This window comes from Paenibacillus sp. P46E (genome assembly GCF_001909095.1).
GTDB lineage: Bacteria > Bacillota > Bacilli > Paenibacillales > Paenibacillaceae > Paenibacillus_AQ > Paenibacillus_AQ helianthi.
Genome location: NZ_LVYZ01000039.1, coordinates 57,672 through 110,104, shown reverse-complemented (window position 1 = coordinate 110,104; position 52,433 = coordinate 57,672). Strand labels below are relative to the sequence as shown.

The following is a 52,433-nucleotide window of genomic DNA, read 5'->3' as shown; positions in this document are numbered from 1 at the left end:
CCCATACGGGTCACCAATTATTTTACCAGGCACACATATGGAGGCTTAGCTCAGCTGGGAGAGCATCTGCCTTACAAGCAGAGGGTCGGGGGTTCGAACCCCTCAGCCTCCACCATAGTGCTTATAAGTTTTTTACTGACGCGGGGTGGAGCAGCCCGGTAGCTCGTCGGGCTCATAACCCGAAGGCCGCAGGTTCAAATCCTGCCCCCGCAACCAATTTGGAACCGTGGTGTAGTTGGCCTAACATGCCTGCCTGTCACGCAGGAGATCGCGGGTTCGAATCCCGTCGGTTCCGCCATTAATTTGGCTAATTTTATATGGCTCGGTAGCTCAGTCGGTAGAGCAAAGGACTGAAAATCCTTGTGTCGGGGGTTCGATTCCCTCCCGCGCCACCATTTAAATAAAACTTAATATGCCGGTGTAGCTCAATTGGTAGAGCAACTGACTTGTAATCAGTAGGTTGGGAGTTCAAGTCTTCTCGCCGGCACCATCCTCGGAGGCTTAGCGAAGTGGCCAAACGCATCAGACTGTAAATCTGCTCACGTACGTGTTCGGTGGTTCGAATCCATCAGCCTCCACCATTTTTAGGGGCATAGTTTAAAGGTAGAACAACGGTCTCCAAAACCGTTGGTGTGGGTTCAATTCCTGCTGCCCCTGCCAAACTAATTTTAAAAGCTTAATATGGCGGCCGTGGCGAAGGGGTTAACGCACCGGATTGTGGTTCCGGCATTCGTGGGTTCGAGACCCATCGGCCGCCCCATTTCTTTTAAAATGATTGTTTTGTTTGTATTATATCAGTTTCATATGGCGACTGTGGCGAAGGGGTTAACGCACCGGATTGTGGTTCCGGCATTCGTGGGTTCGAGACCCATCAGTCGCCCCATTTATCTAAATTGAATATTGGGGATTAGCCAAGCGGTAAGGCAACGGACTTTGACTCCGTCATTCATAGGTTCGATTCCTATATCCCCAGCCATTTATGCGGACGTGGCTCAGCGGTAGAGCATCGCCTTGCCAAGGCGAGGGTCGCGGGTTCGATTCCCGTCGTCCGCTCCATTTTTATGGCGCCATAGCCAAGTGGTAAGGCAAAGCTCTGCAAAAGCTTTATCCCCAGTTCGAGTCTGGGTGGCGCCTCCATTTTTATTTGAGGACTAATTTATATGTATGTGCCGGCGTGGCGGAATGGCAGACGCGCTCGACTCAAAATCGAGTGGGAAACCGTGGAGGTTCGAGTCCTCTCGCCGGTATACTAAAAGGGTTTATAAATTTGCTGATAAGCAGATTTATAAACCCTTTTTTGATGTATTGATGAGTACTATAGCCGAATATTTGAAATACATTAATTGCGGTTTTTTGCATTAACCACTAAAAGTATTTGAACAAAGTATGCTGAGCTAGAAAAGGTTTTTTATGGATAAACAGGTTTATGTTATAGTATAGATAAACCTTATTCTAGGTTTTACTCCAACTTCAGTAAGAGGGTATCGATTATGAAAGACCTGTATACAATGGACAGTAGAAAGGTTGTACAAAGAATTATTAAAGGATTTTCTTTATTCTCTATATTTTCCACTATCATTCAAAGTTATCCGGCAGACTCACAATCTATTCTGTATCTTAGTCTCATTACTGTAGCATTGCTCGTGAATGATTTCACCAGGGGCAAATTTCAGAACCAATCTAAGGCATTATGGTATGTATCCTTTATCGTTAGTAATATTTTAGCTGGTTTTTTGCTGTTTAAGGTTTACTGCATAGGCACACAAATTTACATTATTATTTTACTTGTTGAAATTATTGTGAGCACTCAAAAAATCCCTATGTATGTATTATGCCTGCATTTTACTATCTTCACAGCTTCACTGATAGCAGACCATACTACTGTTAAGGATATCCTGTCTTCTTATTTAGTAATTATCGCAATTGTTTACTTATTTCGAAATGTATTAATAGAAAAAACTCGGGCCCAAGAACTTAATCAAGAATTACAAATTGCCAATACTACGTTGCAAGAGTATTCAGGTAAGATTCAGGAGCTTACTATCTCCAAAGAAAGGACTAGGATTGCCCAAGAGCTTCATGATTCACTGGGTCACTATCTTATAGCCTTAAATATGAATCTTGAGTATGCAAATACAGTCGTGGAAGTGGATCCAGGTAAAGCTAAGCTTACGATAAACAAATCTCAAGAGCTTTCCAAGGAATGTATCGTCAAGCTTCGTAAAACGGTAGTTCTTCTTGGCGAGGAGCGATCCTCTAAGGAACTCCAGCAATCCCTTCACGAGATCTTCGACAATTTCCTTGAAACGAATAAGATTCATTTTGAACTGAACATGGATGAAGAAATTGAATATGTGGATTCTGACATCAAGAACTGCATCTACAAAACAGTGCAAGAGTCTATCACCAATGGTATTAAACATGGTGAGGCCACACAATTCTCCATTAAAATCCATAAACTTTCGGATCAAATTTCCTTGCTCATTCATAATAATGGAGCAGATTGTACAGAGATCATTAAATCGAAGGGGATTCAGGGAATAGAAAACAGGATCGTTGCCCTAGGTGGAAAAGTTGATTTTTACTCGGGAGGATCTACAGGATTTAGTGTTGAGGCCAGTATTCCTAAAATTACTCTTGATTTCGAGTTTAACAAGGAGGCACATTCATGGTGAATATTATTATAGTAGATGATCAGCAAATTGTCCGGGAAGGCTTGAAGATGATTCTTAGCCTGCATGAAGAAATTAATGTTATCGGCGAAGCATCCAATGGAGAAGAGGCATTGGAGCTTCTCACATACACTTCTCCTGAAGTTGTTCTAATGGATATTAAAATGCCTGTAATGAATGGAATCGAAGCTACAAAATTAGTTAAAGTAAAGTACCCTGAGATCAAGGTTATCATTCTTACCACTTTTAATGACAGTGAGTATATTTTTTCAGGCCTTAAAAATGGGGCGGATGGGTATATTCTAAAAGACTCCGGCTCTCAGGAAATTATTTATTCCATTAAGACCGCCTGTGAGGGTAACATCCTGTTGAATCCCAAGATTACTCGGGAAGTAGTGAACGCGCTGAATTCTGTGAAGAATACAGGTTCAGAGAACATACAGAACGAGCAGATTCTTCATTTGCTTACGCCACGTGAGCTTGAGGTGGCCAAATGTATTATGGAAGGCAAGAGCAATAAAGAGATCAGTAATGACCTATTTATTACAGAAGGTACTGTCAAAAATTATGTCTCAAGAATGCTTGAGAAACTTGAGCTGAAGAATAGAACTGAATTAACACTTTGTCTGCAAAAGTCGCTGTAGTCCTGCAGCATTGCTTGTCCACATTTAACTGATTCCAATTTCCTCCTGTATGCCGTCCTACAGTAATCTTGTCTGATCTACAGACTGATTACTGTATGGACGGCATATTTTAGTTTCTCCTCACTAAGGCAATGCCCTACCTATATGACTAAAGTAATGATGCAAGTGATAACTAAAGTAATACTCAGATTGAGTACTATAGTAAATATTTTTAAATTGTATGGGGGGTTAGAATGATAACAGAACAAGAATGAACGAGAGGTGCTTTACTGATGCTCGAATTAACAAATTTGACCAAAAAATACAATGATGTCACTGTAGTTAATAATATTTCGCTACATGTGAAACGTGGTGAGATTTTTGGTTTGTTAGGCCCTAATGGAGCCGGGAAGTCGACGACCGTATCTATGATAAGCACGGTGCTTACGCCAACCAGCGGGAGTATAACGATTGATAACAAGTCTCTTAGGGAAAAACCTATAGATATTAAAAAAATTATGGGTATTGTCCCGCAGGATTTAGCATTATATCAAGCCTTGAGCGCCAAAGAGAATCTGGAGTTTTTCGGCAGCCTATATGGACTTTCCGGGAAAAAGCTTAAAACCAGAACCAATGAAGTGTTGGAAATTATCGAACTACAGGACAAGAAAAACCAGGATGTTGCTGAGTTCTCCGGAGGGATGAAGCGCCGGGTCAATATCGGCGTTGCCCTAATGAATGATCCGAAATTGTTGATTTTGGATGAACCCACTGTAGGTATTGATCCCCAATCCCGAAATCATATCCTGGAGACTGTGAAAAAACTGAATCAGGAGAGAGGGATGACGGTGATCTATACAAGTCACTACATGGAGGAAGTTGAATACTTGTGCAAGAATGTTGCCATCATCGACCATGGCTCCTTGATCGCACAGGGAACAAAAGAGGAACTAAAGCAAAGCCTGGCGGCCTGTGATACGTTGACGGTTAGTTTTAGTGAAGCGAGTGAGGGAGCAGTTGAACAGTTAGACCAGATTCCCGGAATTTCCAAGGTTAGTATAGCGGGTAATCAAATCAGTATGCTGGTTTCCACGAGTGACAAGAATGTGATTGAGATTGTGGATGACATCAAAAAATTAGGACTTAAGCTTACCAGCTTTAAATATGAGGAAGTGAACTTGGAGAGTATTTTCCTACAGATCACAGGTAAGGCCTTAAGGGGGTAGTGAGGGGGTGATATTTTGAGAAAGCTATTACGGCTATTTCTATTGGATCTGCGGTTGCTGACTAAAAATAAAACATTTTATCTAAAGCTTATTCTGTTTCCATCCGTACTGATACTCATCCTGGGAACGGTATTCAGTGATTCGAGTTCGCAAATCAAAACGTTTAATGTAGCTTTTTATAATTCAGATAAGGGTACTTATGAGGGGACTGAGTTCGTATCCTTGGGGAAAGTGTTACGGGATAATGTATTTAAGCAAAAAGATATGGAGAGAATTGTAAATTTAAAAGAAGCCGCCAGCTATAACCAGGGCAAGCAATTACTAAAAGACGGTCAGGTTGCAGTATTTGTATACGTACCGGAAGGCTTCACTAAGGCAGCTATGAAAAATGAACAAACGAATATTGTCTTGATGGGTGACAACGATAAGCCTCTGGATAAAGAAATAGTCGCTACTATTCTGAACCGGTTCAGTGCAAGTGTCAGGACACAGAATGTTGAACAAAGTACGATCCTCCAGACCATAAGCAGCAAAGGAAATATTCCTAAAGATAAAATTGAGAAGGTTATGAGCCAAATATCAGGAAATAAGGAGCTCAGTCTTAAAATACGAGAGGTGCCAACGAATAAAGCTGCCGTACCCATAGATGCTATGCAATACTATTCGATCGCAATGGTAGTGATGTTCTCCATTATGACGGCGTTTGTGCTGGTTCATAGCATCGTGGATGAGAAGCAGAGTCACACCCTATTTCGAATCAAATCCACACCTACATTAAATATACAGTATGTACTGGGCAAACTTTTTGGGATTATTTTATCCGTTGTTATCCAAATGGTTATTGTGATCATTATTAGCCGGGTTGTGTTCCAGATGAAATGGGGGAACTATTTTGACCTCCTTGTCATTACTATTGTTTATGCTTTTGCCATTGGCAGCATTATTCTGCTGTGGGGATTTACCGCGAAAGATCATGTGACTGTATCTAGTTTGGCTTCTCCAGTGTTGTACATTTTCAGCTTTTTGGGCGGGAGTTTTATCACTAAAAGTGGATTGCCGGACAGTCTGCGCGTTATTCAGGAGATTATCCCCAATGGTAAAGCAATAAATTCCTACTTAAAGGTATGCCAAGGGGTGGGACTTGACGGCATGTATATTGATTTGTTGGAGCTTATAGGTATAGGGCTGATATTTATTATCTTTAACATTATGGTATACAGCGGAAAAAGGTGGAGTAAACGTGCAATTTATAGTCATGGTAAAAAACCAGCTGAAACTGATGTTTCGAAATAGAATCGCGGTTTTTGCAACAATCGCGGTTCCCTTGATTTTGACCTTCTTGTTCTCCTTTTCACAAGGGAATAGCCAGGAAAGCTTATATGTAGCTGATGTGGACCATAGTGAGTATTCAAAACAACTTATGGATATGATTAAGAAACATGATGAACTGAAAATTGTTCATTCTGATGAAGCCACTATCAAAAAAAAGGTAGATGATCAGGATATTCCCTTTGGTTTGGTTGTGAATCAGGGTTTTGGCAGCCATCTATTATCTGGGTCCGGTGAAGATTTGCCTATTTATTTTGTGCAAAATTATCAAAACGGTGATGGGACTATTTTGGAAGAGATTATTACCGGTGAAGTAAGCACGCTCCAAAAAGTGATTCATGACTCAAAAGTGATCTCTGCGGGATTGAATGTAGATGGCCCCGGAATTACAACCAACGTATTTAAAGGCATCAATGAGGTCTCGAATCTAAAGATAGATGACCAAACTTTAAGTAGCGGGGAGAAGACTCATGACAATGCCACAGCAAGGCTAATCGGTTTTCTAGTTATGTTCATTTGGTTCGTTGTCATTCAGGGATTACGGACCTTAATTGATGAAAGAGAAAACAATACCTTAAGCAGATTATTAAGCACACCAATTGATTATAAGAAATATCTGCTGGCAAAAATGACGGCGACTTATCTGTTCGGGGCTGTTCATGTTCTGGTCATTTTGGCTGCTGGTAAATATTTGCTAAAGATTAGTATCGCAGACAATGCGCTTGCGGTTGGAATTCTTTTCGCTGCGTATTTATTTGCACTGACCAGTATCACTATGATTGTTATCCCGTTTATGCGGAATCAGAAACAGTTTACGTCCTCTGCTTCAATCATCATAGCGGTAACCGGTATGCTTGGAGGTTCCTTCTTTTCTATGGAAATGGCACCAGGATTCATGCGGATCATATCCAAGTTCACTCCGGAATCGTGGGCTATACAATCGTTATCGGCCGTGATTTTCGACCATCAGGCGATTACTTCAGAATGGGTTCCATTAGCTGTATTTGTAGGGATTGGAATTGTAGGGTTCACAGCTGGCCTCTTATTTATGAATAGAGAACTTAAGATATTGAAGGGCTAACAGATATTCAAAATATGAATCGGGAAGTGATTAGGTTGGGTATAGTGGAACTAATCGGGATTGTGGAGCTTATTGTTGGAATTGTTATTAATGTGTTTATTGGAACTCTTGGTCAGGCTATTTTTAGAAAAGACGACAGAACCTCCAGGGTCATACTGAGAGTCATAGGGGTTTTCCTAATTATTAATGGGATTTCAAGAGCATTTCACGTTTGAGAAGGTAACAAACAGCCAATTTGAATTGAACGAGGTGAATCATGAAATTTTTATTTTGTTTGCCGTATGCTGGCGGCTCAGGCGCAATCTATTACAAATGGAATTCACTGCTGAGCGATACGATACAACTATGCCCGATTGAGCTAAAGGGAAGAGGAAAACGCATCAATGAGGTTTTTTATGAAGACATAAATGAAGCGGTTAATGATATTTACATTCAGTTGAAAGACAAGATTGACGAACATGAGTATGCTATTTTTGGCCATAGTATGGGAAGCCGGCTGGCGCATAAGCTATATTACAAAATTGACAATATGAATAATTGTAAACCGAAGCATATATTCTTCTCTGGGTATGGGGCCCCGAATATCTCCAAACGGAAAAGTATGATTCATAGTTTGCCTGACCCTATATTTATTCAAAAGATCATGGAAATGGGAGGTACCCCGGAGGAGTTCGTTACGAATAAAGATTTGCAAAAGTTGTGTCTCCCTATTTTAAGGAACGATTTCAGGATTCTCGAAAAGGATAATTACTCTGAAGAAGAACAGAAACTGGATTGTGATATCTCCATATTATCGGGGGACCAGGATACGTTAAGAACTGAAGCTATAGGTTCATGGGAAAATTATACGGATAAAAAATGTAAGATGTATATGTTTGAAGGGAATCACTTTTTTATTAACCATCATGCAGATGAAATTACAGCTATTATTAATCATACTTTAGGAGAATAAAACCTTACCCAAGCTATCGATACTCCAGATGCTAGTTCGTCCAGGTATTCCTGCTATCAGAACTATCAAATAAGCTCCCAGGGGTGATCCATGATGAGAAACGGGGAGTATCTTATGATTCAAGACTTGAAGCTCAGAGGAATGAGTATAAACCAAATTGCTCAAACGCTGGGCAGAGACCGCAAAACAATCCGCAGATGGCTAAAAGAAGAACTGCCGGATAAACAACATAATCTGCCCAATTCACACAAGCTAGCACCCTATAAAGACTATATTTATCAGCGGATGAACGAAGGATGTTTAAACGCGGTAATTCTCCTTGAGGAAATACAGCACAGGGGGTATCAAGGCGAAGCCACCATGCTGAGGGAATATATGCGGCCGTTGCGTTCCGAAATACAGATGAAAGCCATCCCGTTCATAGAAGCTCTACCTGGTGAAGAAACGCGGGTAGACTGGGGGGAGATCACTGTCAGTCTGCAAGGTATAAAAACAAAGCTATATCTGTTTGTCATGACCTTAGGTTATTCTCAAATGATCTATACAGAATTTATGGAGAATCAAAAGCTTGAAACGTTATTAAACTGCCAACTGCATGCCATGCAGTACTTTGGCGGGACTACGAGGCATGTGATATATAACAATATGAGAAGTGTCGCTAGCGGACTTGACGGGCAGGGTGATGTCGTCTGGAATAGACGGCTTGTCCGTTTTGCCGAACACTATCATTTTAGTATGAAATTTTACGGTTCACGCTTCAACTGTAATCACGGGGAGCGAGGCATAAGATTTGTGAAGCGGAGCTTCCGGCTAAGTGAATATACTTTTGCGCAGCTGAGTGAAATGAATGACAAGGTATGGTACTGGATGGATCAGGTGGCCAATAGGAGTGTGCTTGAAGCCACTGATGAGAAGCCCGTGGAACGCTGGGTACGGGAAGGGCTGCAACAAATAAACGTAGATCCCTTCGAGACCACAAATCACCATTTCAGAAAGGTTTCTAATGACTGCTTGATATCCTATCAAACGAATCAGTATTCAGTTCCTGACAGGTTTGCAGGAATGTTGGTTCGCGTCCTTGAGCAGAACGGATGTATCTTAGTCTTTCATGAGACGCAGGAGATTGCGGTTCATCAGAAAGCCTCTGGAAAGCAACAGGTTTTTCGAAAGGAAGAGCATTCCAGGAGATATTTAAACTTGAGTACAAACAGTTCGCCTTAGAGGAACAGCTACTGTTTACGCAAAATAAAAATTTTCATATCAGATTCCCCCTTTCCCTTAGTTATTATTTTTCATCTGGGATAAGGGGTAGTTCTTTTTCAGTTTTTTGCACCAATAAATTACTGGAAAATTCAATCAATCGTTCAAATCTGCGTATTTCCTCCCCGATTGCACTTTTTTCCCTATGATGGGGAATTTCAAATGATGAAAATGGGTAAAAAATTACTTCATTGACAAAAAAAGATTACAGGTATATCATTTTATTTGTTCAATATATTAACTGATTTGCTATATTTTAGATTCGAGATTCGTTTCTCCCCAGCCACTCCTGAAAAAAGAACAACCAACACCCGAATAATTCTTACATTTTTAGGGCGAAAAAGCTCGTAAATTCAAAATTCAAGGCTTATTTTATCTAAATGGCGCGAATCTCTGAAAACCGGTAAGGAATTAATTTAAACCATAGCAAAGGAGTTCTGAATTATGTCTGATCCGTTGAAAAAGGGTAATTTGTATTGGTCCAGAAAATTATCGGGGGAGCTGACGAAAAGCTCTTTTCCAGCAGATTTTGCTAAGCGCGATGAGAGCGAGGTTCGGAGAGAACAAGTTGAATTTACTGTTGCTAAAGAATTAAGTGAACAAATAAATAAACTCGGCAACGGATCAGATGAACAAATACATACGATATTATCAACCGCACTAATTCTGTTGTTAAACAAGTATACGGGTAATAACGACATCATAATTGGAACTCCGCTTTTGACAAAAGCTCTGGTACTAAGAAATCACATTCATGAACAAAGTACGATTGACGAATTATTACTGGGTGCAGGGCAAACCTTGAACGAGGCTCTTGAACATCCGTATTTTTTTATCGATGAACGGTTATCTCAAGGGAAAAAAGATTCGGGTGAAGGGGAACTGCTATACGCCATTATGATTATGCTGGAAGAATTTCAGGGACAGGCAAGTGCAACAGATTCTGATGTCGATATGCTTTTCTCTTTTGCGAAAAAAGACCAAACCCTGCAGGGGACCATTCACTATAATGCAAATCTGTATAAGCAAGATACGGTCTGCAGAATATCAAACCATTTTCTAAATGCATTGCAAGCAGTATTGTGCTCTTCCAAGCTTGCGGTGAAAAATATAGAGATTCTCTCAGAGAAGGACAAGCGTCAGCTGCTATACGAATTTAATGATAATGCTAAGGAATATCCCAAAGAAGCAACGATCCAGGAGTTATTCGAGCAGCAGGCGGAGAAAACTCCGATACATACAGCAGTGGTGCATGGAGAGCGGAAATTAACATATCAAGCATTGAATCAAAAAGCCAACAGCCTGGCGAGAGCATTGCGGACCATGGGGGTAAAGCGGGAATCTATAGTAGGGATTATGGCAGAGAAATCTCTGTCAACGATTATTGGCATTATGGGAATCTTGAAGGCAGGAGGCACGTTTCTGCCGATTGACCCTAGTTATCCTGTAGATAGAATTCAATATATGCTGGAAGATAGCGGAGCAAGAATGCTTCTAACAACGAATGAAAATGGTATTGAGTTGGATTATGACGGAGATATTGTTGATTTGGACGGCGATTATTTATATAACAATGAACAAACCAACCTGGGAAACATCAGCGTTGTGACGGATATAGCGTACGTGATCTACACATCCGGAACTACGGGAAGACCGAAGGGAGTAATGGTTAATCATTCCGGTATCGGAAATTTGAAGGCTGTATTTGTAAATGATCTGGGAATTTGTGGAGACGATAAAATTATTCAGTTTGCCAGTTTTTCATTTGATGCTTCAGTCTGGGAGATGAGTATGGCCTTGCTAAATGGAGCAGAGCTGCATATTCTCTCTAATGAAACCATTGGCAGCTATGTTGAGTTCACAGATTACATCAATCGCAATCACATTACAGTAATGACGTTGCCGCCGGCATACTTGAATCACTTGGACAGCAATGAAGTAGAAACGGTGAGATTACTGGTAACAGCCGGTTCCTCCATAAGCAGAGTGTTATTAGAAAAGTGGGTGCCAAAGGTAAAATATATCAATGCCTACGGACCAACTGAATCCACTATCTGTTCAACAATGTGGACTTACGGTGCACCGATGGAGAAAAAGGCAATTGAATTGCCATTTGTCCCTATCGGTAAACCTATTGCTAATCTGCAGGCATACATTGTGAATGATTATGACAAGCTTGTTCCTATAGGGGTAGCTGGGGAATTATGTGTCTCAGGAATTAGTCTGGCGAGAGGATATCTGAATAAAGAGGAATTAACGCATGAAAAGTTCGTTGATCATATTTTTGAGCCTGGAGCTAAAATGTACAGAACCGGTGACCTGGCCCGATGGCTGCCCGATGGGAACATTGAATTTATCGGCAGAATGGATAATCAGGTCAAAATTAGAGGCTACAGAATAGAGACCGCAGAAATCGAACATCAATTACTTAAGCAGCAGGCCATCCAAGAAGCGGTAGTGGTGGACAGAATTGATCAACGGGAAGAGAAATATCTGTGCGCCTATGTGACAGCAGACACGGAATTGGAGGTCTCGCAGGTGAGGGATGACCTGGCAAAAGTGCTTCCGTCCTATATGCTTCCGGGCTATATCATACAGATTGAACAACTGCCGTTAACACCAAACGGAAAGATTGACCGCAAACAATTGCCGGAGCCGGATCTGAACCGGATGCGTGGAGCTTATGAAGCACCACGCAGTGAAGTGGAAGAGCAGCTTGCTGCGATCTGGGGAAATGTACTGGGAATGGAGGGAATCAGCATTCATGATGACTTCTTTGATCTGGGAGGACATTCGCTCACAGCAGCGCTGACGGTGTCCCAAGTAAGGAAAGTGCTGGGGGTCGACATCAAAGTCAGAGAATTATTTGAGCATTCCACAATCCAGAGGCTGGGCAGCTTGATCAGCAGCCTGGAGCGGCAGGAATACGCAAGTATCACCCAAGCGGCGTCCCAGCCCTACTACACTGCCTCTTCGGCGGAAAAGCGAATGTACGCGTTATGGGAGATGGACAAGCAGAGTGTCGTCTACAACTTACCGGTTGTCCTTGAGTTCCAGGAAGCACTGGAAGATGCCCGGGTTGAAGCGGTGCTGAATGAAATAGTGCAGAGACATGAGGCGCTGCGAACTCATTTTGAGGTCGTGAACGGGGAAGTGGTCCAGTACATTCACGAAAGCTGGAAGCTGGACTTCACGGGTGAGGCGGTGCATGAAGGCGAAGTGGAAGAAGCGATCCGTACCTTCGTGACACCGTTCGATCTGAACGAGGCGCCATTATTGAGAAGCCGGCTGTTGAGATGCGGGGCAGCGAAGTCTATTCTGCTGCTGGATGTTCATCACATTGTAATGGACGGCATATCCAGTGGAGTGTTTGTTCGGGAATTCCAAGCTTTGTACGAGGGAGCCGTACTAGAGGCACCGGTGCTTCAGTACAAGGACTATTCCGAATGGCAGAACAGCCGGAACGGGCAAGAAGTAATGAACAGAGAGAAAGATTATTGGCTGGAGCGATTGTCCGGAGAGCTGCCGCTGCTGAATCTGCATACGGATGAGGAGAGACCCCGGGTCAAGCAGTTTGAAGGGGACCGGGTACACTTCGAGGCAGGAGCGGAGTTAACGGCAGCCCTGCAAAGGGTGGCCCGGGAGACGGGAACAACGATATATATGGTGCTGTTGGCCGTCTACAATGTGATGCTGTGGAAATATACCGGGCAGGAAGATATCATCGTGGGTACAGTAGAGTCGGGAAGATCCCACAGCGAACTACAAGAAACGATGGGAATGTTCGTAAATACAGTGGCGCTGAGAAATTACCCGGCAGGAAGTAGAACCTTCCGAGAGTTCCTGGAGGAAGTTAAGCGTCATACATTGGCAGACTTTGAGCATGCAGCCTATCCATATGAAAACCTGTTGAATCTGCTGAATCTGCAAAAGGATTCAAGCAGAAACCTATTATTTGATGTCATGTTTGCTTTTGAAAGTATGGACTATGGCTTTGCCCAGGAAAAGAGAACTGGTGGAATAAAGATAATTGAGCCCGAACTACAGCTGGCGATGTTCGATCTGACCTTGACCGCCAAAGAGGCTAACGACAATCTAGACTTTAGCTTGGAATACTGCAGCAGACTGTTTAACAAAGCTGCAGTGATGAGAATGGGAGAACATTATACCCGCCTATTGTCAGAGGTAGCGGCTACCCCGGATAAGGAGCTTGGCGGGCTGGACATGGTCACTGATCAAGAAAAACAGATACTGCTGAACGTATTTAATACTGCACCTACAGCCTATCCGAAGGACAAGACTATCCAGGAATTGTTCGAGGAGCAGGCGGACAGAACTCCAGACCAGCTTGCAGTGGTATGTGGAGATCAGGCATTGACCTACAAGGAGCTAAATGAGCAGGCCAATAGCCTGGCTAGCGTATTGAGAGCATATGTGGTGAAAAAAGAAACTATTATAGGGATCATGGCAAAACACTCCCTGAACATGGTAGTAGGTGTATTGGGCATATTGAAGGCAGGTGCGGTGTATCTGCCGATCGACCTGGAGTATCCGGAAGAACGTATAAGCTATATGCTGAAGGACAGCCAAGCCGTACTCCTCTTATCTCACACGGAGAACATGAAAAATTTAAATGACGAGGTCCCGGTCATCGATTTGGACAATAACACTCTATACAGCCATGTGACAAGCAACCCGAAGACAGGAAATGATGCAAACCATCTGGCTTATGTGATCTACACGTCGGGAACGACGGGGAATCCTAAAGGGGTTATGGTTGAGCATAAAGCGCTCATTAACTTATGCCTGTGGCATAATCATTTCTATAGTGTCAGTGAGGAAGATAGGGCCACTAAATATGCCGGGTTTGGATTTGATGCTTCAGTGTGGGAAATTTTCCCTTATCTTGTGGCTGGAGCCTCTATTCATATTGTGGATCGATCAATCATGCTGGATATTAATGAGCTTAATCGTTTCTATGAGGAACAGGGGATCACAATCAGCTTTCTTCCTACCCAGATTTGTGAGCAGTTTATGGAGTTGGAGAATAAGTCGCTCCGCAAGTTGCTTACGGGAGCAGATAAGCTGAAAAAATATAGAAAACAAACTTATGAGTTAATTAATAATTATGGGCCTACAGAAAATACTGTGGTCACTACGAGCTTTGTTGTGGATAAAAATTACAAAAATATACCTATTGGAAAACCGATTGCGAATACTGACATTTATATTCTCGATCAGCATAACCAGCTGGTTCCGGTCGGGGTCCCTGGGGAATTGAATATTTCCGGTGCTTCTTTAGCAAGAGGATATTTATACAGAGACGATCTTACCCATGAAAAGTTTGTGGAAAATCCGTTTCATCCCGGTGCAATAATGTATAAAACCGGAGATTTGGCTAAATGGCTGCCTGATGGAAATATACAGTATTTGGGAAGAATCGACAATCAGGTGAAAATTAGAGGTTATAGGGTTGAGACAGCAGAAATTGAAAACCAATTATTAAAGTTAAAAGCTGTCCAGGAGACAGTCGTTGTCGCCAGGATCGATGATTACGGGAATTCTTTTCTATGCGGCTATATCGTTGCGGACCCGGAAATATCAGCAGCTGCTATAAAAGCGGAGTTATCGAAGGTATTGCCGCTATACATGATCCCTGGATATTTCATTCATGTGGATAAAATGCCGCTTACCCCAAATGGGAAAATTGATAAAAAAGCACTTGCCGGAATGAAGCTGGCCGAATCATCAGACGAAATGTGGGAAGCGCCCCGAAACTCCATAGAAGAGATATTAGTAAGTGTGTGGGAAGACACGCTGAGAGTTGAGCGGATCGGGATAAATGACAATTATTACGAACTCGGCGGTGACTCCATAAAATCTATTATGCTCGTATCAAGACTTCAGAAGCATAATCTGAGACTTGAAGTAAGGGATATCATGCAATATCCAACTATAAAAGAGCTGAGCCCGCATATCAAGAAACATACGGTTGAGATGGATCAGGGGGACGTCGAGGGGGATGTTGAATTCGCTCCGATACAGCGCTGGTTTCTGGAACGCAGGTTTCCGGAAGAGAACCATTTTAATCAGGCCTTCATGTTTACTGTTGAAGAAGGTATCGATGAATTGCTGTTACGTTCAACCTTTGAGATAGTGATTAACCATCACGATGCTCTTCGCATGATCTACCTGCGGGACCAAAGCGGAAAAAGACAAGTAAACAGAGGGGCTCACCAGTCCAGGGATGTTTTTAAATTAGATATATATGATCTGAGTGAAGATCTGGATTACAAGAGCACTATAGAAAGCTTAGCAGATCAAATTCAGCAAGGAATGGATTTGGAAAAAGGTATCTTAATAAGACTAGGGTTATTTAGAACCCGTGTTGGTGACCAGCTGTTAATCTCCATCCATCATATGGTGATGGATGGAGTATCATGGAGAATCCTGCTTGAAGATCTGGAGTACGCTTATAGATGTGTTCGAAAAGGGAATGATGTCATCCTGCCCGATAAAACGGCTTCTTATAGGGAATGGACGCATAGTCTTGCCGGATTGGCAGACAGCAGAGAAATGCGAAGAGAGCTCCCGTATTGGAAGAAGGTCGAAAATACGCAGGTCGCTGAAATCCCAAGAGATTTTGAGGTCCAAGAAAGTACTTTTGGCAAAAGCAACGATATTACTGTGTGTCTTTCGAAAAAATGGACAGAAAGGTTGTTAAGAAAAACGAATGCTGCGTATAACACGCAAATCAATGACCTTCTACTTTGCTCATTGGGAATGGCGGTCAAAGAGTGGACAGGCAGCAGCAAGATTCTAGTAAGTCTTGAAGGCCATGGCCGGGAGGATCTGGTTAAGGATCTTTCGATTGACCGAACCATTGGCTGGTTCACATCCATGTATCCGGTAATTCTGGATATGAGCCACAGCGATGATATGTCAGCTTGCATCAAGTACACCAAGGAAACCTTAAGGGGAATACCCAATAAAGGGATTGGTTACGGGATACTCAAATATTTGGCAAGCTCAGAGGGTAAAGGAGATGTCCAGTTTAAGCTGAACCCGGATATCAGTTTTAACTACCTGGGTGAATTCACTAATCCTGCTGGGCAAGTCCTTCTCAGACATTCAGAACTATCCTGCGGCAGAGGGGTTTCATTGTCCAATCCGAAGCTAAATGCCATAGAAATCAACGGTCTGATTATAGACGGACAATTGAAACTGGTATTTAACTATAGTACTGAGGAATTTAGACATGAAACCATTGAGAGATTAACCGAAGGCTATTTGAATAATCTAACCGCAGTGATTGAGCATTGCGAAGCCCGGAAGAAAACAGAGAAAACACCGTCGGATTATGGAGACAAGGAATTGACATTAGAGGATCTGGCTGTAATTCTCTCCAGTGGAGAGCCGGTTGAGAAAATTCATTCTCTTACACCTATGCAGGAAGGAATGCTCTATCATCTATTGCTGGATCACCGCTCCCAGGCCTATTTTGAACAGCTTATGTTCACACTGGAAGGGAAGCTAAACCTGTCCCATTTGAATACGACCCTTAATAAGCTGATCGAAAAATATGAGATACTGCGGACAGCATTTTTTTACGAGGAACTAAGCACTTTTAAGCAGGCCGTGATGAAAGAACGAACGATAAGTGTGAACTATGAGGACATAAGCCATCTTGATGACAATGCTAAAGAAACATTCATAGAGCATTACAAAGATGAAGACAGGGCCAGAGGGTTTGATTTAACAAAGGATTGCCTGATCAGGGTTTCCGTCATGAAAATAAGCCGCCGGAGGTACCAGCTTCTCTATAGCTTTCATCATATTATTATGGATGGCTGGTGCACGGGCTTATTGATGAAGGATGCAGCGGAAATATACACAGCATTATGTAAAGGTCAGCAGCTGATCTTGGATTCCACAGAACCTTACAGCAAGTATTTGAAGTGGCTCGATCAGCAGGACCAGGATGCTGCTATACGCTATTGGAGCCAGTATCTGGACGGCTATGAGCAGGAGGCGGGAATCCCCCGTTTTCATACGGATCGGGAATCCGTTTACCAGCGCAGAAAAGCAACCCTTCAGCTTAGCAAGGAAGTGACTACCAGGCTGAAGCATGCAGCTGAAAAGAATCGGCTTACATTAAATGCGTTAGTTCAAACGGCTTGGGGAGTATTGCTGCAAAAATACAATCATTCCGAGGATGTTGTGTTTGGCTCCATTATCTCCGGACGGCAATGTGAAGTTGCAGATATTGATAAAATGGTGGGTTTGTTCATTAATGCCGTTCCTGTAAGAGTGAAAGGGGACAAATCCGTCTCTTTCCTGGCATTAGCCCAGCAAATCAATAATGATTTTTACGAAGCAAATACTTCCTATGGATACAGTTCACTGGCAGATCTGCAGGCATTAACAAGCATGAAGGGTAATCTTATTAATCATATGGTAGTGTATGAAAACTATCCGCTGGATAAGCCGGCAGGAGCTGAGGATGGCAGCAAGGCTGTTCTGAATATAACCGGAATTGAGGCATTTGAGCAAACCCATTACGACTTTGGAATCGTTGTACTGCCAGGTGAAGAACTAACCTTTGAATTCACGTATAACGGTTATGTCTACAATGAGGAGATTATTGGTCTGATCAGCAGTAACTTAGGCAATATATTGGATCTCGCAGCCTCAGATCTTACTGTGAAGATAGGTGATATCAGCGGAATCACAGAGCAGGAAAGAAACAGGATATTAAGCAGGTTCAATAACACAAATTCAGAATATTTAGTGGATAAAAGCCTGCAGCAGCTCTTTCAAGAGCAGGCAGAGAAATCACCTGATCAAGTGGCAGTTGTCTTTCAAGACAAGCAGCTCACATACAAAGAGTTGAATGAAAAAGCAAACCGCCTGGCAAGAGCGCTGCTCGAAAGAGGAGTAGGGCGCAACAGTATTGCCGCGCTGCTGCTTGAGCCGTCAGAAAATCTGCTAGTGGGCATGTTAGGGGTTTTAAAGGCAGGAAGTGCCTTTTTGCCGATGGATGAGGAGGCTCCTGGCAGCAGAATCGGCAATATACTAAACGATAGCCAAGCAAAAGTTCTGATCTCCACTTCCCGGTTAATAGAAACGCTGGAGGGTGAAATTGATATTGAATGCCTGGATATCGGGGATGAAGCTTTATATGAAGGGCAGGAAAGCAGCAACGTAAGGACTGCGTATGACTTGGGGGATGGAGTATACGTTATTTATACATCTGGAACAACAGGCAATCCCAAGGGAGTAAGTATCCGAAATCAATCCTTAGCGAATTATGTAAGGTGGGCTGGTCAGGAGCTGAACCTCAATTCTTCAAGCCGATCTCTTGTAACATCAAAGTACAGCTTCGATTTATGTTATACCAGTATTTTTCCTGTACTGGCCTGTGGCGGAGAATTGCACGTCATTCCTAAAGAAAGCTATCTTAATCCGCCGGAATTATTGGAGTATGTACAACAGAATCAGATCAGCTATCTGAAAATGACTCCAACTTTATTCTCAACACTGATGGATTACGACTCCCTATGGAGATCCTGCGCCGATATGAAGACTATAATTCTAGGCGGAGAACGTCTGAGTATTCAAAATGTCATGAAGCTTGCGAAAGAATGCCCCTGGATGAAATTCATGAATCATTACGGGCCAACGGAGAGCACCATTGGGTGTATCGCCCATTACATGGATTTGGATAATGTCCACGAAGGCGCGCTTTACCGTCAGATTGGCAGACCCATCACGAATACAAAGGTTTATATCGTTGACCCAGCTAATCAAATTGTTCCGATAGGGGCCACCGGCGAGATCTGCATCAGTGGCATGGGATTGGCAAAGGGATATTTATATAATGAGACTCTGACAGAGGAGAAGTTTGTGAATAACCCCTTCTTGCAAGGGGCAAAGATGTATAAAACGGGTGACCTCGGGAGATGGCGGCCTGATGGCAGTATTGAGTATTTTGGCAGGCTGGATAATCAGATCAAAATCAGAGGATTCCGCATTGAAATCGGTGAGATTGAACAGCAGCTTCTAAAGCAGCAGGTCATTAAAGAAGCCGTAGTGGTGGACAGAATCGATCAACGGGAAGAGAAATATCTGTGCGCCTATGTGACAGCAGACACGGAATTGGAGGTCTCGCAGGTGAGGGATGACCTGGCAAAAGTGCTTCCGTCCTATATGCTTCCGGGCTATATCATACAGATTGAACAACTGCCGTTAACACCAAACGGAAAGATTGACCGCAAACAATTGCCGGAGCCGGATCTGAACCGGATGCGTGGAGCTTATGAAGCACCACGTAGTGAAGTGGAAGAACAGCTTGCTGCGATCTGGGGAAATGTACTGGGAATGGAGGGAATCAGCATTCATGATGACTTCTTTGATCTGGGAGGACATTCGCTCACAGCAGCGCTGACGGTGTCCCAAGTAAGGAAAGTGCTGGGGGTCGACATCAAAGTCAGAGAATTATTTGAGCATTCCACAATCCAGAGGCTGGGCAGCTTGATCAGCAGCTTGGAGCGGCAGGAATACGCAAGTATCACCCAAGCGGCGTCCCAGCCCTACTACACTGCCTCTTCGGCGGAAAAGCGAATGTACGCGTTATGGGAGATGGACAAGCAGAGTATCGTCTACAACGTGCCGGTTGTCCTCGAGTTCCAGGAAGCACTGGAAGATGCCCGGGTTGAAGCGGTGCTGAATGAAATAGTGCAGAGACATGAGGCGCTGCGAACTCATTTTGAGGTCGTGAACGGGGAAGTGGTCCAGTACATTCACGAAAGCTGGAAGCTGGACTTCACGGGCGAGGCGCTGCATGAAGGCGAAGTGGAAGAAGCGATCCGTACCTTCGTGACACCGTTCGATCTGAGCGAGGCGCCATTATTGAGAAGCCGGCTGTTGAGATGCGGGGCAGCGAAGTCCATTCTGCTGCTGGATGTTCATCACATTGTAATGGACGGCATTTCTATTGGGGTATTTATTCGGGAATTCCAAGCTTTGTACGAGGGAGCCGTACTAGAGGCACCGGTGCTTCAGTACAAGGACTATTCCGAATGGCAGAACAGCCGGAACGGGCAAGAAGTAATGAACAGAGAGGAAGATTATTGGCTGGAGCGATTGTCTGGAGAGCTGCCGCTGCTGAATCTGCATACGGATGAGGAGAGACCCCGGGTCAAGCAATTTGAGGGGGACCGGATACACTTCGAGGCAGGAGCGGAGTTAACGGCTGCCCTGCAAAGGGTGGCCCGGGAGACGGGAACAACGATATATATGGTGTTATTGGCCATCTACAATGTGATGCTGTGGAAATATACCGGGCAGGAAGATATCATCGTGGGTACAGTAGAGTCGGGAAGATCCCACAGCGAACTACAAGAAACGATGGGAATGTTCGTAAATACAGTGGCACTGAGAAATTACCCGGCAGGAAGTAGAACCTTCCGGGAGTTCCTGGAGGAAGTTAAGCGTCATACATTGGCAGATTTTGAGCACACCCATTATCAATTCGAAAAGGTAATCCAAAAGCTAAATCTCAAAAGTGACACCAGCAGAAATCCATTGTTTGATGTTATGTTTGTGCTCGAGAATCTGGATTACGGATTAAAAACTAATGTAGAACAGGCTAAGATCAAACTGATTGAGCCAATGGCCGATATAGCCAAGTTCGATCTGACCTTGACCGCCAAAGAGGCTAATGACAATCTAGACTTTAGCTTGGAATACTGCAGCCGACTGTTTAGCAAAGCTACAGTGATGAGAATGGGAGAACATTACACCCGCCTATTGGCAGAGGTAGCGGCTACCCCGGATAAGGAGCTTGGCGGGCTGGACATGATCACTGATCAAGAAAAACAGATGCTGCTGAACGTGTTCAATACTGCACCTACAGCTTATCCGAAGGACAAGACCATCCAGGAATTGTTCGAGGAGCAGGTGGACAGAACTCCAGATCTGCTTGCAGTGGTATGTGGAGATCAGGCATTGACCTACAAGGAGCTAAACGAGCAGGCCAATAGTCTGGCTAGCGTATTGAGAGAGAAAGGAGTGGCCGCGGAAACTGTTATAGGCATCATGGCTGACCGATCCCTGGAGCTCATCATAGGGATACTGGGAATCTTAAAGTCGGGTGGAGCTTATCTTCCGATTGACCCGGAATATCCTGCAGACAGAATCAATTATATGTTGACGGATAGCCAAGCTGCTATGCTCTTGCTCCAGCATCATATCGTCAAGGATTTAACATACACCGGAGAGCGGTTAGATCTGGAGAATAGAAGTTTGTACGTTAGAAAGACAGGCAATCCGGTAAAAGTCAGCATGCCAGGAGACCTAGCCTATGTTATATACACTTCGGGGACGACAGGTAATCCCAAGGGTGTAATGGTAGAGCATAAAAATTTGGTCAATTACATTTATTGGGCCAATAAACGTTATGTTGCAGGAGATCAGGCTGCTTTTCCGCTGTACTCCTCCATATCATTTGATTTAACTGTAACTTCTATTTATACACCGCTGATATCCGGGAATACCATCGTTATCTATGCTGGTGAAGACAAGGCCCTGTTAACCCGAACGATAGCCGAAGAGAATAAGGTCCATATATTAAAATTAACTCCGACACATTTGAGATTACTGGAGGATATGGACCTGTCCCGGTCCAGCATCAGGAAATTGATAGTCGGCGGTGAAGATCTGAAGACAAAGGTAGCGGAAAAGATACACCGCGCATTCGATGGTCGCATAGAGATCTATAACGAATATGGACCTACAGAGGCGACTGTGGGCTGCATGATTTACAAATATAATGTTGAACGAGATAAGGGGACCTCGGTCTCTATCGGTATCGCTGCAGACAATACGCAATTATATATTTTAGGAAGCCGGATGGAGCTGCTGCCCATTGGCGTTGCCGGAGAATTATGTATTGGCGGCGACGGGGTAGCGCGGGGATATTTGTATAAGGAAGCGTTAACTGCCGAGAAATTCGTAGATCATCCTTATAAGGCAGGAGGCAAACTATACAAAACCGGAGATATGGCCAGATGGCTGCCTGACGGTACGGTAGAATACCTGGGAAGAATGGACAATCAAGTTAAAGTAAGAGGTTACCGGATCGAAACTGGTGAGATCGAAAATCGGCTTCTGCAAATGCCAGACATTACAGAGGCAGTTGTAGTAGCCAGAACAGATGATCAGGGCCACAACTATCTGTGTGCATACGTAGTCTCCAATAAAGAGGTAACGGCATCAGAAATTAGAGGAGGTCTGTCAAAGGAACTCCCGAGCTACATGGTTCCCAGCTATGCCGTTCAGATTGCCAAGCTGCCGTTGAGTTCAAACGGGAAAGTGGACATTAAGGCATTACCTGTAATAGATATCAACGAAATGCAGGCTGCTACTTATGAGGCTCCAATCAATGAGATTGAAGGAATTCTGGTAGACGTATGGCAAAAGGTACTCCATATCGAGCCCATAGGAACCAATTATAACTATTATGAAATGGGGGGGGATTCCATCAAATCCATCCTCATCGTCTCAGCGTTGAGGGAGCATCGACTCAGACTTGAGGTGAAGGACTTGATGCAATATCCCAGCATTAAAGAACTCGCCGATTATGTTAAATACGAGGATGTACAGGTACCGCAGGGAGCAGTTGAGGGCAGCGTGCAGTTCCTGCCGGTTCAGCAGTGGTTTTTTGAGAAGGGCCTTACCCAAGAAAATCATTACAATCAGGCTTTTATGTTCTATAGAAAAGAAGGGTTGGATGAAGAGATATTACGAAAAGCATTCGTGGCTATCATTGTGCACCATGATGCCTTGAGAATGGTTTACAAAAGAACGCATGAAGGAATTACGCAGTGGAATCGCAGTACGGACTTTGCCGGAGATGCATTTACCCTAGATGTCTATGATCTGAGGGATGAAGACGAGGAGAGCAGCATTCCCGAATTGTCCGGCGAATTGCAAAAAGGACTTGATCTGGAAAAAGGCCTCCTGCTTAAAGTGGGATTATTCAAGACTCGTCAGGGAGATCATCTGCTTGTGGCTGTTCATCACCTGGTTATGGACGGCGTGTCGTGGAGAATTCTGATTGCGGATCTGGAATCGGCTTACCGGAGTATTTCAAGTGGTACCGCCGTTAGCCTTCCTCCAAAAACAACATCCTATAGATCCTGGGCACAGAAGTTGAAGGAATACGCATCCGGTAGAGAGTTGCTGCACGAAGCAGAGTACTGGAAAACGATCACGAATATTAACTCTGTTCAATTACCTAAGGATTTCGGTGAAGAACACAGTGGATATTGCGAGCGAATGGAGGTCAGCCTCAACTTCTCCAAGGAACAAACCGCTAGGCTCTTGAGGAATACCAATACAGCATATAACACGCAGATTAATGATGTTTTGCTGTGTTCGCTGGGGCTTGCCTTTAAGGAGTGGGGGGGGATGGAAAAGCTGCTTGTGAGCCTTGAAGGGCACGGAAGAGAGGATATCTTTCAGGGGGTATCCATAGACCGGACCGTTGGATGGTTCACTACAATCTATCCCATCGTTGTAGATATGACCCATAGCCATGATATTGCTTATTCCCTCAAGCATACCAAGGAAATGTTGAGGCATGTCCCAGGCAAGGGCATTGGATATGGGGTTTGGAAGTATTTATCGAACGGGAATAAGGAAATGCGCACTATAGAACCTGAAGTATGCTTTAACTATCTTGGTGAATTTGGGAAAGAAGCCGAAAACAGCTTGCTGAAATTCTCCAAACTATCCAGCGGAGCCAGTATTTCGAGTGAAAACAAGAAGCTTAACGGTATTGATATTAATGGTCTGATTATGGAGGGACAGTTAGAGCTGGTGTTCAGCTATAGCACGCTGGAATATCAACGTGAAACGGTTGAGCAATTAACTACAGCTTTTCACACCAGCTTACTTCGGGTCATTGACCATTGTGCACATCAACATACCGCCGAGAAAACGCCGTGGGACTATGGAGATCCGGATTTGAGTCTGGAGGATCTGCATACACTGCTTGCCTGCGGAAAGGAAATAGAGAAAATTCATTCCTTGTCTCCTATGCAAGAGGGAATGATGTATAACACCATCGTGGATGCAGGTTCCAGCACGTATTTCGAACAAAGTGAATTGAATATTGAAGGAAACCTTAATGTAGATATTTTGAATGTGGTTCTGAATCAAGTGATTGAAAAATATGAAATTCTTAGAACAGCCTTTTTCTATCATGATATTAAAAGATTCAAGCAGACGGTTTTGAAGGAAAGAAAGCTCCACATCCGTTACGAGGATGTCAGTTCCTCGAGCATACAGGAGAAGAGCGGCTATGTGGAACAATTCAAGATGCAGGATAGAAGCAATCCTTTTGACCTTGGACAAGACTGTCTAATCCGTGTAGCTGTGATAAAGACAGATGCCGGCAAATTCAAAGTCGTGTACAGCTTCCACCATATCATTATGGATGGCTGGAGTGCAGGTATTATCATTCAAGAAGTAATAACCCAATATAAAGCGCTGGTCCATGAAGAGAAGCTGGAAATAGTGAAGGCCGTGCCTTACAGCCATTACTTGAATTGGCTTGATCATCAGGATAAAACTTCTGCACTGGATTACTGGCAAGCCTATTTAGAAGCTTACGAGTTGGGAACGATGATACCTGAGCTTCAACACAAGGAGAAGGGTTTCAAGCATCAACAGGAGCGAATCCTACTTGAAGAACAGATAACTGCCAAGCTGAAGTGCCTTGCTGAGACCAACAGCATCACCTTGAGTTCGGTAATCCAAACCGCTTGGGGCGTAGTACTGCAAAAATACAGCAATACCAATGATGTAGTATTCGGCTCAGTTGTGTCCGGCAGACCAAGTGGAATTAGAGGAATAGAGAACATGGTGGGTTTATGTATCAACACCGTACCGGTCCGGGTCACAGGGGAGGAACACGTATCTTTTATTGATCTGGCCAAGAAGCTGAATAAGGATTTTGTCCAAGCTAATACATTCAGTTATTGCCAGCTTGCAGAGATTCAGGCTCTGACCCCTATGAAGAATAGTCTGATCAATCATGTAGTGGTCTATGAGAATTATCCTGTCGATCAAAGCCTGGTGGAACTTCAAGGACCTCAAGGAGCAGAGGTGAAGATCACTGCAGCTCAGGGGTTTGAGCAAACCAATTATGACTTGGAGATTCTGATTGCTCCCGGTCATATGCTGCAAATAAAGATGACGTATAATGGCCACACGTACAGCAGGGATGTTATAAGCGCCCTGATGGATAATCTGGTACATGTACTAAACTGTGCAGTTTCTAATCCGGATGAGTCGGTAGAGAACATGGATATGGTGAGTGAACGGGAGAGAAACAAGCTGCTCCATGAGCTCAATTGTACCGGGACAGCTTATGCCAAAGATAAGACCATCGCACAGTTATTCGAAGAACAGGCCGAACGGACACCAGAAGCCATAGCATTGGAATTTCACGGCGCAGTTTTGAGTTACAGGGAGCTCAATAAGAGAGCGAACCAATTGGCCGGGGTTTTGCGGAAGAATGGTGTTAGAGACAATGTCATTGTTCCGATTCTGGTGAAAAGATCTTTAAACCTGCTGGTGGGAATTCTGGGAGTATTGAAAGCGGGAGGCGGCTATTTGCCTCTGGATACCGATTATCCGGTAGACAGAATTAACTATATGCTTCAAGACAGCCAAGCCAATCTACTATTAACTGAAAAAGGCCTGGCTTCGTCCTTGGACTTGAGTGAAGCTGTGAAGATCTTGGATATCGGCTCTAAGCAGATACAAGATGAGGATGAGTCCAATCTCCAGATCATTAATAAAGCTGAAGATTTGGCCTATGTACTCTATACCTCAGGTTCCACGGGTAAACCTAAGGGGGTGGCAATTGAACACCGAGCGGTTCATAACTTTATTACAGGAATAACAGACCGGATAAGTTTCACACCTGATAAAATCATTCTCTCGGTAACTACGTGCTCCTTTGATATTTTCGGCTTAGAAACGCTGTTGCCTCTCACCCGGGGCTTGAAGGTGGTCATTGCCAGTGAAGAGGAACAGAAGGATCCTTACTTGCTGAACAAAGTCATTGTGGATTCAGAAGTGAATACGATTCAATTGACTCCGTCGAGGCTGAAGCTAATGCTAAACTGCAGCAATACGCCAGAAAGCTTTAAAAAATTAAAGCTGATGATGATTGGGGGGGAAGGGTTTCCTAAGGATTTGCTAGCCCAGCTAAAACAGTTCACAGATTCCAGAATCTACAATATGTATGGCCCGACCGAAACTACGATCTGGTCCGCAGTCAAAGAATTGACTCATGAAAACAATGTGAATGTCGGAAAGCCGATAGCGAATACGCAGGTATATATTGTGGACCAAATCGGACATATAGCACCTATGGGTGTTGCGGGTGAATTATGCATAGCCGGAGATGGCATAGCGAGAGGGTACCTGCACAAGGAAGAGCTAACTGCATCCAAGTTCGTGGACAACCCTTTTATTGAAGGTACAAAGATGTACAAAACGGGGGATTTGGCCAGATGGCTACCGAACGGGGAACTGGATGTTATCGGGAGATTGGACAACCAGGTCAAAATCGGCGGGTACCGTATAGAGTTGGGAGAAATTGAAAGTGTTGCAGCCCGGTACGACAAGATTAAGCAATGTGTAGTCGCTGGACAACCTAATGTATTGGGTTCACAAGATCTGGTGTTATATTTTGTGGCAGCCGAGAAGATCAATATATCGGAATTAGTGAACTTTTTATCACCGGTTCTGCCTAAGTATATGATGCCGCAGATGTACATTCAGATTGATGAAGTTCCGCTGACCGCAAATGGAAAAACGAATCTTAAGGCCTTGCCGAAACCGGGTAACGCGCGTCCTGACCTTCGGGATGACTATGAAGAGGCAGTTACAGATCTCCAGAAAGAGATTCAGCATATATGGTCGATGATCCTGAATATCGAGAAGGTCGGCATCTATGATAATTTCTTTGAGGTAGGTGGTAACTCCCTGAAAATAGTGGCCATGTATAACGAGCTCCAGAAGCTGTATCCGGATAAAATTCAAATCACCGATATTTTTTCCTACCCGACGATCAGCAAGCTGGCCCAGTTCATTGATACGCAGTTCGCGTTCGCTGAGGCTGCAGCAACCCTGGATCACGAGGGCATGGCTATTGAATTGCCTGCTGCATTTCTGGCAGCAGAAGCTGAGCCTAATGACGGCCGGGTTCTGAGGTTCAGCTTCGCAGGAGATTCCTATGCTGGAATGGTGCATATTTGCAGTCATAACCAATATGACATCATTCATCTTTTACTGGCCGGTTATGTGTTCCTCTTATCTGACATTTGCCAAAGGGAACGGTTTACCCTACAGTTCTCCGATCAGAGAGACGGCAGGTTCAGCTTGCTAGAGATGGATATAGCGGGACTGGATGATTTTCACGAGATCGTAAGCCTGGTCAAGGACAAGCTTAAGCATGTGCCTGAATCCGCCCACACGGTTCAAAGTGACCTGGAAGTGTTCAGAACCGGAATGGGAAGCACTGTGTTGCCCCTGTTCTCAAGGGTCGATGTCAGCAATCTGTTAACGGATCACGCGGATACTAATGATGTGGTGCTTGAAGCCGTAGAGAAGACCAGTGAAATCGGAATCGAATTGAGGTATAACCGCAGCAAGCTGAAGCAAAGCAAAATGCACGAGCTGTTCAATCAATATATTAAGCTGCTGCAAGTCATCATAGAGAGCGATGAGCGCACTTCAACGGAAATGGAAGTGTAGGATTGCAGTGAAATGTGAAACTTTTCTCATATTATTAAAATCTTAATTAGATTGGGGAATATACAATGTCAAAAATAGCGTTTCTCTTCTCAGGACAAGGCTCCCAGTATGTAGGGATGGGCAAAAATCTATACGATAACTTCGGTATTGCCAAACAGACCTATGCTGAGGCGAGTGAAGTCTTGGGGTTTGATCTGGGAAAACTTTGTTTTGAAGGTAGTTCAAGTGAGTTATCCCAGACAGAAAATACACAGCCGGCCATACTGGCTGCAAGTATAGCCCAGTACCGGGTATACATGAAGGAATTTGGAGAGAAACCTTGCTATGCTGCCGGCCACAGTCTGGGAGAATACTCCGCTTTGACAGCTGCAGGGGCTATTGAATTTGCGGATGCAGTCAAGTTGGTTAGAGCCAGAGGCTTGTATATGAAAGAAGCGGCGGAATCGGGAGCAGGAGCCATGGCGGCGATCAGGGAAGTGGAAGAAAGCATTATTGAGGAGGAGTGCAGAACGCTCTCCTCCCAGGGAATGATTATCGGGATTTCTAACTACAACGGGAACAAAGATACTGTAGTCTCCGGGGATGCGCAAGCAGTTGAACGTCTTGTTGAAATATTGAAAAACCAAGGAGCACAGATCTTCAAACTGAATGTCAGCGCAGCCTTCCATTCTCCAATCATGCAATCAGCAGCTGTGAAATTGAACCGTGAGCTGGGAAATTATGCTTTTAACGAACCTCAATATCAGGTGATATCTAATGTTTACGCTTCGCCTTACGAGGATAAAGAGCAGATCAGAGATCTCTTGACACAGCAGATTATAAGCCCGGTGAACTGGTACGCGACAATGAAGTATTTGGAACGGAACGGGGTAGATACTGCCATTGAATTTGGACCCAAAGCGACGTTGAGAAATCTGGTCAGAAACAACACCGCGGGGATTGCTGCTTACAGCTATGACAAACAGGAGGATATCGAGGAAATGAAGTCAGCCCTGCTCCCGGGGAAAGAAACTTCCGATACGTCAAGCACGTTCTCATTGATTTCCAGAAGCCTAGGGATCTCCGTGTCCACCAAAAATAACAATTGGAACAACGAGGAATATGCGCGTGGGGTCATTGAGCCTTATGAACGGATCGCCAAGCTCCAGGCTGAACTTGAGGAAACGGGAAAGCAACCTACGGTTGAACAGATGAATCAGGCGGTAGATATGCTTAGATCCGTTTTTCGAACAAAGCAAACTCCAATGGAAGAGCAGATCGCACGGTTCAACCAATTGTTTCAAGAGACAAATACCCGGGAACTTTTCGAACATTTCAGTGTCTAACGCTGTCATCGGCAGATTGGATTCCACAATTAATGACGAGGTGGGGAAATGAAAAATGGTTTTATTAGCTTAAAGGATTTGAAGGCCTCGGCTTTCACCGCCAGCACCCTTGAATCTGAAGATAGGCCTCTCCGGGACTCCGAAGTTAAGGCTATATCTGAAAGTGACATTGCCATCATCGGCATGTCCGGTAAGTTCGGTGAGGCCAAGGATCTGAGAGCCTATTGGGATGTACTTATGAAAGGAAAGGAGTGTATCAGGGAAATTCCCCTGCACAGGAAAGAGGACGCTGACAGATATCTGGAATTCAGTGGGGTTAAATCACTCCATGAAGACATTCAGTATACCAGAATTGCTTATTTGGATGAAATCGATAAGTTCGACTACGGTTTTTTTGGAATACTTCCCAATGAGGCAAAGCTGATTGACCCGAGACAGAGACTATTTTTGGAATCCGCCTGGAGTACTTTGGAGGACGCTGGTTATGGCGGGGGGGAATTATGCGGAAGCAAGACAGGGATTTATGTAGGCCTTAGCAGTGACGGCAGCAACGAATATTTCAAGCTGATTGAGCATGGAGACCCGTCATTGATCGGTCTGTCGACTGCAGGCAATATCAAGTCCGTTATCGCTAGCAGATTGGCATATATTTTGGATTTCAAAGGTCCATCCATGATGATTGATACGGCCTGTTCATCATCTCTGGTTGCGCTGCACGTCGCTTGCCAAGCTATAAAAAATAACGAATGTGATGCTGCTCTGGTCGGGGGTGTGAATATCAAGATATTCCCTAAGACGGAAGAGGAAAACAACCTGAACATCGGGATTACATCATCGGACTCAAGTATTAGAACCTTCGATGATCAAGCTGATGGGACTAACAGCGGGGAAGGGGTTGCGGCAGTTCTGATCAAACCGCTGAATAAGGCGATTCAGGATCGTGATCATATTTATGCAGTAATTAAGGGGAGTGCCATCAATCAGGATGGCAGCTCCGTGGGCATTACAGCCCCCAATATGAATGCGCAGGAGAATGTGATTGTAGATGCCTGGAAAGAAGCATGTATTGACCCTCGGACGATTACCTATTGGGAAGCACATGGTACCGGTACTAAATTGGGAGATCCTATAGAGGTTCATGCGATACACCGGGCTTTCAGCCGATTCACAGACCGCAAGCAGTTTTGCGCTATCGGCTCCGTGAAGACTAATATCGGCCATCTGGACAGTCTGGCAGGGCTGGCTGGATTGATCAAAGCGGTTCTGGCCATTCAGTATAAAAAAATCCCGCCCAGCCTGCATTTTAAAGTGCCCAACCGGAATATCCAATTCAGCGGCTCACCGGTATACGTGAACGATCAAATAACCGATTGGAGCGGCAGCAGCGGGGTGTACAGATGTGGGATCAGCAGCTTTGGCCTAAGCGGGACAAATGCCCACGTCGTCCTGGAGGAGCCTCCCGAGCTGGAACAGCGCAAGGAAGAAGTACTGGCCGATCATCTATTTACGGTGTCTGCGAAGACCAAAGAGTCGTTGGAAAAACTAATTCTGAATTATATAGAGTTTCTCGGCAAAGAACAAGAAATCAGAATAAGTGATCTCTGTTATACCGTCAATACCGGAAGACTACCGAATCAATTCAGAATCGCAATGATTGTATCGTCCACTGAAGAATTGATCCGCAAACTGAAGCTACTGGCACGTTCCGGTGTGCGAACAGATAAAGCTGAGGAAATATACTATCAGAAAATGGAACGGAACATTAAATTCATAGGTAAAAGCATGACCGGCAGCGGAGGTTTGGCGGCATCCTCTGAGAAGTCTACAACAGATTTACAGCTATTGTGCGAGGCGTATTGCAATGGAGTAGGTGTGGATTTTGAAAGAATCTACAGCCAGCTCGACAGCAGGAAGGTGAGTTTGCCTACATACCCATTTGAACAAAAAAGATTGTGGGTGGAGCTGCAGGAAACGGGAATATCCGAACCTTCCGCCCCAACCATACACCCGCTTCTGCAGGAACTGGCCGTTAGATCAATGAATTTGGAAGTCTACGTTTCCTATTTGAATGTACAGGATTTTTGGGTGCTGAATGAACATCAAGTCAGTGATGCCTATGTGATTCCGGGTACAACTTACTTGGATATGGCAAGAGAAGTAGGCACGAGGTATTTTGGCGATACATGGGATATTGTCTTGAGCGATGTCAGTTTTTTAAACCTCTTGAAGGTAGAGAAGGACGAAGTCAAAGAAGTTCATACGATTGTAAACATTAAGGATGACACTTTGAAATTCACAGTCACCAGCAGGTCATCTACAGGGAAAGAGTGGATGAAGCATGCTGAGGCCTGGATTGGTAAGAAAGCTAGACAAACGCGTATATCCTATGATATCGGGGCGTTAAAAAGAACCTATGATTCGGTGTATGCCATTCGTCGTAACCAAAGCTGGCCGGTTATTGAGGAGTCCAATTATTCTTCCGTTCAATATGTAGAAGATACCAACCGGCCAGAGAGCATCATTAACGTGGGCGGCCGATGGAAATGCACCAATGCGATCTATAGAGGCCATGAAGGGGTATTATGTGAGCTGGAGATTCAAGCAGAATATGCGGACGATCTGAAACCGTTCTATTTGCACCCGGCCATGATGGATTGTGCGGTGAATGCGGGTACTTTTACGATCGGTAAGGATACCTTCTTGCCTTACTACTACAAAGAATTCAGTATCCTCGGCCCCACACCCAAGAAATTTTACAGTTATATTACTAAGAAGAAAAATGAGAATGATGAGACAGGCAAATTCGATCTCCTGCTTCTGAATGAAGAGGGAGAGGTATTCGGGGAAATTAGCAGTTACATTGTCAAAAAGGTTCATGGTTTCACGCCTCTTGAAAAGCCTGCCGAAAAGGAGTCTATCTATCATAAGCTTGGCTGGGTGCAGAAGGCGGAATACAAACGGCTCCGGCGCAGCGAGACTAATCAGGCTATTCTCATTTTTCACAATCAGGCTAATCTGGCGGAAGAAATGATTGATTCCTTACGGCGTACAGGAAAAACGGTTATTGAAGCCATACCGGGACGGGCCTTTTCCGGACAGGGTGAGCAAAAATATAGTGTTGGCAGCCAGCAAGAAGATTACGATAAGTTGTTCGCTGCAATCGAACCGCGAGAAATCGGTCAAATCATTCATTTGATGACAATTCAAGATCCCATCCAAGGTGATGATCTGCAGCATCTTGAGCATAAGCTGAAGCTTGGGATGGACAGTTTATTTTATTTATCCAAGTCGATAGTGAAGCATACGAATCATCCTATGGAGCTTATATTATTCGCGGATCATGCCCACCGGATTAGTGGTTCAGAGACTGCAGTCCACCCGCATCATGCTGCCTTCTTTGGCATCGGGAAGGTGCTCGGGAAGGAATATTCCAAACTGAATGTAAGGTGCATTGATATTGATGAAGAGATCAGTGCAGCGGAATGTGTCAGCGAGATCAATGCGGAAAAACAAGTGGAGCTAGTGGGTTACAGAGCGGGGAGCCCATATGTTCAGGAACTGCAAAACGTCCATGTACCGGCATTGCCGGATCAGAAAGCGGAGATTAAGAAGGACGGCGTCTATCTCATTACTGGCGGTCTGGGCGGATTGGGAATAGAGGTTGCGCGATATCTCTCTTCCCTGGCGAAGGTTAATCTGATTCTGGTTGGCCGATCCGGCTTGTTCCATTCAGCAGATCCGGCCAGTAAGAATTACAACAAGACAGAAATCATGAATCAAATTAGGGCGAACGGCTCGAATGTGGACTACTATCAAGCGGATGTAGCAGACACACATGAGATGCAAAAGATACTGGCGCATTTGAGGCAGCAGTATACAGGTATTAATGGCATTTTCCATTGCGCGGGCGTTGCAGGAGAGGGCCTTATCTTTAGAAAGGAAAAAGAAACCTTTGACCGCGTGACCAGACCCAAAATCCAGGGGACTTGGATCTTGGATAAGCTGACTGCAGAAGATAAGCTGGACTTTTTTGTAATGTTCTCATCCATCACCTCGTTGAGCGGAAGCTTGGGGCAGGCAGATTACACAGCAGCCAATGCCTACTTGGATTCGTATGTCGAATATAGAAATCTCATCAGGCCTGAACAAAAAACACTCACGATCAATTGGTGCGGCTGGAAAGATATTGGGATGCTGGCTGATTACAGAAACAAGACTAAACAAGAGGGCGGGTTTGAGGAGAATCAGAATGAGCAAGGATTCAAAAATATCGGTACACGCGAGGCGATAGATGCTCTGAATGTGGTCCTGAACAAGGATATCCCGAGGGTGATTATTGGTGAACTGGATGATAAGGTTTTTGGATTATACAAGGATCTGATCACATTCAGCCTTTCGCCAGAGATTGCTGCGAGAATTGGGACAACCCTGCCCAAGGCTCCTGGCCATGTCGTGCTGGCCCCGGTGCAATTGGATTACAGAGATTATAACGTAATCGAGAGCGCCATTGTAAAGGCATGGGTGAAGGTGCTGGGCTTGGAACAAATCAATATAACCGATAAGTTTTATGATTTGGGAGGAGACTCGATATCGGCGATTTATTTAGTCAAGGAAATCGAGAAGGTGTTCCCTTCGCTAATCGATATTTCTGATATATTTACCTATCCGTCTATCAGTGAGATGTCGGAGTATATTCACAGCGCATTGGAAGACCGGAGCGGGCATGCCGCCGGTGCTGTTCAACCGGTGACCAATAAAGAGGATACGGAAGAGGAGGATCTTGACGGTATTTTGAGTAAGCTTGCTTCTGGGGAGCTGGAGGTTAGTGAAGCCAACCAATTACTACATTCCGGTCAAAAACTATAGTGGGAGTGATCATCGAATGAGCGTGGTTCAAACCTATATCTTTGAGCAGGTCAAGCAGCACAAGCTAACACAAGAAGCAGCGAAGCAAATGCTTAAGGAATTGAAAAACGAAGGTCCGAAAAAGGAAGACATTGCGATCATAGGCATCTCGTGCAGGCTGCCCAAAGCAAGCAATACCGGTGAGTATTGGAGCAATCTGATGGGTGGATTGGACTGCAGGGTGGAGTTCCAAAAAGAAATGATCGAGCATATCAAACCCATTGTGAATAACAAAGCTTATGCTGATTTTATGGGAGCCCGGTATGTTTCAGAGGAAGAAGCGGAAGATTGCAAAATGGGCGGATACCTGGAAGACGTGGACAAGTTTGATGCAGAGCTTTTTAATATCTCTCCCAAAGAAGCCAAGGCTATGGACCCGTCCCATAGAGTGCTGCTGGAAACTGTCTGGACAGCCATAGAAGATGCCGGGTATGCGGGCGACAAAATATTTGGCAGCCAAACCTCTCTGTACGTAGGCAAGGATCATGTTAATGATACCTTATACCGCTATATTACTGAGGATGAATCAACAAGTATGACAGGCAACTGGCCAGGATTAATGGCGGGGCGGATTAATTACTTGTTGAATTTGAAAGGAAGCTCCATGGTACTGGACTCCGCGTGCAGTTCGGGCTTGTTAGGCGTACATCTGGCTTGTAATGCTCTGAAGAACAAAGAATGTGAAATGGCTATTGTCAGTGCGATTTCTCTGGGGATCTTCCCGCGGTTCAGTACAGCCCGCAAATCAATGATGGAGTCGCAGGATGATCGGGTGAAGACGTTTGATAAAAATGCCGACGGTACATTTTTCAGTGACGGTGTAGCAGCTGTTATCCTGAAACCACTAAGCAAAGCCCGACAGGATGGAGACAACATCTACGCTGTTATTAAGGGAAGTGCGGTCAATAATGACGGGGCTTCGAACGGATTAACAGCACCGAATGCAGTAGCACAGGAAGAGGTGCTTCTCAAAGCCTGGGAGGATGCTCAAGTTGACCCGGAAACGATTCAATACATTGAAGCACATGGTACAGGAACCAAGCTGGGGGACCCCATAGAGATCAAAGGGCTCACCAATGCGTTCGCTAAACATACGGACAAGGTCCAGTTCTGCGGAATAGGTTCGGTAAAGGCCAACATTGGCCATACGGTTGCCGTCTCAGGTCTGGCTTCGTTAATCAAGGTCGTTCTGTCCATGAAGAATAATGTGATCCCTTCCAGTATTCATTTTAAAGAGCCTAATTCACTGATTAATTTCATCAAATCCCCGGTGTTTGTCACGGAGAAGCCGCTGCAGTGGCCCAAAAGCGTTTTGCCTAGAAGAGCAGGAATCAATTCTTTTGGATTTGTCGGAACGAATGCTCACGTCGTAGTGGAAGAAGCGCCTGCTCAGGCGGAAACCGGCGGGACTTCAGGACCGGAGTATGAAATATTTACAGTATCCGCAAAGACAGAGAAATCTTTGAACCAGTTGATTAACCAGTATGCTGATTTCTTCAGACAGGGAACGGAAACCAATCTGAATAACATATGCTATACCGCCAAAACAGGACGAGGCCATTATGCATACCGTTTAGCGCTGATTGTGAAAAGCTATGAGGAGCTTAAACAGAAAATCACTCAGCTGGCCTCTAGAGGGTTAAGCGATATCTCTGAAAAGGGAGTGTATTATGATTGTCACAAAATTGGATCTGACCGGAAGCAAATCAGAGATCAAGGCGAAATTACGCTGTCGGAACACAGAAAACTAAGCAGCAAGGCCGGCGGCATCCTGGAAGAGATTGCAAGTGATGCGAGTGAGTATCTGATTCTGAATTTGGCGGAAATCTGCAATCTGTATGTGAAAGGGGCCAGAGTGGAATGGAACCTGATGTATCGGAACAATAAAAGAAAAATCGTATCCCTGCCCACGTATCAATTCGATAGAGTGATGTACTGGGGAGAAGTGAAGGATAGAAGATCTGAATTAGAAGTGCCTAAGAAAAACATCAATCATCCGCTGATTGACCAATGCCTGGCAGACTCCATGGATGAAACTATCTATTCCACAACATTTAATGTCAATACACACTGGGTGTTAAGCGACCACAAAATTATGGGTGTCAGCGTAATTCCGGGCACGACCTATTTGGAAATGGGGAGAAAGGCATGCTCCCAGCTGTATCACACGGATTATCTTGAACTAAGGGATGTGTTCTTTTTCACACCGCTCTCGGTAGGGCAAACCGAAGACAAGCAGGTGCATACCATCGTCAAGAAAGAAAAGGGATATGCCCATTTCATTATTGCCAGTCAGGAGCAAGGCGGGTGGATCACACATGCTGAAGGAAAAGCTTACAATCTAATAGATGAATCCAAGGATACGGAACGCTTATTCTTCGACTTGGATGCTGTTCGAAATGACAGCAGTAAAGAAACCATCAAAGTTAAATATGAAGATACCAGCTTGAGCAGCAAGGTATTCTCTTTCGGGCCGCGTTGGCTGAATTTTAAAGAAGTCATCCTTGACCATAATGAGCAATTAGTAGAACTGGAATTAGCCGAGGCCTTCAAAGGAGACCTTGAGGAGCTGATCCTTCACCCTTCACTACTGGATAATGCGGCAAATGTGTTCATTGGAGAAGATGATGACGACAGTACCTTTCTCCCGCTATCCTACAAAAATATAAAGATATACTCCGCTATGCCCCAACATTTCTATGCATATGTACAGAAAAAGTCGGGTAACAAGGAAACTAAGACATGTGATATTCAATTAATCGATATGCAGGGTAAGATTTTTGTGGAAATTAAGGACTATGTACTGAAAAAGGTCAATCATTTGCTAACGCTTTTTAAAGAGAATGATGGTTTGAATGACGCCTTCTATCGTTTGAATTGGGTTCCGTCCGAGGCTAAAGCGGGAAGTCGTAGAGGAAATGAAGGAACGGTACTGGTATTCAAAGACACACAAGGAATATATGAGAATATTGCCGGGCAATTGCAGAATAAAGCAGAGGATACGATTCAGGTTGAGTTCGGAGAATTCTACAAGAAGCTGACCCCCAACCATTATGTGATTCAAGGTACCGAGAATGACTACATCAACCTAATGAATGAAATCAAAGACCGTAATATCCGGCAAATTCTTCATTTATCCTCTATCAGTAGTGAGGCAGCGGTGACTTGTGCGGATTTGGAGGACCAACAGAACAGAAGTTTGCATAGCCTCTTCTATTTAGCCAAAAGCATCAGCAGCAATAAAATAAAAGAGAACATTGATCTGGTCTTAATCTCTGACAATGCAACGGAAGTAACCGGAAAAGAGCAGGGAATCAATCCGCTGGGCGCTGCGCTGTTTGGCCTGGGCACTGTGCTCTCACAGGAGTTTAAGAACATTCAATGCAGAGCGCTTGATGTTGATAGGGAGACTCCGGTAGAGATTATCCGTGAAGAAATTCAACGCATTGAATCCAGGTATCAGATAGCACTCCGAAGCGGGAAGCGATATACCTGTGAGCTGGATCGGCATGAGCCTGAGTACACAGCAGAGCAGGGATTGGATATCAAGGAGCAAGGCGTGTATATCATCACAGGGGGAACGGGCGGCATAGGACTGGAAATCGCTAAATATCTGGCAGGAAAGAGTTCAGTCCATATTGCATTAATTAACCGTTCCAAGCTGCCGGAAGTAGAGTCCTGGGATCAGCTGATTCTTAAGAATCCGGAGGACAAGCTGTCCCGGAAGCTCAAAGCGATAAGAGACATCCGGGAATCGGGTTCCGAAGTGAATTGCTACAGCTGTGAGATTTCCGACTTGGATCAAGTTCATGAAGTGATTCAGGATCTCAAAGGAAAATATGGACGTATCCATGGCATATTCCATTGTGCGGGGGTTGCAGGTGAAGGCTTTACCTTTAGAAAGCCCAAGGAAACATTTAATGAAGTAGTAAATCCCAAAGTTACTGGCACATGGGTATTGGATCAGGCCACAAGGGAAGAGGACCTGGAGTTCTTTATTCTCTTCTCATCGATCAATGCTATCTTTGGCGGCTCAGGGCAAGGGGATTATGCTGCAGCGAATGCCTACATGGACTCCTTCTCCTATTCACGCAATAAAAGAGGAGCGCGTACTTTCGCCATCAATTGGCCGGCGTGGAGTGAAGTGGGAATTGCAGTCGATTATGGAATTACCGAGGAATCATCGGTATTCCACATGTTAACGGTGAATCAGGCACTGACTCTTATGGATGAAATGGTGGCAGGCGGTATGACCCATGTTATTCCGGGAAAGCTGAACCGCCCTCTGCTGGATGCTGTTCAAGACCAACTGCCATTTACTTTATCTGAAGCGGTTAGAAGCAAGCTGAAGGATACGGTAAAAACAAGAACTGAACAAAAGGAAACCCCGAAACTAGAGGCTGCGAGTGATGTAATCCTCAAAGGGAAGGGTGCTGATTACTCTGAAACAGAGAGAAATATCGCACAAATGTACTCCTTGATCCTTGATATGCATGAATTGGATTTGTACGAAAGCTTCAATGCCATGGGAGGCGACTCGATTATGGCGACTCAATTACTTAAGCTGATTGATAAAAAATATCCGGATATTGTTGATATTTCTGACATTTTCACCTATTCGTCGGTAGTTGAGCTGTCGGAATACATTGATCGGGAGCTCAATAGAAATATCCCGCCTGCACCAGTTAAAGAAGAACCGGCTACCGGGCCAATGGAGCAGGAGCTGAGAGATTTAATTGAGAATCTGCAAAAAGGCGCTATCAATATCCAGGATGGTTTGAAAATTCTCGAAGACTAAAGGGTTGAAGAATCATATAACTTTTTGAAAAGGAGAAAAAATGGACAATCATACAACCATTATAATTGGCGCGGGTATCGCAGGAATGGCAGCCGGATGTTATTTGCAGATGAACGGATATAACACAATGATCATGGAGGCTGGGGCTTTGCCTGGAGGCCTATGCACCGGATGGAAGCGGAAAGGTTATTATTTTGACGGATGCTTAAGCTGGCTGGTCGGTTCCGGCCCGAACAATACTTTTCATAAATTCTGGAGTGAATTAAATGTGATCCAGAACATGGAGTTTGTCAACGATGAGGAATTTGCAGTAATTAATTTCAAGGACGGAACAAAATTCACGCTGTATGCGGATGTGGACAAGCTGGAACAGGAGTTCCTAAGAGTTGCACCCGAAGATGCAGCGATGATAAAGGTGCTGACGGATGCGATCAAAGTAATCTCTAACGTTGATTTGAGAATCGACAAGGCGCCTGAGTTGTTTGATCTTTCCGACTTTCAGGCTTTCAAAGCCAAAGCCGGTGAATATATGGAAGTGATGAAAAAATGGGGCAGCGTGACGATTGAAGAATTTGCCCAGCAATTTAAGAGTGAGTTTGTGAGAACGAATTACCGGAAAATATTCTGGTTTAATGTCGATACGGCGGTTGCTTATTTCATGGCTACTATGGGCTGGGTCAACGCCAAGGCATCGGGCTACCCGGTGGACAGCTCTTTGCAGCTCTCAAAGATCATTGAGCAAAGATATATGGGACTTGGCGGTAAAATCCAATATCATTCCAAGGTCTCGCGTATTTTGGTTGAAGAAGATAAAGTGATAGGCATTGAAATGGAGAATGGGAGAATCTATCACGCAGATCTGGTGATTTCAGCCGCTGATGGCTACAGCACCATTTTTGAAATGCTGGAGGGGAAATATGCAGATGATGATCTGAAGTATTGCTATGAGAACTTCAATACCAAAGCTGCTCAAATATATGTGGGGCTGGGAATATCCCGGACATTTGAAGATTTGCCCCATTATATGAGCCTGGAGCTGGAGCAGCCGCTGCGTTCGAATGGGGATTCCAAGGCGGATAATATGTTCGTGAAAATATTCAATAAACACCCTGGCTTCGCTCCAAAAGGCAAAACCAGCATTGTGGTCTATGCGAAGACTCCAACGGGATATTGGGAGAACCTGAAAGAAACCGATCCCCGTCAATACGAGGAGCAAAAAAAAGCAGTGGCCGATGAGATCATTGACCTGCTGGAAGAGCGGCTTGGAAGAATTAAAGAGAATATTGAGGTAGTGGATGTTTCTACGCCTCATACCATTAAGCGTTATACGAATAACAGGAATGGCAGCTGGATGGGGTGGGAAAAGCAGATGGATAACATTATGCAGGAGAAAAAACTGAAACGCTCCCTGCCAGGACTGGCGAACTTCTATATGATAGGGCATTGGACTCAAGTAGGTGGAGGATTGCCGAGTGTAGTGCTTCAGGCCCGGAATTTGGTGCAGGTTCTTTGTAAAGAAAATGGACAGACCTTTTCCACGACGATTGGAGAGTCTTCGCCCGGGGTGAGCAGTCGTGGATGATACCTCTATCATCAAAAAGTATATCCTCGAGCAGGTCAAAACTCAGAGCATGGACAGCGAGATGGCGCTGAGGATGTTGAAGGAATTCACACGGAAAGAGAAGAAGGGCAGCAATGAAATTGCGATTATCGGGATTTCCTGCAAATTCTCCAATGCTGATAACACACGGGAGTATTGGAGCAATATTGTGAATTCGGTAGGTTGCATCCGAGACCTGCCACAGGTCAGAAAAAATGATCTGGATCCGTTGATGAACTATGCTGAGAAGGATGCCTACTTCCAAGCCGGTTTTTTAGAGGAGATCGATAAGTTTGATGCGGCGTTTTTTAGAATCTCGCCGCGGGAAGCGATGCTCATGGACCCGAAGCAGCGTTTGTTCCTGGAGACTGTATATCATGCCATTGAGGATTCGGGATATGCCGGTCAGAAAATATACGGGTCTGACACAGGGATGTATGTAGGCCATGACCACAGCGGCGATTTGAAAATATCCTATGCATCCTTAATCAAGGATGCGGATATGATTGCGATGACAGGCACCTACCCGGGAATTCTTGCGAGCAGAACCTCTTACATTTTTAATCTCAAAGGTCCCAGTCTTGTTGTGGATACGGCGTGCTCTTCAGGATTGGTTTCCGTACATCTTGCCTGTAAAGCCCTCATGAATGAAGAGTGCAGTATGGCCATCGCCGGAGGGGTGAACCTGTTTCTCCTGCCGCAAAAAACGGGAATGATGAGTGAAATTGAAGCAGGCAACGGTCAAATAAGCATCTTTGATAAAAATGCGAGAGGCACAATGTGGGGTGAAGGCATATCTGCCCTCGTATTAAAGCCACTGAACCGGGCCGTTGAAGACGGTGATCACATATACGCTGTAATTAAAGGAAGTGCCACCAACAATGATGGGGCTTCTAATGGGATTACGGCTCCGAATGCGGAGGCCCAGGAGGAAGTGATTGTAAGAGCCTGGGAAAATGCCAAAATTGACCCGGAAACCATTGCCTATATCGAAACACACGGCACCGGAACGATTCTGGGCGACCCCATCGAGATTAAGGGGATTGCCAATGCTTTTAAAAAGTATACGACCAGGAAGCAGTTTTGCGGCATCGGTTCAGTGAAACCCAATATTGGACATACAGTGGCGGCTTCAGGTATAGCTTCCCTAATAAAAACGGTCATGGCGATTAAGGAAGGGGTGATTCCCCCAAGTATAAATTTCCATGAGCCTAGTCCGCTGATTAATTTCAGCAATTCTCCTGTCTATGTGAGTGACCGGGCAAGAGCCTGGGATCGCGGTACTCAGCCCAGAAGAGCAGGTGTTAGTTCATTTGGCTTCAGCGGAACTAATTGCCATCTTGTTTTGGAAGAAGCGCCGGCTAGGACGGAGCAAGCAGATTCTACACAGCCTACCGAAGTGTTGACACTGTCTGCGAAGAATAAAAAGGCGCTTCAGGAGTTAGTCGCACGCTATGTACAGTTTATGGATGAGGACGGCAGCTTCGATTTACCCAGCCTTTGTTACACAGCAAATACCGGCAGAAAGCACTGTGAGTATAGAATATGCCTGAAGGTTAAGGGCAAGGCAGAGCTGAAGCGGGAAATCAACAAGCTCCACCATACTCAGATCAACCTTGGAAACCTAAAAAAACTTTCGTACACCGAAGACCGTGAACTGAAAAACAGTGCCCGTCAAAAAGTAGAGGACTACAAGAGAAGCGGCAAAACAGATACAGACATCTTAAATGAAATTTGCAGCCTGTATGAAAAAGGGGCTGAGGTCGACTGGGAGAGCTTATACGAAGGGGAAAAGAGGAGAAGGATCAGTATCCCGGTCTACCCGTTTCTAAAGGAAAGGCACTGGGTGAACACTCCAAAAAGAGAAGCGGCAGGTCCGAACGAAGGGGTACAAGAAAATGCATGGCAAAATAGCCTTGAGGCTGCAGCTGCAGGGGTTCAGCTTGAAGGCAGAGACGGCAACACATATTCAGAAGTGGAGATTAGTGTCGGGCAGGTGTGGGGAGCAGTCCTGGGTATGAACCCGATGCATATAACGGCAGACTTTTATGAAATCGGCGGAGATTCAATCATTGCCATCGAAATTGTGAATACCCTTAATACCATCATGGACCTTGGCTTGCAGGTGCCGGATTTATTCGAGCATTCAAATATCGAAAGGCTGGCTGCTTATATCGAAGGCCAGGTTGACACGAATAAGGATACGCGCGGGAATTCGGCCATACCTCAAATTACAGCTGCGGAACACTATGAAGTGTCTTCTTCGCAAAAGAGGATTTATATCCTCAACCAGTTAAACACCCGGAGTACATCCTATAATATTCCGTTCTTTGTAATGATGGAAGGCCAGCTGGATGAGGAACGTCTCAAACGTTCATTCGAAGCGCTGATTCAACGACATGAGGTGCTGAGAACGTCCTTTAGCTTTGTGAATAAGGAACTTGTGCAAACCGTTGATGATCATGTTCATCTGGCTATTGAAAAATACCGTGCAGACGATGAAACGGATCTGGAGAAAATCACTCAGCGGTTTATCCGGCCGTTTGACCTGAGTAAAGCTCCGCTGATACGGGTTGGACTGGTTGAGGTTCACAGCAACAAGCATCTTTTGATGCTTGATGTGCAACATATTATCGCTGACGGGTCTTCTATCCCTTTGTTACAGAAAGAATTCATCTATTTATATGAGAATAACCCGCTGCCGGAATTGCACATCCAGTTTAAAGATTTTGCAAAATGGCAAAATGATTTATTTAAAACGGACTTCATGAATAAACAAAAGAAATATTGGTTGGATGCCTTTTCCGGAGAACTGCCCACTCTCAATTTGCCGATTGATTATCCGAGGGACAGTGATCAAGGGGATCAAGGAGAGCGGTTTTCTTTCTATGCCGGCCAGGAGCTAACGCAACGATTAAGTGAATATGGCTCCAAAGAAAAGACTACCCTGTTCATGACCTTACTGGCTGTTTTCAATGTATTTCTGTTCAAACATACGGGACAAGAGGATATCATTGTGGGCTCGCCTATTGCCGGCCGGAAACACAAGGAACTGGAACAGATGATAGGAATGTTCGTCAATACGCTTGCTCTCAGAAACCGCCCTCTGGCTCAAATGACGTTCAAGGAGTTCCTTGCCGAGGTGAAGGAGAATGCGCTGCAAGCATATGAGCATCAGGACTACCCGTTTGAAGAGCTCGTGGATCACTTGAACATGGACCGGAATTTAAGCAGAACAGCTCTGTTCAGTGTTATGTTTGTTCTTCAATTGATGGATAATCCGACCTTTGAAGTCAACGGCATGCACTATGCTCCTTATCCTTATCATAATAAAACAGCAAAATTTGATCTTGTGCTGCAGGTATTTCCGGGTCAGGATGAGATCAAATTTGAATTCACTTATGCAACCAAACTATTCAAACGAAGCACGATAGAAAGCTTTGCCAAACGTTTCCTGCGGATACTCGACCGCGTTGTTGCCGAGGAGCATGTACTTATTGGAAAGATGGATGTAATGGATAGGGATGAGCTGCAGGAAATAAAAAATTACAGTCAGGCGGGGCTGCCGGATGCGCATATCCCCAAGACGATAGTAGAAATGTTCGAGGCGCAGGCCAGACGAATTCCGGATCATTTGGCAGTAACCGCGTTCGACCGCTCCTTAACGTACCGTGAATTGAATGAACGGGCCAATCAGCTGGCCAGAGTGCTTATCAGAAATGGTGCCTGCAAAGACACAGTTGTAAGTATCATCGCTGAACGCAGTACAAATTTTGCGGTGGGCATTATGGGCGTTCTGAAGTCCGGCGCAGCCTACTTGCCTATTGATCCTGCTTATCCCCCGGAAAGAAAACGGTTTATGCTGGAAGACAGTGGAGCCAGCATTGTCCTTACCGACGCGGTTCATCGCGAGGGTCTACAGCATGGAATCAGGGAAATCTGTCTTGAGGAGGTGGAGGGCAGTTCCGAGGAGCAGGGAGATCTTGAGGTTAGAGCATCGGCGGATAGTCTGGCTTATGTAATCTATACTTCGGGCTCGACCGGAAATCCCAAGGGAGTAATGATTGAGCACCGAAGCGTTACGAACCTTACAGAAGCGCTCCACGAAAAAATCTACAGCATGCATGGTCCGTACCTGAATGTGGCACTGCTCGCGCCATTTGTGTTCGATGCATCTGTGAAGCAGATATTCTCTGCATTTCTGCTTGGACATCACTTGAATATTGTGCCTGGGGATGTACGTCTGGATGTAATTCAGCTAGCTGAGTATTACAAACAGAATATGATTGATATATCGGATGGGACACCGGCGTACCTCCGGTTGTTGGCAGAGACGTCCCAGTGTGCCCGGACCGGTGTTTCGCATTTCATTATCGGCGGAGAGGCGCTTTCCATTAAAGAAGTGAAGCGGTTCTATACCCATTTTGCCGATCATAAGCCGCCCTATATAACTAATGTTTATGGGCCTACGGAATGTTGTGTGGATGCTACAGCCTTCACCATTAAGCCGGAGGAGATCGCGCAGATTCAGGAAATATCGATTGGGGCACCTATAAAAAACTGTTCGGTATATATTCTTGATGAGCAAAGACAAATGTTACCCCGGGGAGTTCTTGGTGAGCTGTATATCGGCGGACAAGGAGTCGGAAGAGGATACTGCAACAATAAGGCATTAACTAACAGCAGATTTGTTAAGGATATTTATAATCCGGGAAAGTATATGTACAAAACCGGAGATATGGGGAAATGGACGGAGGACGGCCTGATTCATTTTGCAGGAAGAGCTGACCATCAAGTGAAAATTAGAGGCTTCCGAATTGAACTGGATGAAATCAAGCACAGACTGCTTTCCTGTGATGGAGTGCAAGAGGCTGTCGTTCTTGTTAAAAAGGATCATCGGCAAGAGCCTTATCTTTGTGCGTATGTTGTGTGCAGGGATGAACAGGTCCTTCCCGGCCTTAGCGAATATCTTGGGGAATACCTGCCTGATTATATGATTCCCCCGGTAATCATGCCGGTGGATCAGATTCCTATGACTGTCAACGGCAAGGTCGATACCTTACGATTGCCGGACCCTCGGGAGACGAGTAATCATTCCACGGGTGACAGTACTCCCAGAAACCGTATCGAAGAGATATTAAGCACGATTTGGTCCGAGGTGCTGGAACTTCGGCGAATAGGAATCCACGATAATTTTTTTGCGTCCGGCGGAGATTCCATCAAGGCGATTCAAGCGGCAACAAGGATGGAAAAGTACAACTTAAGGCTGGAGGTGAAGCATCTATTCCAGTACCAAACCATCGGAGAGGTTTCCAAAAAGGTACAGGACCGGGCAGGTCAGGCCGATTACGGGGTAGTGACAGGCGAAGCGGGGCTTGTGCCAATCCAAAGCTGGATGGTGGAACATTGCCAAGACACCCTGCAGCATAGAAATCTGTCCTTTGTGCTTTATAGGGAGACTGGCTTTGGTGAAGAACATGTCCGGAAGATCTTTACTGAAATTATTCAGCATCATGATGCTCTCCGTATGGTATTCAGAGATCAAGGCCGGCACAAGATACAGCTGAACCGGGGACTGGAAGGGGAGTTGTTTGACTTCTGCCTGATAGATTTGGTGGATTCCCCCTCTTTTACCGAGGATGCAAAAGCTGCAATGAATCAAGTACAGGCCAGTATGGATCTGGAAAAAGGTCCACTGGTCAAGCTAGCCTTGATTAAGGCCCGAGAGGGTGAACATCTGTTAATCGTCATCCATCAGATGATCATAGATCACGTGTCTTGGAGAATTATACTGGAGGATTTCAACACAGCCTATACCCAATTACTCAATCATGAGAATTTCGGTCTGCCTCCCAAGACAGCATCATTTCTGCAGTGGTCCAACCATCTGTATGAATATGCGGACAGTACAGAACTGCTCTGTGAGCAGCCGTATTGGGATCAGGTAGAGAGCATAAATGTTTCACCACTGCCTACTGACTATCATGCGGACGAAGTCAGAGTGAGAGACAATCAAACCCTGTACCAAGCATTCGACCGCATGGAGACGGAACAAGTCATGTCATCCATTCGAAGCAACCCGCAGTTCACAACGGAAAGCATAATGTTGACGGCTCTGGCATTAACGATCCAAGCATGGACGGGGAAAGCAGAGGTTGTGGTTAACTTAGGCAGTCATGGCCGTGATATGAATATTAAGGGTATTGATATTTTTAGGACAGTAGGCAGATTCTCAACTCTCTATCCTGTGGCCTTGCAATTACCGGAGAGCAGAAATATTGATTTAAGCCTGGCGTATGTCCAGGAGTACCTGAGCAATATCCCCAAGCAAGGGGGAGGGCACGGAATCTTGAAGTATTTGAGCAGTCATCAGGAGGGGATGCGCTTCCGGTTGAACCCCGAGCTGTCATTTAACTATATGGGGCAATTTGATGCCGAGTTCAATACAACGATCTTCAAGATCTCCCCATTGTCAGGTGGTGAGGATAGAAGCGGCGAAGAGATCTGGAACTATAAACTGAAGTTCATCAGCTTCATAAGAATGAACCAACTGAATATTGGTATTGAATATAACCAGCAGCAATATGCCGAGGAAACAGTGAATGCTCTGCTACATCAATACATGGAATACTTAAGAAAAGCAGCAGAAATCTCAGAAGCGATTAAAGTATAATATCAATCCCCAAAACCCAACAAATGGAGGCTAATACAATGACTAATGCAACTAAAAGTGAACAGTCCATGCCCAAAATATTTCCCCAGGCTGTAGTGATGCAGATTGTATCTGGTTTGGGATTTTCTCTTGCGGTCAAAACCGCAGTGGAGTTAGGTGTGTTCGATGCATTTAACAACGGCAAATCTTCTGTATCTGCATTGGCAGAGTCGCTGGATTTGAATGCCCCGGCTCTGTCCAGGTTGTTAATGGCACTGCAATCTATAAGTCTGGTGATTCAAGACGAAGAGGGGGACTATGATGTTACGGAGTATGGAGCCACGCTTCTCACCGGGAAATCACCCAGATCTCTGGAGCCGCTGGTGAAATACCTGCTGCATGAGACCGTGGTGCAGTCCATGGTTGAGATGAAATATAGCATTCAAACTGGCAAACCTGCATTTGAGAAGGTTTTTGGCGAGCAATGGTATGGAAATCATGAGATGAAAGATGATTATCTGCAAACAATGGATAAAGCTATGGAGATTTACTCCAGGATGAGTCTGCCGGCATTGCTAACGTCCTACCCATTCGATCAATATGATGTCATCGTTGATGTTGCCGGAGGATTGGGGCAATTGATTACAGGAGTACTCAACTCGGTTCCCGGGGTTAAGGGAATCTTGTTCGATCTTCCCGAAACGATAGAAAGAGCCAGAGTAAATATCGGAAAGTCGGAGCTAGGGGAACGTTGCGAGCTGGTCCCTGGCAGTATGTTTGAGCAGATCCCTGCTGGCGGCAGTCTATACATGATAAGCAAGGTACTGAATGACTGGGATGATGAGCATGTGGTCAGTATTCTCAGCAATATCCGCAAGGTCATGACAAGGGACGCCAAGCTGATTATTATCGAGAACCTCCCTGCCAAAGAGGGGCTGTCCCCGGAAGAGGCCTTCCGTGATTTATTGTTCCTGGTTTGTTCCGAGGGCGGAAGTGTGCGCAATCAAGCAGAGCTGGGCAAGCTGGTTGATCAAGCAGGATTGGATATCTTGACCGTCAAACAAACACCAAGCAAATTTTCCATAATCGAATGTGCAGTCCGATAAGCCGTAGTTTGTATAGTGGGAGGTCGGGAACTTGACAAAATTGTTGAGATTTTTAAAGCCCTATAAAGTTCATATCGGCTTGATATTCATATTAGCTTTTTGTCAGGCAATGGCAGAAGTCTATCTGCCTACATTAATGTCGGACATAGTGAACAAGGGGATTCTAAGAAAAGATACCCATTATATTCTGGAAATCGGGGAGTATATGATTCTGGTGGCTCTACTTAATGCAGTGGTCATTACATTGACCAGCTATATATCTGCGAAGGTCACTGTAGGGTTTGGGGGTTCGCTGCGCAGTGCTGTGTTTGCCAAAGTACAGAGTTTTTCACTACGGGAATTGGATCATATCGGTACGGCTTCCCTTGTTACCCGCACAACGAATGATATTACACAATTCCAGCAGATATTCACGACGATGCTGCGCGTGATTATTGTTCCGATGATCCTGATTGGAAGCATCATTATGGCTGTTTCAAAAAACGCACAGCTTTCTCTGGTTTTTCTGGTAGTTCTACCGGTACTCGGACTATGTACTGCTGTTATAGGGAAGAAAAGCATGCGCTTTTTTAAGACCATGCAGGAAAAACTGGATCTAATAAACCTGGTTTCCCGTGAGAACCTGAAGGGGATCAGGGTCATCCGCGCTTTTCATCAAATGGAGGGCGAGACCCAAAAATTTCAAGAAGCGAGCAAAGACCTGACTGCTATTGCTGTAAAAGCAAACCTGACCATCGCGCTGGTCATGCCCCTAATGATGTTGATCATGAATGTGGCTACTTTGGCGGTTTTATGGTACGGCGGTTTGTTTATAGGCAGCGGAACTATGCAAATTGGGGATTTGATGGCGTATATCCAATATATGATGCAGATCATCATATGCATTGTATTTGTTTCGATGATGTTTTCGGTTATGCCACGGGCCAAAGCCTCAGCGGAACGGATTCATGAAGTTCTTGCGCTTACTCCGGAAATTCAGGATAAGAGTCAGGTCCGGAGTATTGAATCTGGCAAAGGCTGCATCGAATTCCGGGATGTAACCTTTAGTTATCCGGGAGCGGAGCGCCCAGCGTTGCAAAATGTTTCTTTTCTGGCCAGTCCGGGTAAGACCCTTGCCATTATTGGCGGCACCGGCTCTGGAAAATCTACTTTAATCAACCTCCTCCCCCGCTTTTATGATACACAGGAGGGGAGTATTCTATTGGATGGTGTGGATATCAAGGAAATCTCACTGCAATGCCTCAGAGCCAGAATGGGAGTGGTCCCGCAGCAAACATTTCTCTTCGGGGGTACGGTTGCTGATAATATCAGGTTTGGGAGCAAGAGTGCAGCACCAGACGATATCAGGAAGGCTGCTGAAATGGCCCAGGCTCATGAGTTCATCCTTCACATGGAAGGTGGATTTGACGCGAAAATAACGCAAGGCGGAACTAATATTTCCGGTGGACAGAAACAACGGCTTGCAATAGCGCGTGCGCTGGTCCGAAAACCGGAAATCTATATTTTTGACGACAGCTTCTCAGCTCTTGATTTCACTACAGACCTTCATTTAAGGACAGCGCTTAAGAAAGAAACATTGGCAGCTACCGTAATTATTGTGGCGCAAAGAGTAAGCACGGTTATGGATGCAGATACCATTATTGTCATGGATCAAGGCAGCATAGTCGGAATGGGGACACATAAGGAGCTGCTCCATACCTGTGAGACTTATAAGGAAATCGTCTCCTCACAACTTTCAGGGGAGGCGTCGGCATGAGCAAGGAGGATAAAACCTCGTTAATGAACAAATCCATGAGAGGCCTCAATCCGGTAGGCTCCATTGGCCATCCCAAAGAAAAGGTCAAAAACTATAAAGGTACGGTCAAAAGAATTCTGGGATATCTGGATAAATATAAGCTACAGGTTATAATGGTATGTCTGATGACTGTGGCCAGTACATTATTCAGTATTTTCAGTCCTAAAATTATGGGGAATGCCACCAATATTTTAGCAGACGGGATTTCCGGTAAACTGAAGAATACCGCTGGGGCCCATATTGATTTTGCTGCGATTAGAAATATCATATTCATTCTGTTCAGCATCTATTTGATTAGTGCCGTCTTCTCCTATTTACAGCAGCATTTCATGGTGAATATCTCACAAAAAATCGTTTTTCAAATCCGAGAAGATCTGAACCGGAAGATGGCACGTCTGCCTTTGAAATTTTTGGATTCGCACTCCCATGGTGAACTATTAAACCGTATAACCAATGATGTGGATACGATTGGAGTTACCTTGCAGCAAAACCTTACGCAGATGATTTCAGCCGTAATTCTCATTGTTGGAGTGTTGGTTATGATGCTGATGATCAGCCCTTTATTAACTTTGGTCACGGTAGTGACCATTCCCTTAAGTGTCTTATCGATCAAGTTCTTGGCGGGACGGTCGCAACCTTATTTTATCGCACAGCGCAGAGCAGCGGGTGAGCTTAACGGACATGTGGAAGAAATGTACACAGGTCTGACGGTTGTAGAGGCTTACGGGCACGAAAAGGAATCAGAGGAGAAGTTTAGGGAGATCAACGGTAGACTCTGTGAAGCGGGGTTCAAGTCCCAATTTATTACCGGTTTTATGATGCCCTTAATGGATTTCATCAACAACATTGGTTATATCGTAGTGTGTGTAGTCGGTGGTATTTTTGTAATAAATGGCAGCATAAAGATAGGTGATATCCAAGCCTTCATTCAATATTCCAAGCAGTTTTCACGGCCGATTAATCAAATCTCAAATATTATGAACAGCTTTCAGTCGACTATAGCATCCGCTGAACGGATTTTTGAAGTACTGGATGAGATGGAGGAACTGAAAGATATAGAAGATGCAGAAGCCTTTGCTATAACGAATCCTCAGGGACGGGTTGACTATCACAATGTCAGCTTTGCGTATGAAGAGGGGACGGCCCTGCTTCGGAATGTTAATTTTCATGTGGAACCGGGGGACACTGTGGCGATTGTAGGACCCACGGGGGCCGGAAAAACTACTCTGGTTAATGTGTTAATGCGGTTTTATGAAATTAATCAAGGAGAGATCCGGATTGATGGAGTGAACATCAGGGATATGAAGCGGGCTGATTTACGGAGAATGTTCGGTGTGGTCCTTCAAGATACCTGGCTGTTTCATGGGACGATCAAGGACAATCTAGCTTATGGCTGCAAAAATTGCACGTTTGCGGAGATTATCCATGCTGCGGAACTGGCTCACGCTGATCATTTTATCCGCACTTTGCCGGATGGTTATGATACTGTAATCAACGAAGAAGCCTCGAACCTCTCCCAGGGGCAAAAACAATTACTGACCATCGCCCGGGCCTTTCTTACCCACCCGCCGATTCTAATTCTGGATGAAGCTACCAGTAATGTGGATACGCGTACGGAGATTTATATACAGAAGGCTATGAACACTTTGATGAAGGGTAAAACCAGCTTTGTTATCGCCCACAGGTTATCCACTATCCGCAATGCAGACATTATCCTGGTAATCGATCAGGGGGCGATAATTGAACAGGGCAGCCATCTTGAGCTTTTGAGAGCAAGAGGGGCGTATTTTGACCTCTATCACAGTCAATTCGATCCTCTGGAGCCGGATTTAAACCTGATACCTGTAGCAGGTGGGCTACAGGTACGGTGACCAGCAGCCATGAAGAGAATCAGGCAACCTCATTCATAGTTAAAACCCGTAAAAACCTTTGTTCATAAAGGTCTTTACGGGTTTAGTATTTTCTGTAGCTTATTTACGGAAGTATATTGCCTGCAGCACGGTAAATTTCATACCATTCTTCTCTGGATAGGGTAATGTCCGAAGCCTTGGCGATGTCCAGCAGGCGCTTGGTATTGGTAGTACCTACAATTGGCTGCATCTTGGCAGGGTGTCTGAGGAGCCAGGCGATAGCGATGGCGGTGTCGGCAACGCCTTTTTCGTCAGCCAAACGGTCTATGACCTTGTTCAGTTCAGGGAACTTGTCATTGCCCAGGAATACGCCTTCAAAGAATCCGTATTGGAACGGAGACCAAGGCTGAATGGTCATGTCG

Annotated in this window: 18 protein-coding genes and 13 tRNA genes (1 of these 31 only partly in view); 30 read left to right on the top strand and 1 reads right to left on the bottom strand. The window is 44.8% G+C overall.

Annotated features, from left to right (window positions below; genetic code table 11):
- The first annotated feature begins 39 nt into the window (after window positions 1–39).
- The 30 genes from A3849_RS13860 (at window position 40) to A3849_RS13715 (ending at window position 52,032) form a co-directional block, all read left to right on the top strand.
- Window positions 40–115 (top strand) — tRNA-Val (locus A3849_RS13860).
- A 24-nt stretch (window positions 116–139) separates the two neighbouring features.
- Window positions 140–216, top strand: a tRNA-Met gene (locus tag A3849_RS13855).
- A gap of 4 nt (window positions 217–220) precedes the next feature.
- Window positions 221–298, top strand: a tRNA-Asp gene (locus A3849_RS13850).
- Window positions 299–319: 21 nt separating this feature from the next.
- Window positions 320–395 (top strand) — tRNA-Phe (locus A3849_RS13845).
- Window positions 396–414: 19 nt separating this feature from the next.
- Window positions 415–490, top strand: a tRNA-Thr gene (locus A3849_RS13840).
- Between the two features lie 5 nt (window positions 491–495).
- Window positions 496–581, top strand: a tRNA-Tyr gene (locus A3849_RS13835).
- 5 nt (window positions 582–586) lie between these two features.
- Window positions 587–660, top strand: a tRNA-Trp gene (locus tag A3849_RS13830).
- Window positions 661–684: 24 nt separating this feature from the next.
- Window positions 685–760 (top strand) — tRNA-His (locus A3849_RS13825).
- Window positions 761–807: 47 nt separating this feature from the next.
- Window positions 808–883, top strand: a tRNA-His gene (locus A3849_RS13820).
- 18 nt (window positions 884–901) lie between these two features.
- Window positions 902–976: transfer RNA gene (locus A3849_RS13815), tRNA-Gln, on the top strand.
- Between the two features lie 5 nt (window positions 977–981).
- A tRNA-Gly gene (locus tag A3849_RS13810) sits at window positions 982–1,056 on the top strand.
- Between the two features lie 7 nt (window positions 1,057–1,063).
- Window positions 1,064–1,137: transfer RNA gene (locus A3849_RS13805), tRNA-Cys, on the top strand.
- A 31-nt stretch (window positions 1,138–1,168) separates the two neighbouring features.
- Window positions 1,169–1,247: transfer RNA gene (locus A3849_RS13800), tRNA-Leu, on the top strand.
- Between the two features lie 243 nt (window positions 1,248–1,490).
- Entirely contained in the window at window positions 1,491–2,675 is a 1,185-nt protein-coding gene (locus tag A3849_RS13795) for a sensor histidine kinase (protein WP_074111944.1), read from the top strand.
- Window positions 2,672–3,316 (top strand): response regulator, encoded by a 645-nt coding sequence (locus A3849_RS13790; protein WP_178382688.1) that lies wholly within the window; start codon window positions 2,672–2,674, stop codon window positions 3,314–3,316. The genes A3849_RS13795 and A3849_RS13790 overlap by 4 nt, the downstream gene beginning before the upstream one ends.
- A 272-nt stretch (window positions 3,317–3,588) precedes the next feature.
- Window positions 3,589–4,521: an ABC transporter ATP-binding protein gene (locus A3849_RS13785; protein ID WP_074111942.1), complete on the top strand. Its 933-nt coding sequence runs from the start codon at window positions 3,589–3,591 to the stop codon at window positions 4,519–4,521.
- A 15-nt stretch (window positions 4,522–4,536) separates the two neighbouring features.
- Complete coding sequence (locus A3849_RS13780; protein WP_074111941.1) at window positions 4,537–5,814, top strand: ABC transporter permease; 1,278 nt, start codon at window positions 4,537–4,539, stop codon at window positions 5,812–5,814.
- Window positions 5,762–6,931, top strand: coding sequence for an ABC transporter permease (locus A3849_RS13775; RefSeq protein ID WP_083613499.1), 1,170 nt, complete (start codon window positions 5,762–5,764; stop codon window positions 6,929–6,931). The genes A3849_RS13780 and A3849_RS13775 overlap by 53 nt, the downstream gene beginning before the upstream one ends.
- Before the next feature lie 14 nt (window positions 6,932–6,945).
- A complete protein-coding gene (locus A3849_RS13770) occupies window positions 6,946–7,146 on the top strand; it encodes a hypothetical protein (protein WP_083613498.1) in 201 nt (66 codons plus the stop codon).
- A 41-nt stretch (window positions 7,147–7,187) separates the two neighbouring features.
- Window positions 7,188–7,883, top strand: a complete 696-nt coding sequence (locus tag A3849_RS13765; protein WP_074111938.1) for a thioesterase II family protein — start codon at window positions 7,188–7,190, stop codon at window positions 7,881–7,883.
- 114 nt (window positions 7,884–7,997) lie between these two features.
- Window positions 7,998–9,104, top strand: coding sequence for an IS21 family transposase (gene istA / locus A3849_RS13760; RefSeq protein WP_218619237.1), 1,107 nt, complete (start codon window positions 7,998–8,000; stop codon window positions 9,102–9,104).
- Window positions 9,105–9,587: 483 nt separating this feature from the next.
- Window positions 9,588–27,980, top strand: coding sequence for a non-ribosomal peptide synthetase (locus A3849_RS13755; protein ID WP_074111936.1), 18,393 nt, complete (start codon window positions 9,588–9,590; stop codon window positions 27,978–27,980).
- 65 nt (window positions 27,981–28,045) lie between these two features.
- Window positions 28,046–29,305 carry an ACP S-malonyltransferase gene (gene fabD / locus A3849_RS13750; RefSeq protein ID WP_074111935.1) on the top strand — a complete coding sequence of 420 codons (1,260 nt, stop codon included), beginning with the start codon at window positions 28,046–28,048 and terminating at the stop codon, window positions 29,303–29,305.
- 48 nt (window positions 29,306–29,353) lie between these two features.
- Window positions 29,354–34,171, top strand: coding sequence for a type I polyketide synthase (locus A3849_RS13745; protein ID WP_074111934.1), 4,818 nt, complete (start codon window positions 29,354–29,356; stop codon window positions 34,169–34,171).
- Between the two features lie 16 nt (window positions 34,172–34,187).
- On the top strand, window positions 34,188–39,008 hold the full coding sequence (locus A3849_RS13740) for a type I polyketide synthase (protein WP_074111933.1): 4,821 nt from the start codon (window positions 34,188–34,190) through the stop codon (window positions 39,006–39,008).
- A 40-nt stretch (window positions 39,009–39,048) separates the two neighbouring features.
- Window positions 39,049–40,590, top strand: coding sequence for a phytoene desaturase family protein (locus tag A3849_RS13735; RefSeq protein ID WP_074111932.1), 1,542 nt, complete (start codon window positions 39,049–39,051; stop codon window positions 40,588–40,590).
- Window positions 40,583–47,281: a non-ribosomal peptide synthetase gene (locus tag A3849_RS13730; RefSeq protein ID WP_074111931.1), complete on the top strand. Its 6,699-nt coding sequence runs from the start codon at window positions 40,583–40,585 to the stop codon at window positions 47,279–47,281. The genes A3849_RS13735 and A3849_RS13730 overlap by 8 nt, the downstream gene beginning before the upstream one ends.
- 38 nt (window positions 47,282–47,319) lie before the next feature.
- Complete coding sequence (locus tag A3849_RS13725; protein ID WP_074111930.1) at window positions 47,320–48,366, top strand: methyltransferase; 1,047 nt, start codon at window positions 47,320–47,322, stop codon at window positions 48,364–48,366.
- A 31-nt stretch (window positions 48,367–48,397) separates the two neighbouring features.
- Complete coding sequence (locus A3849_RS13720) at window positions 48,398–50,122, top strand: ABC transporter ATP-binding protein (protein ID WP_074111929.1); 1,725 nt, start codon at window positions 48,398–48,400, stop codon at window positions 50,120–50,122.
- Window positions 50,119–52,032, top strand: a complete 1,914-nt coding sequence (locus A3849_RS13715) for an ABC transporter ATP-binding protein (protein ID WP_074111928.1) — start codon at window positions 50,119–50,121, stop codon at window positions 52,030–52,032. Before A3849_RS13720 ends, A3849_RS13715 begins: the two co-directional genes overlap by 4 nt.
- Before the next feature lie 103 nt (window positions 52,033–52,135).
- Here the strand turns inward: A3849_RS13715 and A3849_RS13710 are convergent, their stop codons facing one another.
- A protein-coding gene (locus tag A3849_RS13710) for an aldo/keto reductase (protein ID WP_074111927.1) crosses the window boundary here: on the bottom strand, window positions 52,136–52,433 show its 3' end. It continues 623 nt past the right edge of the window; only the last 298 of its 921 coding nucleotides appear in the window; the start codon falls outside the window, past its right edge — the gene reads right to left on this strand; its stop codon occupies window positions 52,136–52,138.

Excerpts from the sequence above, each read along its gene's own strand:
- A3849_RS13740 (WP_074111933.1), top strand. The coding sequence starts at position 34,188 with ATGAGCGTGGTTCAAACCTATATCTTTGAGCAGGTCAAGCAGCACAAG.
- A3849_RS13735 (WP_074111932.1), top strand. The coding sequence starts at position 39,049 with ATGGACAATCATACAACCATTATAATTGGCGCGGGTATCGCAGGAATG.
- A3849_RS13715 (WP_074111928.1), top strand. The coding sequence starts at position 50,119 with ATGAGCAAGGAGGATAAAACCTCGTTAATGAACAAATCCATGAGAGGC.
- A3849_RS13725 (WP_074111930.1), top strand. The coding sequence starts at position 47,320 with ATGACTAATGCAACTAAAAGTGAACAGTCCATGCCCAAAATATTTCCC.
- A3849_RS13770 (WP_083613498.1), top strand. The coding sequence starts at position 6,946 with ATGAATCGGGAAGTGATTAGGTTGGGTATAGTGGAACTAATCGGGATT.
- A3849_RS13765 (WP_074111938.1), top strand. The coding sequence starts at position 7,188 with ATGAAATTTTTATTTTGTTTGCCGTATGCTGGCGGCTCAGGCGCAATC.
- A3849_RS13755 (WP_074111936.1), top strand. The coding sequence starts at position 9,588 with ATGTCTGATCCGTTGAAAAAGGGTAATTTGTATTGGTCCAGAAAATTA.
- istA (WP_218619237.1), top strand. The coding sequence starts at position 7,998 with ATGATTCAAGACTTGAAGCTCAGAGGAATGAGTATAAACCAAATTGCT.
- A3849_RS13795 (WP_074111944.1), top strand. The coding sequence starts at position 1,491 with ATGAAAGACCTGTATACAATGGACAGTAGAAAGGTTGTACAAAGAATT.
- fabD (WP_074111935.1), top strand. The coding sequence starts at position 28,046 with ATGTCAAAAATAGCGTTTCTCTTCTCAGGACAAGGCTCCCAGTATGTA.
- A3849_RS13785 (WP_074111942.1), top strand. The coding sequence starts at position 3,589 with ATGCTCGAATTAACAAATTTGACCAAAAAATACAATGATGTCACTGTA.
- A3849_RS13745 (WP_074111934.1), top strand. The coding sequence starts at position 29,354 with ATGAAAAATGGTTTTATTAGCTTAAAGGATTTGAAGGCCTCGGCTTTC.